The following is a 56,172-nucleotide window of genomic DNA, read 5'->3' as shown; positions in this document are numbered from 1 at the left end:
TTGCATGCGCGGGATTAGTGCAAGCGGCCTACGCCACTCGCTGCCGTTTCGGTATTGTTGATTGCGCCCATTCTAGAGTCTCTGCCCAAGGCAGAAGCTCAAGACCGTCGAAATGTTGGGGAAGAGGAAAATCTAAAAGAGCTCTGCACCTTTTCAGATCTCCAGTGGTTATTTTGAACCCGACCTCGTTAAGAAGCCGCGCAGTTTCTGAGAACGTGAACATTCCCGAATGATGTTTGGTTTTGGACATAAGTCATCCTTCCTCTAAGCCGCATAAACGGCTTTGTCTGCCGTGCTTCGCAGCGGTTCGCTGATCTTGGATCGCGCCCACTTATCCAAAACCGAAACCTCGTAAACGACGGCCCGGCCGGCGCGGCGATATTCCGGCCCGTCGCCGATGGTCGCCATTTTGGCGAGAGAGCTGCGTGTGGTTGAGAATCCATACGTTTCGCGCAGGTAAGCGCTCGCCGCTTCCCGATTGAGGAATTGGGTCTTTTTCATTTCCGTCTCCGCTCGTAAGTCCGTAGCGATAGACGTAATTTTGCTATTCCACTCGAAATTGCAACCTACAACGGTTTGACTAGCCATTGATTTCAATAGGTTTTTTGACTAGTCAAAGAGCCCTTGGCCGCAACAAAACAGCCGACTAAAAAGCGGGCATATGCACGAAAAAAAAATTTCAGGAATCGAGCGCCGCGGCAATCTGTGAAGCAACCGCGTCAGCGGCGGCGAGCAACGAATCATGCGGGCTATGAGAGTAATGGCGTTGCAGGATTCCCGTCGCGGCATGGCCGACGATCGCCGCGACAACCGCGTCAGGAAAACCCATCATCGCCGCCGCCGTCGCATACCCGCGCCGAAGGTCGTGAAGCACGAAACCTTCTAGACCAGTCGCCTTCACAATGGCGTCGAGATGATTCCGCCGCACGCCGACAAAAACCATCTCACCGTTGCGCGGCAGACTGGACAGGAGCGCAACGGCCGCCGCGCCCAACGGCCGCAAAGACCGGCCGGTCTTGGTCGCCGTGAGCCTTAGACAGCGCCCCTCGAGGTCCACTTCATCCCAACGCAACGCCATCGCTTCGCCGCGGCGCATGCCGGTCAGCGCCAATAACCGCACCAAAGCGCAACGCTCCGGCCAGACCGGCGCCCTCTCGCGCAGCACCCTTCCTAGCTGAGCGAGCTCGGCCGCGTTCAGGACGCGCGTGCGCGCCCCATCCCGCCGCCGCTCAACGCCCCGCGTCGGCGTCATGTCCGAAGGGACAAGACCGCGCTTCGCGCCCCACGCGTAGACGCCGCCGAGGAGCCCCACGACGCGCCGTTGGCCACCCGCAGGGATCGAATCAGCGAGGCTCTGGATGTCGGCCCGCGTGACGCGCGCGGCGGCCTTGTCGCCGATCGCGGGCAGGACATGCGCGCCCAGCCGGTAACCATCGGTCTCGACCGTGCTGGCGCTCTTGGGCCGCCCCTGGCGCGTCAGGACGCGCCCCTGCTCCGCGGCCTCCAGATACGCCCGGCATAGCGCCCGCACGGTCAGGGAGCGCCGCTGAGCGACGCGCTCCGCCATCGGATCTTGGCCAGCCGCGACCGCGCCGAGACGGGCCAACGCCAACTTGCGGGCGCCGTCGAGGGTGAGCTTCCCGTGATCGCCGAGCTTCATGCGCCGGCGGGCTCCGCCGGCTCTGTAATCCACATAATAGCTAAGCTTGCCGGTTGGATGGACTCTAATCCCGAAACCGGCCAGCGCCGAACACCAAATGAAAAACGGCTTAGCTTGTGGCGTCGCCGCGTCGATGACTGCCTTCGTCAGTTTTGGCATGGTGACTCGCCCTCCCGGTCACCACGGAGTCACCACAAAAAGGGAAGCTTGGGAAGGTTTCGGTCGCTTACCGTAAACGCCAGTAAAAGCAAGAGTCCCGTCAAATCAGTGTCTTATGCATTAATGGTAAGTTGTGGAAAGCGCCAGGAAACCTAACTCCCCTGCCCTCCTTGGGCATGTCGGCCGGCGCCAGATTGACGGTGATGCGCTTGGCGGGCAATGCGAGGCCGGAGGCGATCAGCGCTGCGCGCACACGCTCCCGCGACTCGGCCACCGCCTTGTCGCCCAGCCCCACGACGTTGAAGACGACGGCCCCAGGCGAAATCTGCACCTGCACATCGACGGGTCGCGCCTCCACCCCTTCGAAGGCGACCGTCGCCACCCGCACCGCCATGACCGCGCGCTCCTGGAACTGTCGAAAGACGATAGCTTGACCTTAGCCTGAGGCGCTCCCCTCGGCAAGAACAATATGCGAACATAAGCCAGCCTGTTCGCCGAGCAGTTGCCGCCGGGACAAAATTGGTTAGGCTCGCGGCATGTCGAACGAGCCCCGGAGGAGGCCCGATGAAAAGGTTTTTCTTGAGCGCCGCGGCGCTGGCTTTCGCCGCGGGCGCGGCTGGCGGGGCGGCGCAGGCGGCGCAATGCGGCAATGGCCCGGGCGGCTTTGAAAACTGGAAGCAAAATTTTGCGCAAGAAGCGCAGGGACGCGTCGGCCAGGCGGGCATCGCCGCATTGATGAACACGCATTACAACGCCGCGACGATTTCGGCCGACCGGGGTCAGAAGAGCTTCCGACTGTCGCTCGACCAGTTCATGTCGAAACGCGGCGCCTCCGCCATCGTCGCGCGCGGCCGTCAGCTGAAGCGCTCTCAGGGGGCGTTATTTTCGTCGATCCAGCAGCGGTACGGCGTGCCGCCGGGACCGCTCATCGCCATCTGGGGCATGGAGACGGGATTTGGCGCAGTGCACGGCAATCAGCACGCGCTCTCGGCCGTCGCGACCCTCGCCTATGACTGCCGCCGTTCTGATTATTTCACCGATCAGCTCTACGCCGCCCTCAAGCTGATCGACAACGGGACGCTGTCCCCGAACGCGCGCGGCTCCATGCACGGCGAGATCGGCCAGACCCAATTCCTGCCGAAGAACATCCTGAACTATGGCGGCGGCGGCAATCTCGACAACGCCGGGGCGGCGCTGGTCGCGACGGCGAATTTCCTGCATGCCCATGGTTGGCGTCCCGGCGCAGGCTATCAGCCCGGGGAACCCAATTTCGAGGCGATTCAGGCCTGGAACGCCGCCTCGGTCTACCAGCGCGCCATCGCCATTATCGGCCGCCAGATCGACGGCGGAGACGACTAAGAAAAAGAGGCGGTCCCGCTGTGTGACCGCCTCGCCTTCCTTAAAGGAGCGCCTTACTCCGCCGCCGTCCTGTATTTGTCCGTATCGTCGTGGTCGTCGTCGCCTTTGCCAGCGGCAGCCTCGTCCTTGGGTTCGCCGGCCGCCTCGCCCGCGTCCGGCTCCGGCGCCGGCGCGTCGGGGTCGTCCGGCAGGTCGAACGTCTGCTGAGGCGACTTGAACGCCGCGGCGGCCGTCGAGATTTGCGGCGGCGGAGTTCGGCGGCGATGGATCAGGTAGATCACAAAGGCCGCGATGACTCCCAGACCCATGGTCAGATAGACGGGAAGGTCGCGGAAAAAGGTCCGGTCCACCGAGAAGGGGAAGCGGGACACCCAGCGCTCGCCGTGGTCGCCCGTGACGGTCACGATGCCGACGAAATAGCCGCCCTCTTTGAAGTTGTGCTCGAAATTAACCGTCCCGGTCGGGTAGCTCTTGGGCGGCTGGTAGGCCACGGTGACCGCCTCGAGGTTCTCGCTCTCCTTGTCCTCGCCGCCGACGTCCTTGACGATTCGCAACTCGATTTTCATGTCGCGCAGTTCGTCCTGCTCCGCGTCGAGCACCATGATCATCGGTCCCGTGGAGGGAATGTCCTCGCAGAACTCGTTCTTCGAGGCCTCCGGCAGATAACCGGTGAAGTTCATGGTGTCCGGCCCGATGAACAGGCGGCAGCGCCCCTCGGCCGCACCGAGCCGGCCATGCGCCTCGGCCGGGACCGCCGAAAAACCGGCGACGGCGGCGAGCGCCGCGGCGATTGCCAAGCGCTTGAGGGGCCTCATGTAAAGCAACAAAGTTGAACCGTCGCCACTCATGCTGTCCTCCTGGTCTCCGTGTGACAAGGACACGCGACTCTCAGGATAAATTGGTTGAGCGCCGCCCGTCCGCGGAGCGCGCGACGCCATTTGGTCGATGTTAGCGTATTCCCCTCGTACAGCAAGGGTGCGACAATCGGTCATCTATGCGGCTTTGCAGCATGCCGCGCAGTCGCCGCGGCGGCTCCAGAGGGGCTGTGGGTCGGCCTCATCGAGCGACGCACGGGCGCCCGCCGCGAGGTCGAAACGCCCTTCGCAACTGCGAAAAGCCGCAAGCCGAAAGCGTGGCCTCGGCGCGCCGCGGGCCGCCGACCCGCCGCAGGGACGTCTTTTTCCCGCCGTTAAGCAAGGCGCCACCTTAACAAGAGTTCATCCGCGCCCGCCTTGCCACCCAATTCGGGCCAAGCCATATTGCTGGAAGCCATAATGGTTGAGGCCACGAGCGAGGGCGAGTCCGCACGCGCGTAAGGCCTCGGAGATCGAGAGGATCGCTATGTCTCACTACGACCGCAACTCGAGCTTCGGCTACGGCCGCGGGGTCGCCCGGTCGACCACGGCCGAGATCGACGAGGGCCTGCGCGCTTACATGCTCGGCGTCTATAATTACATGACGCTCGGCCTCGCCGTGACGGGCCTTGTCGCGCTCGGCACCTTCATGCTGGCGAATCCGCAGTTCGTCGGCGGCAAGCTGGTGGCGCTGTCGCCCTTCGGGCAGATGCTCTACACTACGCCGCTGCGCTGGCTCGTCATCCTGTCGCCCCTCGCCTTCGTCTTCATGATCGGCGCGCGCGCCAACACCATGTCGGCGGCGGCGGCGCGGAACCTGTTTCTCGCCTTTTCGGCGGTGATGGGCCTGTCGATGTCCTCGCTGTTGCTGGTGTTCACCGGCGCCTCGATCGCCCGCGTGTTCTTCATCACGGCGGCGGCCTTCGGGGGCCTGAGCCTCTACGGCTATATGACGAAGCGCGATCTGTCGGCTTTCGGCTCCTTCCTCGTGATGGGCGTCTGGGGTCTCGTCATCGCCGGCCTGGTCAATCTGTTCCTGCAGTCGAGCGGCCTCCAGTTCGCCCTCTCCATCCTGTCGGTTCTGATCTTCTCGGGCCTCACCGCCTGGGATACGCAGAACATCAAAGACATGTATTATGAGGGCGACGGCTACGAAGTTGCGCAGAAGAAGAGCGTCTTCGGCGCGCTTTCGCTCTATCTGGACTTCATCAACATGTTCCAGTCGCTGCTGTTCCTGTTCGGTCAGCGCAACGACTAAGGGCCATCGTCGAAGCTTGGAAAAAGCCCCGCCCCGCGGGGCTTTTTTGTCGCCTATTCGGCGCCGACGAGCCTCAGGCCGCGGTCGAGCGCGCGCAGGACGCGCGACAGATCATGACCGCGCCGCATGACGAGGCCGGAGGCGGCGACGACGGCATAGGCTCCCTGTTTGCGCGCGAGCTCGGGATCTTTCTCGACCCGGTAGAGCGGGGCCTCGCTGGAGCGCCGAAAAATCGAAAAAACCGCTTTGGCCGGCGTGAAATCCAGGGCGTAATCCCGCCATTCGCCGGCGGCGACCTTGGCGCCGTAGAGGTTGAACAAAAGGCTCAGCTCGCGGCGGTCGAAGGAGACCGGAGCGGCCACCCGGGCTTGTGACCTCGCTTGATCGCCCTGCCCTGCATGGCCCGAGCCGGCCACGACAACGAAGGCTGGGCGAGAACGACTCGGCTCCGTCGTCTCCGACTCCGCCATGAAGCATCTCCCGCTGTGTTCTGTCATGTTTGCGCGATGACGGCCTCAGGGCAAGCCCCCTTTGTCAGGAGAGCGTCACAATATGCCGCTTAGCGCGCATAAGCTTGGCTGTAACAATGAAAATTCACAATTCCGCCTGCATTGGGCCCCTTGCATGTCAAACGCCTTGGACAATATTTTCTCTCATTGCCGCGACAGGTCTGGACGCGCTTTTCCGGTTTTCGTCAGCCCCCCAGCCCCCCGGGATCGTGCGGTTCAGACCATAAAATGTCGTAGCGATGGACGGGTCGGCCGGGAGAAATCCCGAGCCGACCTTGTCTTTTGGGGGCTCTTGTATTTCGCCGGCGAATGACGAACTTGGAAAGCGCGGCTGCAGGGCCGCTCCCATTCGCAATTTGATCGAAGGCTCCACGGGAGCCGATTCGCATTTTGGAGACCTCATGACGAACGACGCTGCCACCGAAGCGCCGCAAGCCGCCCAATTCGGCTTTGAAGCGGATGTCGCGCAGCTTCTGGAACTGATGACGCACTCCGTCTATTCGGAGCGCGAGGTGTTTTTGCGCGAGTTGATTTCGAACGCCGCGGACGCCTGTGAAAAGCTGCGCTATGAGTCGCTCTCGAACGAAAAGCTCGCCGCTGACGCCGGCGCGCCCCTCATCACCCTTACGCTCGACAAGGAGAAGCGGCGGCTGACGGTTGCCGATAATGGCGTCGGCATGTCCCGCGAGGAGCTCATCAGCGCCTTGGGCGCCATCGCCAATTCGGGCACCCGCGCCTTTCTCGAGAGGCTCGGCAAAGACGGGGCGGCGGAGGGTTCGTCGCTGATCGGGCGCTTTGGCGTCGGCTTCTATTCCGTTTTTATGGTCGCCGATCTCGTCGAGGTGGAGACGCGCCGGGCCGGCGAAAGCGAAGCCTGGCTCTGGTCCTCGCAGGGCAAGGGAACCTATTCGATTGCGCCGCTGCCGCTTTCGGACGCGCCGCAGGTCGGCGCGCGCGTCACGCTTCATCTCAACGCCGAGAGCGACGAATTTCTCGAGCCCTGGCGAATCGAAAGCGTCGTTCGCGAGCACTCGGGCGCCGTCTCGACTCCGATCGACCTCGTCGAGGAGCCGGGCAAGGAGCCGCGCCGCATCGCCGATGGCGTGGCGCTCTGGACCAAGCCCAAGTCCGAGATCACGCAGGAGCAATATACGGACTTCTACCGGCAGCTCGCCGGCGCCTTCGACGAGCCGGCGCTCGTCGCGCATTGGCGCGCGGAAGGGCGCATGGAATATACGGTGCTCGCCTTCGTGCCGGGCGCGCGGCCTTTCGACCTGTTCGAGCCGAGCCGCAAGAGCATGTCGAAGCTCTACGTGCGTCGCGTGCTGATCTCGCGTGACGTCGAGCTCCTGCCGGCGTGGCTGCGATTCGTGCGGCTCGTCGTCGACAGCGCCGACATTCCGCTCAATGTCTCGCGCGAGATGGTGCAAAAAAGCCCCGTCCTCGCCGCGATCGGCAAGGCGGTCGCGACGCGACTGCTGCAGGACCTCGGCAAGCTCGCCGAGAACGAGCCCGAGAAATTCGCCTCCGTCTGGGAGAATTTCGGCGCGGTCATCAAGGAAGGCCTGCACGAGGACCCGAGCCGCCGCGACGGCATTTTCGAGATCGCGCGGTTTGCTTCGACCAAGGCTGAGGGCAAGACGCGCACGCTCAAGGACTATGTCGCTGATCTGCGCGAAAATCAGACGGCCATTTATTACATCACCGGCGACGACGCCAAGCGCCTCGCCACGAGCCCGCAGCTCGAAGGCTTCCGCGCAAGGGGCGTCGAAGTGCTGTTGCTCGACGACGCGGTCGACGCCTTCTGGGTGACGAGCGCGCTCGGTTTCGACGGCAAGCCGTTCAAATCGGTGACGCAGGGACAGGCGGACATTGATCTCATCCCGCTCGCCGAAGAGGCGAGGACGGACGAGGCGCCGCAGGCCGAAAACATCGGCGATCTGGTCGGGGCGCTCAAGGAGACGCTCACGGACGCGGTCGAGGACGTGCGCGTCTCGACGCGCCTGACCGAAAGCGCCGCCTGTCTCGTCGCTTCCGAGAAGGGGCTCGACCGGCAACTGGCGCGGATTCTCGCCGAAAGCGGGCAGAAGTCCATGCTCAGCAAGCCCATACTCGAGATCAACGCCAAGCATCCGGCCGTCGCCGCGCTCGCCGCGAGCTTGCGCGAGACGGGCCGCGACGGCGCCGCGGACGGGATGCATCTGCTGTTCGATCTGGCGCGCGTCGCCGACGGCGAACCGCCGGTCGACCCGGCCGCCTTCGCCCGCCGCCTGAGCGCCCTCATCGCCAGGAGCGCGTAAGCGAAAGTGAGCGCCGCCTCCGCAAAGACCCGCTCTCCTTCCCGCGCCGACGCGCTCGTGCAGGTCGCGGCCGCTTTGATCGAGAGCGGGGTAGAGGCGGCGCAGGCGCAGGAGGAGTCACGGCTCCTGCTGCGCGCGGCCGCCGGACTGACGAGGCTCGAGCTGACGATGTCGCCGGATGCGCCGCTGACCGACGAGCAATCGCAACGGCTCTCCTCTTACGCAGCCCGCCGGGCGGCGCGGGAGCCGGTCTCGCGCATTTTGGGCGCGCGGGGGTTCTGGACGCTCGATCTCGCCGTCGCCCCCAATGTGCTCGATCCACGCCCGGACACGGAGACGCTGGTCGAGACGACGCTCGCGCTGATCGAGAATCGCGACGCGCCGTTCTCGATCTTGGATCTCGGCGCCGGCTCGGGCGCAATTCTCTGCGCGCTGCTCAGCGAAATGCCGGGCGCGTTCGGCGTCGCCGTCGACCTTTCGCCGGACGCCTGCGCCGCCACGCGCGCGAATCTGACGCGCTGCGGCTTGAATGCGCGGGCGCAGGTGGTGCGCGGCCGCTGGGGCGCTGCGCTGAACGGGCCCTTCGACGTCATTGTCTCGAACCCGCCCTATATTCGCGCCGGCGATCTCGCGACGCTCGACCCGGAGGTGCGCCTCCACGATCCCGCGCTCGCGCTCGATGGCGGCGCCGACGGTCTTGCCTGTTATCGCGACATTGTCGCCGACCTCGGGCGCCTGCTGGCCCCCGACGGCCTCGTCGCCTTCGAAGTCGGCTTCGATCAGGCGGCGAGCGTCGCCGCCCTGCTCGGCGCCTCGGGTTTCGCCGTCGCCCGCATCGCGCGGGACGCCGGCGGCCATCAGCGCGTCGTGGCGGCCAGGCCCGTGCAGCCGAGGTCGTGACATATTCGCTACAGTGCTCGGTTTTTCTCCGCATCAATGCGACGCCGCACTTGGCGCAGGGGGGTCAAGCCACTATAGTCTTTGTAAATACAGCTGACCGACATTCGAGATGAGGATCTCGATTATTTGCGGGTCCGCCTCGCAAGCGGAAACCCCGGCAAGGCCGGCAAGGGCTGGCGTGTAAGCTGCATGATCCCGGTGGATTAAGGCGACGGTGATTGTCGTCGCGCGCGTCCCTTGAAGATGCGCGACCGTTGAAATCCGCCGGCTGCATCGGACGATCGAGTCGAGGCGATGTCGCCAAACGTCGACTGATGAGAATCGCGCAGCCAAAGACGGCAGATTTGAACGGGCGCGGCCAGGCGCCCTTGTAAGCAATCCGTCCGAGTGCGCGGCCGCGAATGGCCGCCGGCCGGGCGATTATCCTTCGGCGGGAAGGAGCGGCGCGTCGCGGACGCGGCCTTAGCGTCATTTGCGCCTGTAGCGCGCGAAGCTTTCGGGGGAGTCGATGAGACCAGGACAGAACAAGCGCATGCGGGGGCGCAGCGGCCGCAAGGGCCCGAACCCGCTCACCCGTTCTTATGAGTCGAATGGTCCTGACGTAAAGATTCGCGGCACGGCCCAGCACATCGCCGAGAAGTATCTGCAGCTCGCCCGCGACGCGCAGTCGTCCGGCGACACGATCATGGCGGAAAGCCTGCTTCAGCACGCCGAGCATTATTTCCGGCTCATCGCTGCGGCTCAGCAGGCGCAGCAGCAGGCGAACGGCTTCGGCCGCCCGCCGGTCGAGGCGGAGATCGAGGTGGAGGAGGACGACGATTTCGCCGCCCTGCCCGATCGCTTCGCGCCGCTCTCGGAGCGCTTGCCCCAGCCGGTCTATCAGCCGCAGCCCTATAATCAGCCGCAGCCTCAGCCGCATTTCGCGCAGCCGCAACCCCAGCCGCAGCCCTATGAGGAGCGGCCGATCGGCGAGATGCGCGCGGAGCGGCCCGAACGCATGGAGCGGCCGGAGCGCGGCGAGCGCCCGCCGCGGCCGGAGCGGCCTCCCTTCCGTGAGCGCGGCGGCGAAGGCGAGCAGCAGCCGCGCCGCGGCTTCCGCGAGCGCCGCTTTCAGCGGCCGGAGACGAGCGACGAGCCGGCCCCGACATTGCCCTCCTTTATCACCGCCCCGCCCGCGCGCGGCCCGGCCGGCCCCGGCGAGACGGAGGCCGTCGACGTGGCCTTCGCGCCCGCCGAGCGCCCGCAGGCCCGCGAGCACGAGGGGGTGAATTTCCACCTGAGTTCGCGCCGTCGGCGCCGCCCGCGCCAGCAGGTCGAGGAAGCGGCCGGCGAGGTCCGGGAGGAGGCGCCGCAGGCGACCGAGCTTCCCTTCGAGCCGGACCGTTTCTGATAGATAGAATCGATGAGAGCCGCACCTCGGGGCGGCTCTTTCGTTTCAGAGCAGCGTCAGCGCGTCGCCTTGGGCGATGCGGCCGCCGGTCTCGATTCGCGCGTAAACGCCGCAATCGATGTGGCCGAAGGTCTTGCGCAGCGTCTGCACCAGATCCATGTCGCGCCGGCCCGTGCCCGGCTCGACGCCCGTCGCGGCGCAGCGATCGGTCATCTTCAGGACGGCGAGGGTCACGCCGCCGATCTGCAGCCGGCGACCGGGCCACTCGGCTTCCGCCCAAGGCTCCGCCCCCTCGACGTAAAGATTGCCGCGAAAGCGCAGCGGATCGACCGGCGCGCCCTCGGCCGCTTCGATCGCGGCGACGCTCGACAGATTGATGAGCGAGACGAAGCCCGAGGCCGAATCGGTGAAGCGGAAGCCCTCGGGCGCTTCGAGGAGTTTGACCGGGCCGCGAATGTCCGCCCCGAGAAAATCGGTCAGGAAAGCCTCGATCACGGCGCGGCCTTCGGGCCGCCGCAGATCGCCGCGCGCGACGTCGCGGCCCTCGCGTTCGATGGTCAACACGCCCGTGGCCTCATCGTAACGGGTCGCAAGCCCGGCAAGCGCGCCCTGCTTCATGAGCATGAGAAACTTGATCTTGGGCTGATGCGCCGGCGCGCCGGGGTCGAAGCCGGAGGGGCCGTTCTCCAAAGCGAAAAGCCGGTCGCAGGGAAAGTAGCCGCCGGCCGGAAGGTCGGCCGACGGGAGCGGCTCCGGCGAGAGGCCTTTGACAGGATAGCGGTAGAGACGGGCGAGGCGCATGGCGGCTCCAAGGGCGGCGACAGCTGGCGCCTCATGGCGGGTAGCGGACGCTATTTGTCAAGCCGGCGCGGAGCCCATTGCAGCGACTGCCGCGCAAGCCTGGTCCAGGCTGCTTTGTCGCGGCCTTTTGTCCCAGCCACGCTCCGGCGCCCTGCCCTCTTTAACGCCATCGAAGCCTCCCCATATCGGACCCGAGGGCCGCCGCAAGGGGCCGAGATTCCATGACTGAGGCGCGCTGCTTTATTGGGCCCGCCTCAAGGTCGAGAGGGGAACCTATGAATTTCGAAAAATACACCGAACGCGCGCGCGGATTCGTGCAGAGCGCGCAATCCCTCGCCACCCGCGAGGGGCATCAGCAGTTCACGCCCGAGCATATTCTCAAGGTGCTGCTCGACGACGAGCAGGGCCTGTCGGCCGGTCTCATCGACCGCGCGGGCGGCAATTCGCGGGAGGCTTTGGCCAAGACCGAGGCCGCGCTCGCCAAGCTGCCCAAGGTCGCGGGCGCCGGCGCCGGGCAACTTTACCTCGCGCCCGCCACGGCGCGGCTGTTCGCCAACGCCGAGCAGATCGCCCAGAAGGCCGGCGATTCTTACGTCACCGTCGAGCGGCTGCTGCTGGCGCTGGCGCTGGAAAAGGATTCCGACGCCGCCAAAATTCTGCGCGACGCCGGCGTGACGCCGCAGACGCTCAACGCGGCGATCGAAGATCTGCGCAAGGGCCGCACCGCCGATACGGCGTCCGCCGAAAATCAGTATGACGCGCTCAAGAAATACGCCCGCGACCTCACCGAAGCGGCGCGCGAGGGCAAGCTCGATCCGGTGATCGGCCGCGACGAAGAGATTCGCCGCACCGTGCAGGTGCTGTCCCGGCGCACGAAGAACAATCCCGTGCTGATCGGCGAACCCGGCGTCGGCAAGACGGCGATCGTCGAGGGGCTCGCACTGCGCATCGTCAACGGCGACGTGCCGGAATCGCTCGAGGACAAGAAACTCCTCGCACTCGACATGGGCGCGCTCATCGCCGGCGCGAAGTATCGCGGCGAATTCGAGGAGCGCCTGAAGGGGGTGCTCAACGAAGTGACTGCGGCCGAGGGCAAGGTCATCCTCTTCATCGACGAGATGCACACGCTCGTCGGGGCCGGCAAGGCGGACGGCGCGATGGACGCGTCCAACCTCCTCAAGCCGGCGCTCGCGCGCGGCGAATTGCATTGCGTCGGCGCGACGACGCTGGACGAATACAGGAAGCACGTCGAGAAGGACGCGGCGCTGGCGCGTCGCTTCCAGCCCGTCTTCGTCGACGAGCCGACGGTCGAGGACACGATCTCGATCCTGCGCGGGCTGAAAGAGAAGTATGAGCTGCACCACGGCGTGCGCATCACCGATTCGGCGATCGTCGCGGCGGCGACTTTGTCGAACCGCTACATCTCGGACCGCTTCCTGCCCGACAAGGCCATCGACCTCGTCGACGAAGCCTCGTCGCGCCTGCGCATGCAGATCGATTCCAAGCCCGAGGAACTGGACGAACTCGACCGCCGCATCATCCAGCTCAAGATCGAGCAGGAGGCGCTGAAGAAAGAGACCGACGCGGCGTCGAAGGATCGGCTGGCGAAGCTCGAAGGCGAACTCGCCGATCTCGAGGAGAAATCCGCTGCGCTCACGGCGCGCTGGAAGGCGGAGAAGGACAAGCTCGGCAGCGCCCAGAAAATCAAGGAGCAGTTGGAGACGGCGCGCAATGAACTCGCCCAGGCGCAGCGCCGCGGCGAATATCAGCGCGCGGGCGAGCTCACTTATGGCGTAATCCCCGACCTCGAGAAGAAGCTCTCCGAAGTGGAGGCGAGCGAGGCCAAGGGCGCGCTGATCGAGGAGGCCGTGACGGCGAACGACATTGCGCAAGTGGTGTCGCGCTGGACGGGCGTGCCGGTCGACAAGATGCTCGAAGGCGAGCGCGAGAAACTGCTCCATATGGAGGACGAACTCGCCAAGCGCGTCGTGGGGCAGCGCGAGGCGGTGGAGGCGGTCTCGACCGCCGTGCGCCGCGCCCGCGCCGGCCTGCAGGACCCGAACCGGCCGATCGGCAGCTTCATCTTCCTGGGCCCGACGGGCGTCGGCAAGACGGAGCTGACCAAGGCGCTCGCCGCTTTCCTCTTCGACGACGAGACGGCGATGGTCCGGCTCGACATGTCGGAATATATGGAGAAGCACTCGGTCGCCCGCCTGATCGGCGCGCCGCCCGGCTATGTCGGTTATGAGGAAGGCGGCGCGCTGACCGAAGCGGTTCGCCGCCGCCCCTATCAGGTCGTGCTGTTCGACGAGATCGAGAAGGCGCATCCGGACGTGTTCAACGTGCTGTTGCAGGTGCTCGACGACGGGCGTCTGACCGACGGACAGGGCCGCACGGTCGACTTCAAGAACACGCTCATCATCATGACGTCGAACCTCGGCGCCGAATTCCTGGTCATGCAGCAGGAGGGCGAAGACTCGACCGCCGTGCATGACGAGGTGATGCAGGTCGTGCGCGCGCACTTCCGGCCGGAGTTCTTAAACCGCGTCGACGAGATCATCCTGTTCCACCGCCTGCGGCGCGAAGACATGGGCGCGATCGTGGACATCCAGATCAAGCGCCTGCAGAAGCTGCTGGAGGATCGCAAGATCACCCTGCATCTCGACGCCAAGGCGCGCGAGTGGCTGGCGGCGAAGGGCTACGATCCCGCCTACGGCGCACGGCCATTGAAGCGCGTGATGCAAAAAGAACTGCAGGACGCGCTCGCGGAACGGCTGCTCGCCGGCGAGATCGTCGACGGCGCGACGGTGGCCATTTCCGCCGAGGGCGGCTTGCTGACGATCGACGGCAAGCCGACCCATGGGCCGGCGCGGCCGGTGTTGCGAACGGTGGGGAACGCGTAAGGCGCGTTGCGCAGGCGGCGCCGCGCCCTCGCCCAAGTAAAGGTGATATGATGCAAAAGCCCCTCATGCTGAGGAGCCTGCGCAGCAGGCGTCTCGAAGCACGAGGGGCGGAGCACCCGCGCCCCCAACCTCGTCACAGCTTCCGCAGCGCCACTTCCTCGATCTTGTGATCGGCGCCCTTGGTCAGGATCAGGCTCGCGCGTGGGCGCGTGGGGGCGATATTCTGGCGCAGGTTTTCAAGATTGATGCGCGTCCAGATGTCTTTTGCGACGCGCACCGTCTCCTCGTCGGAGAGGTCGGCGTATTTCCCGAAATACGAACGCGGATCGCGGAACGCCGTTTCCCGTAGCCTCAAGAAGCGGTCGACGTACCAGCGTTCGAGCAGTTCCTCGCTCGCGTCGAGGTAAACCGAGAAGTCGAAGAAATCCGAGACGAAGGGAATTTCCTTCGGCTGACGCGAGGTGCGCGCCGCGAGCACATTGACGCCTTCGACGATGAGAATATCGGGACCGTCGACGCAAGTCGTCTCACCCGGCAGCACGTCATAGACGAGATGCGAATAGACCGGCGCGCAGACATGACGCTGTCCGGCTTTGACGGCGGAGAGGAAGCGCAGCAGCGTCTTGTTGTCATAGCTCTCCGGAAAGCCTTTCTTCTCCATCAGACCGTCGCGTTCGAGCACGGCGTTGGGCAGCAGAAAGCCGTCCGTGGTGATCAGTTCGACTTTCGGCGTATTGGGCCAGCGCGAGAGCAGCGCGCGCAGGATGCGGGCTGTCGTGGATTTACCCACGGCGACCGAGCCGGCGACGCCGATGATGTAGGGAACCTTGCCGTCCTCGGCGCCGAGAAAGCGCTGCGTCGCCTTGAACAGGCCCTGCGTCGCGGCGACATAAAGCGCGAGCAGGCGCGACAGCGGCAGATAAATCTCGATGACTTCCTCGAGCGAAATCGGGTCGCCCACGGATTTCAACCGGGTCAGATCGTCGAGGGTCAGCGTCAGCGGGGTGTCGGCGCGAAGCGACGCCCATTCGGCGCGCGAGAAATGGCGGTATGGCGAGATCGCCGCGTCATTTTCGGCGCCGGGTAAGGTCATTGTCCCGCTCCGCGCGAAGCCTTCTCGGCTAGTCCCGATTGCGCCGTGCGGCGCCCGAGTTCAGCGAGCACCTCGCTGAGCGCCACGTCGCGCGCTTCGAGCAAGACCAGCAAATGGTAGAGCACATCCGCCGCTTCGCTGGTGAGCGCTTTGTTATCGCCCTCCATTGCGGCGATGACCGCTTCGAACGCCTCCTCGCCAAACTTCTTCGAGATACGCGGCACGCCGGCGTCAAACAGGCTCTTGGTGTAAGAGGTCGAGGCGTCGTCCGCTCGACGCGATTTGATGAGCGCAGCGAGATCGTCGAGGGTGAAGCTCATCGACCCCCTCCCCAGCCCTCCCCCGCTTCGCGGGAGAGGGGGCAGATCGTGGCCTTCATCAAGAATGAAGATCCCGAGCGAATGCGCGCCTTTATCACAACCGCTGATCGCGAGCGTCCCCTCTCCCGCTTGCGGGGGAGGGACAGGGAGGGGGCCTTCGCCACAACACTCATCTCAGCGCCTCCAATCCATCGAGCCGCATCGGCAGCCCCGCCGCCGCCATGTGCCGCTTGGCCTGCGGGATCGTATATTCGCCGAAGTGGAAGATCGACGCCGCAAGCACGGCGGTCGCGTGGCCATCGCGAATTCCGGCGACCAGATGATCGAGATTGCCGACCCCGCCCGAAGCGATGACCGGAACCGAAACCGCGTCCGCCACCGCGCGCGTCAAGGCGATGTCGAAACCGATTTTGGCGCCGTCGCGATCCATGGAGGTGAGCAGGATTTCCCCCGCCCCGAGCGCGGTGACCTCGCGCGCGAAATCCACGGCGTCGACGCCGGTCGGACGACGCCCGCCATGCGTGAAAATTTCCCATTTGCCGGGGCCGACCTGCTTGGCGTCGATGGCGACGACGATGCATTGCGCGCCGAACTTCTCGGCAGCTTCGCGCACGAACTGCCGGTTGGCGACCGCGGCGGTGTTGATCGAGGCCTTGTCGGCGCCGGCGAGGAGCAGCTTGCGAATATCGTCGAGCGTGCGCACACCGCCGCCGACGGTCAAGGGCATGAAACAGGCTTCAGCCGTGCGCTGCACCACGTCGAGAAGAATGCCGCGGTTTTCGTGACTCGCGGTGATGTCGAGAAAACAGAGTTCGTCGGCGCCGGCCGCGTCATAGGCGATCGCACATTCGACCGGATCGCCGGCGTCGCGCAAATCGACGAAATTGACGCCTTTGACGACGCGGCCTTCTTTCACATCGAGACAGGGAATGACGCGGGCTTTCAGCATCAGGCCTTCTCAACCTTTCCCCGCGCCTCGCGAATCAGCGCCAGCGCCGCCTTCGGTTCGAGACGGCCATCATAAAGCGCGCGGCCGGTGATGGCGCCGGCGAGCCTGGCGCAATCGGGCTGCAACAGGCGCTCGATATCGGCGAGCGAGGCGAGGCCGCCGGAGGCGATGACCGGAATTGTCAGCGCGTTGGCGAGCGCCAGCGTCTGTTCGATGTTGAGGCCCGTGAGAACGCCGTCTCGCGCAATGTCCGTATAGATGATGGCGGAGACGCCGGCGTCCTCGAAGCTCTTGCCGAGATCGAGCGCCGACATGCGCGTCGTGCGCGCCCAGCCCTCGACGGCGACCATGCCGTCCTTGGCGTCGATGCCGACGGCGACGCGGCCCGGATAAACCCGCGCGGCCTCGCGCACGAAGGACGGATCTTTCACCGCCGCCGTGCCGATGATGACGCGCGTCACGCCCTTGTCCAGCCAGCCGGAGAGCGTGCGCATGTCGCGAATGCCGCCGCCGAGCTGCACCGGAATGGTCAGCGTCGAAAGGATGGCCTCGACGGCCGCGGCGTTGCGCGGCGCGCCGGCGAAGGCGCCGTCGAGGTCGACGACATGCAGATATTCGAACCCCTGCGCTTCAAAGGCGCGCGCCTGCTCCGCCGGATCGTCGTTGAAGACGGTGGCGCGATCCATGTCGCCCTGCGCGAGGCGGACGCACTGGCCCTCCTTCAGATCGATTGCCGGAAACAGAATCACGGGCGCCACCTCAGGAAATTGGCGATGAGCGCGAGGCCGAGCCTCTGGCTCTTCTCGGGATGGAACTGAACGCCGACCAGATTGTCGCGCGCGACGGCGGCGGTGAGCGGGGCGCCGTAATCCGTCGTCGCCAGCACATGGCGGGGGTCCGCCGGCGTCAGGTGATAGGAATGCACGAAATAGGCGTGAAGCCCCCTCTCGCCCGTCGCTATGCCGGAAAAGACCGGATGGTCGTGAGAGAGCGTCAGCGTATTCCAGCCCATGTGCGGTATTTTGAGGGACGGGTCGCCGGGTTCGATGGCGACCACGTCGCCGCCGACCCAGTCGAGGCCGGGCGTCTCGCCATGTTCGAGGCCGCGCGCCGCCATGAGCTGCATGCCGACGCAAATCCCCAGGAAAGGCCGGCCGCGCTCGATCACGGCCTCCTGAAGCGCCTCATAGAGGCCCGGCAGCGCGAGCAGTCCGCGCCGGCAATCGGCGAAGGCGCCGACGCCCGGCAAGACGATGCGCGCGGCGCGGCGCACGGCCTCGGGGTCGTTCGTCACGGCGATCTCGCCCGTCTCCCCGGACTCGCGCGCCGCGCGCTCGAACGCCTTCTGCGCCGAGTGCAGATTGCCGGAACCGTAGTCGATGATCGCCGTCGTCAATTAACTTTCTCCACGGCGGGGGGCGTCGTTTCGTTGCGCGCCTGCAGGCGGCCGAAATAGACCGCCTCGGCGTCGTCTTCATTGTCGCCGATCACGACATCGCTCTCGACATAGCCGCGCCGCTGCAAGGACCATGCGAGGATGCGGACGCCCTCGAAGCCGAGGAAGAGCGAGACGGCGAAGCCCGCGAGACTCATGGCGTCGGCCGGGATTTTAAAGAGCGCCCCCGCCCCGGCGACGGCAGCGAGCAGCAGCGCCCACAGGACAGCCGGCAGCCAGGCGCGCTTCCACGCGAACCAGAGCGGCCCGAAGACGAAAGCGGCGGTCGAAAAGCCGTCGCGCAGAAAGATGATCTTTTCCGCCGCGGGCTCTCGGCCCGGCGCGGCAGGGGGCACATGAACTGTAAATGACGTCATCGGCCCTCCCTCCTCCTTGCAAGGCCCTTCTCGCGCGCCGCCCTTCAGGCGGTGAGCGTGCCCTTGGTGGAGGGCGCCTCGCCTGGCGCCCGGCGGGGGTCGAGTGACACGGCCTTGCCAAAGGCGCGGGCGAAACCCTTGAACGCGCTTTCGGCGATATGATGGCTGTTGACGCCCTTGAGGCGATCAATGTGCAGCCCGATGCGCGCCTGCACGGCGAAAGCCTGAAAAAACTCCCGCATCAACTCGGTGTCGAAAGCGCCGATGCGTTCCGCCGGGAACGTCACGTCATAGACCAGAAACGGCCGCCCGGACACATCCACCACGACGCGGGTCAGCGCCTCGTCGAGCGGCACGTGAGCGTCGCCATAGCGAGCGATTCCCTTCCGGTCGCCGAGCGCGCGATCCACCGCCTGGCCCAGGGCCAGGCCGACGTCCTCGACGGTATGGTGCCCGTCGATATGGAGATCGCCCTTGGCCAGCACCGTCAGATCGAGGGGCGCGTGGCGCGCAATCTGGTCGAGCATATGGTCGAAAAAGCCGATTCCCGTCGAAATGTCAGACTTTCCCGCGCCATCGAGATCGACGGCGACGGTGATCGTCGTTTCCTTGGTTTTGCGCTCGATCGTGGCGCTGCGCATCGAGAAAAGGCCTTCCGGAAAGACGCAGCCGGAAATCCCCGGCCGCGAGCGGCCAGCTTGTAGCAATTTCGTCGCCCGTTCGCCACCGATTCCGCCCGGCTGGCGGATTGGCGCGCGCGAGCTTAATCTTGACGCCTGCTGCGATCGTCGCAACCGGATTTTGGAGGGCTTTCCATGAGACCAGCGCCACTCGCCCTGCCGCTGCTGTTTGTCGCGTTCTGCGCCGTGCGGGCGGCCACGCCGGAGGAAGAGTATATTTCAGCGCGCGACGACGCCATCGCGAAAGTGAAGAAGTTCGAGGCGAAGAACCCGTCCGCCGACCCTGGCAAGATCGAGAACAAAGCGCTCGCCGAGCTCAACGGGCGGCTCCAGGCGATGATCGGCCCGCTCTCGGCAAAGCCGTACCCCGCAACCGGAAAGATCGCGCTCGAGACCCTCTCCGAAAACAACGTCGGCTTCGGCGCGCTCGACGCGTTGCGCTTCGCCGAGGACGGCGGCGGCGCGCAGGCGGCCGACGGTCCGCAGGTCTATGTCACGACCGACGGCCTTTTTTCCCACTGGGTGAGCAAACCCCAGGAATGGTGGACGAAAACCCGGAAAACGCCGCCCGGCTTCGAGGAGGCGCTCGCCAACCCGGAATTCTACACCTTCGCCCTGGGGCTGGACGCCGCGCTCGATAAGACGATCGACCTGCCGATCAAGAAACCGGCGGGCGTAACCTACGCCTATGCGGCGCTCGGCGGCTGGGCGCAGGATGTCGGCCCCCACCCCGAGCAGGACATCATCGTGGCGCTGCGCCGGGACGGAAAGGTCTATATCGCACGGGAGGCGGCGAAGAAATTCTCGCCGATTCCCGCTTGCGAGGCGATCTGGACCGCAGCGGAGCGCAAGGTGGAGGCGGCCGTCGAGGAGTCAGCCAAGGCCAGCGCCGCCAAGAGCGCGCAGATCGCGAAGGAGACCGAAGCCGTTCAGCAAAAGGCTGATAAGGATTACCACGCCTGTTACGCCGAACGGACGCCGAAGGCGGCCTTTTTCCCAGCGCTGGCGAATGAGGCGCAGGCGATCGCGGATCGGTTCGCCGGACAGTAAAGCGACTGTCGGGGCGGCGATCGGCAGCGCCCCAGCCTGTCGCCTCAACTCCCTCCCCATGGAGGAAGCGGCTCGCGGCCCCGCCCTTGCTCGAACCGCGCAAAGTTCCTACATGCGCCTAACCTATTGCGCGGGAAGGCTTGGAATGGAAAGCGAACGAGAGAAGTCGCCGCAAATGCATGCGACCACAATCATATTGGTGAAGAAAAGGGGCGAGACCGTCATCGCCGGCGACGGGCAGGTGAGCCTCGGCCAGACAATCATGAAAGGCAATGCGCGAAAGGTGCGACGCCTCGGCAAGGGCGACGTCATCTCGGGTTTCGCCGGCGCGACGGCCGACGCCTTCACCCTGTTCGAGCGGCTCGAGACGAAGCTCGAACAATACCCCGGCCAATTGATGCGCGCCTGCGTCGAGCTCGCCAAGGACTGGCGCATGGACCGCTATCTGCGCCGCCTCGAGGCCATGATGCTCGTCGCGGATAAAAACGTCGGCTTGGTGCTGACAGGCTCGGGCGACGTGCTCGAGCCGGAAGCGACTGACGGCGGCGCCGTCGCGGCCATCGGGTCGGGCGGCAATTATGCGCTGGCCGCCGGCCGCGCGCTCATCGACACCGAAGCCGACGCCGAAACGATTGCGCGACGCGCGATGAACATCGCCGCGGACATCTGTGTCTACACCAACCACAACATCGTGGTGGAGAAAATCTAATGGCTGATTTCTCGCCGCGCGAGATCGTCTCCGAACTGGACCGCTATATCGTGGGCCAGAACGACGCCAAGCACGCCGTCGCCATCGCCCTGCGAAACCGCTGGCGCCGTCTGCAATTGCAAGGGCAGATGCGCGAAGAGGTGATGCCCAAGAACATTCTCATGATCGGTCCGACGGGCTGCGGCAAGACCGAGATCGCGCGGCGCCTCGCCCGCCTCGCCAACGCCCCTTTTCTCAAGGTCGAGGCGACGAAATTTACCGAGGTCGGCTATGTCGGCCGCGACGTTGAGCAGATCGTCCGCGATCTCATGGAGGTCGCGATCGTCATGGTGAAGGAGCGCCGCCGCAAGGAAGTCGAGGCGCGCGCCGAAAAGGCCGCCGAAGAACGCGTGCTCGACGCCCTCGTCGGCCCCGCCGCCTCGCCCGCGACGCGCGAGACCTTCCGCAAGCGGCTGCGCGACGGCGAACTCGACGACAAGGAAGTCGAAGTCGAACTGCAGCAGACGGGCGGCGGCATGCCAATGTTCGAATTGCCCAACATGCCGGGGGGCGGAAGCGTCTCGGCCTTCTCGCTCGGCGATCTCTTCGGCAAGGCGATGCAGCGCGGCAAATCCCGCAAGCTCAGCGTAAAGGAGGCGCGCGGCCCGCTGCTCGCGGAGGAAAGCGACAAGCTCATCGATCAGGAGGCGAGCGTTCGCGAAGCGATTCACGAGGTCGAAAACAACGGCATCGTGTTTATCGACGAGATGGACAAGATCTGCGCCCGCGAAGGCCGCAGCGGCGCTGACGTATCGCGCGAGGGCGTGCAGCGCGACCTCTTGCCTCTCATCGAGGGCACGACGGTCGCCACCAAGCACGGGTCGGTGAAGACGGACCATGTGCTGTTCATCGCCTCGGGCGCCTTCCATGTCGCCAAGCCTTCCGATCTGCTCCCGGAACTTCAGGGCCGCCTGCCGATCCGCGTCGAGCTCGCCTCGCTCAATGAAGAGGATTTCCGGCGCATTCTCACCGAGACCGAAGCCTGTTTGACCAAGCAATATGTGGCGCTCATGGGCACGGAAGGCGTGACGCTGGAATTTGCGCCAACGGCCATCGACGCCATCGCCAAGGTGGCCGTCGCGGTGAACACGTCGGTTGAGAACATCGGCGCCCGCCGGCTGCAAACAGTCATGGAGCGCGTGCTCGACGACATCAGCTTCTCGGCCTCGGACCGCGCCGGCGACAAGATTGTGATCGACGGCGACTATGTTGAAAAGCACATTGGCGATCTGGCGAAGAACCGCGATTTGAGCCGGTTTATTCTCTGACCGCAGGCTCGCCCTCTCCCTGAACCGGGAGAGGGCCTCCACACTGCACTTGCGCCCGCGCCCGCGCATTGTCATAAGTCCGGCAAAGTCCTTCAACCTTTGGCGTGACCATGTCGACCTTCCCCCAGCGCGTCTTCTCGGGCGTGCAGTCCACCGGCAATCTGCACCTCGGCAACTATCTTGGCGCGATCGTCAAATTCGTCGAGCTGCAGAAAAGCTTCGACTGCCTCTATTGCGTCGTCGACCTGCACGCCATCACCGTCCCGCAGGACCCGATCGAACTGCGCAACAACACGCGCGAGATCGCGGCGGCCTTCATCGCCTGCGGCATCGATCCCAAGAAGAACATCGTCTTCAATCAGAGCCAGGTGCCGGAGCACGCGGAGCTCGCATGGGTCTTGAATTGCGTCGCCCGCATTGGCTGGCTCAATCGCATGACCCAGTTCAAGGACAAGGCTGGCAAGGATCGCGAGAACGCCTCCGTCGGCCTGCTCGACTATCCCGTGCTCATGGCGGCCGACATTCTCATCTATCGCGCCACGCATGTACCGGTCGGCGACGATCAGAAGCAGCATCTGGAGCTGGCGCGCGACATCGCGCAAAAGTTCAACAATGATTTCGGGTCGTCGATCGAGCGCAACGGGTTCGGGGGCGCTTTCTTCCCGCTGCCGGAGCCGCTGATTTCCGGCCCCGCGACCCGTGTGATGAGCCTGCGCGACGGCACGAAGAAAATGTCGAAATCCGACGCGTCGGATTATTCGCGCATCAATCTTTCGGACGACGCCGACCAGATCGCGCAGAAGGTGAAGAAAGCCAAGACGGACCCCGAGCCGTTGCCGTCGGAAGAAAAAGGCCTCGAAGGGCGCCCCGAGGCGGACAATCTCGTCGGGATATTCGCCGCGCTCTCCGGACGCGCCAAGCCGGATGTGCTGAGCGAATTCGGCGGCGCCAATTTCTCGACGTTCAAGAGCGCGCTCGTCGATCTCGCTGTCGCCAAGCTCTCGCCGATCACGGCGCAGATGCGCCGTATTCGCGAGGATGAAAGCTATATCGACACGGTGTTGCGCGACGGCTCGGAACGCGCCCGCGCCATCGCCCGCGAGAATATGAACGCGGTGAAGGATATCGTGGGGTTTTTGAGGTAAAAGCCTTACCTTTCGTTCTGCCGGTCGTTTGTGATTACACCCCGACAAGAATGAGATCCACGCCCCAAGAGGCGTGGATCAAACGTTTGCAATGGGGATGATCTTTTCAGGCCACAAGGCCCTCCGGCCTCGGTCCGCCCGTCGCCCAGTCCAATAGCTCCACCGTATGGACGACCGGGATCGAAGTCCCGACGCGAATCTGCGCCATGCAGCCGAGGTTGCCCGCCGCGATCGTGTGGGGCTGCACGCTCTCGATATTGGCGACCTTTCGCGCGCGAAGCGCGTCGGCGAGCTCCGGCTGCAAAAGATTGTAAGTCCCCGCCGAGCCGCAGCAGATGTGGCCCTCCGGAACGGCAAGAACCTCGAAGCCCACGCGCGCCAGAGCCGCCACGGGCTCTCGGGTGATCTTTTGGCCGTGCTGGAGTGAGCAGGCGGCGTGATAGGCGACGCGCAGAGGCGGCGCGGCGCCTGTCGGGGCCAACGGCAATTTGTCGGCGAGCTCGCTCACGTCACAGGCGATCGCCGAGACGCGCGCGGCCTTCTGCGCCAGCGCCGCGTCGTTACGGAACATGAAACCATAATCCTTCACGCTGGTCCCGCAGCCCGAGGTATTGATGACGATATGGTCGAGCCCGCCGCTCTCGATCTCACGCGTCCAGGCCTCGATGTTGCGGCGCGCCAATGCATGCGACTGGGCGGCCTTGCCGAGATGATGCGGGAGCGCGCCGCAGCAACCTGCGCCCTGCGCGACGACCACCTCGACGCCATGGCGGGTGAGCAGGCGCACCGTGGCTTCATTGATGCGGGTGTCGAGAACCGTCTGCGCGCAGCCGTTCAGCAGCGCGACGCGCATCCGCTGGCGGCCCGATGCGGGAAAGACCTGCGGCCGGTCCACGTCCGAGGGCGCCGGCGCCTGATCGGGCGCGAGCGTCAGCAGCGGACGCAGAGACGTCGGTAAGCGGTCAACGATCGGTTTAACGCGCGCCGCGGCGCGCAGCGCCAGGCGGAACAAAGCGGGCCGCGTGAGCACGAAGGCGAGCAGCGCGCGCAGCGCACGGTCTGCGAAGGAGCGGCGATACGTCTTCTCGATATGGGCGCGCGCATGATCGACGAGATGCATGTAATGCACGCTCGACGGACAGGTCGTCATGCAGGAAAGGCAGGAGAGACAGCGGTCGACGTGCCGCGCGGTGCGCGCATCCGCGGCGCGATCGTTCTCCAGCATCTCCTTGATGAGATAGATGCGCCCGCGCGGGGAATCGAGTTCGTCGCCGGTGAGCAGAAAGGTCGGGCAGGTCGCGTTGCAAAATCCGCAATGCACGCAGGCGCGCAGGATTTTTTCGCAGGACGCCGTGTCTGGATCGGCGAGCGCGGTGAGCGAGAAATGCGTCTGCATCTCAATACTCCGCCCGCATGCGGCCCCGCTCCAGAACATGCGCCGGATCGAAGCTCTCCTTCACCCGACGCGTCAGCGCGGCGAGCGGCGCGGGCTGGGGATGGAAGACGTCGACCTTGGCGCGCGTCTCGTCGGCGGCGCGGATCAGCGTCGCATGGCCGCCATAGCTGTCGACGGCGGCGCGCACGGCGGCGGCATGCGCGTCCGGCGCCGGCTCGAGGCAGAGCCAGACGAGCCCGCCGCACCAATCGTAGAAATAAGCAAGGATCGGCGCGCCGCCCCGGCGCAGCGCCTCCACCGCCTTGCCCCCGTCGGTCGGCGCCAGCGACAGACGCCAGACCTGGCCCGAGTGGCCCGCGATTGGCGTGGCGTCGCGCAACGAGGCCCAGAGCGCCGCCGAATCTTCCTGCGTAAGCGTCTCGAACTCAGCGCCGCTGTCGGCAAGCTCGGTGATGAGCGCGTCGCGCCGCGTCGCCACCGAAACCTCCGGTCCTTCCAGTCGCAGCGCCGCGACATTGCCATCGTAACCAAGCGGTTCGGCGCCGGCCGGCAGCATGGCGAAAGCCGACGCCTCGTGCGGCGTCCCAGAAGCGCGGCGCAGTCGCGCGAGGCTTTGCGCCTCATCGAGGCCGATGACGAGCAGCGTCTGCTCCGTCTCCGCCTTGGGCAAGACTTTCAGCGTCACTTCCGTGAGCAGCGCAAGGGTTCCATATGAGCCGCAAATGAGCTTCGAGAGATCGTAGCCCGTGACGTTCTTCATGACGCGGCCGCCGGATTTCACCTTCTCGCCGCGCCCGGTGACGCATTGGAAACCGAGAAGATGGTCGCGCGCCCCGCCGGCCTTGATGCGGCGTGGCCCTGAAGCGTTGACGGCGATCACGCCGCCGATCGTGGCGCTGCGCGTCGCGCCGCCGAAGAGCGGCGCATAGTCCATCGGCTCGAAGGCGAACTGCTGGCGATGCGCGTCGAGCAACGCCTCGATCTCGCGCAGCGGCGTGCCGGCGCCGGCCGAGAGCACCAGCTCCTCGGGCTCATAGAGGGTCACGCCGGCGAGGGCGCGCGTCGACAATTCGCGCGACGCCGGCGCGTGTCGGCCAAGACGCTTTTTCGATCCCGCGCCGACGATGGCGAGCGGCTGATTGCGCGCAGCGGCGCCGCGCAGCGCCTCGATGGCGTCGGCGGCGTCACGAACGTCCATCGAGTCGAACGTCGCGTCCATCCTTTAAAACCTCGGCAGGTCGGGGAATGGCGCCTTGCCGCCCGAGACATGCATCATGCCGAATTCGGCGCAGCGATGCAGGATCGGAAACACCTTGCCGGGGTTCAAGCGGTTCATCGGATCGAAGGCGCATTTCACCCGCATCTGCTGCTCGAGATCAGTTTCAGTAAACATCTCGCCCATCAGATCGCGCTTTTCGACGCCGACGCCATGCTCGCCGGTAAGCACGCCGCCGACGGCGACGCACAGGCGCAGAATGTCGAAGCCGACTTTTTCGGCGCGTTCGACGTCGCCTTCGATGGCGGCGTCGTAAAGGATCAGCGGATGCAGATTGCCGTCGCCGGCGTGAAAGACATTGGCGACCTGAAGGCCCTGCGCCTTTGCGATCTCGTCCATGCCCGCGAGCACCTCGGGCAGGCGCGCGCGCGGAATCGTGCCGTCCATGCACAGATAATCGGGCTTGATGCAGGAGACCGCGGGGAAGGCGTTCTTGCGGCCGGCCCAGAATTGCAGGCGTTCCGCCTCGCTGGTCGAAATCTTCGTCGTGGTCGCGCCCTCGTCGCGCGCGATCCCCTCGACGACGCGAACGAGATGATCGACTTCCGCCTGCGTGCCGTCCAGCTCGACGATGACCAGCGCCTCGGCGTCGAGCGGGTAGCCGCAGGGCTGGAAGCGCTCGACCGCGTGAATGGTCGCCTTGTCCATCATCTCCATGCCGCCAGGTATGACGCCGCCCGCAATGACCGCCCCGACGAAGCGCGCGCCGGCGGCCACGCTCGGAAAACCGACGAGAAGACAGCGCGCGACCGCGGGCTTTTGCAGAATGCGGACGGTGACTTCGGTCACCACGCCCAGCAGGCCCTCGGAGCCGGTCATGAGGCCCAGCAGGTCGTAAGCCTCGCTGTCGAGATGCTTGCCGCCGAGCCGCAGGATCTCGCCGCCCATCAGCACGACTTCGAGGCCCAGAATATTATTGGTCGTCAGCCCGTATTTGAGACAATGCACGCCACCGGCGTTTTCGGCGACATTGCCGCCGATGGAACAGGCGATCTGCGAGGAGGGATCGGGCGCGTAATAGAAGCCCCTGCCCTCTACGGCCCGCGTGATCGCCAGATTTTGGACGCCGGGCTGCACGCGCGCGCAGCGGTTTTCATAGTCGATCTCGAGAACGCGGTTGAACTTCGACATGCCAAGGAGAATGCCGTCCTCGAGCGGCATGGAGCCGCCCGAAAGTGACGTTCCGGCGCCGCGCGGCACGATCTTGACGTTCATTTCCGCCGCCAGCGCCATGATCGCGCTCACCTGAGCCACGGTCTCCGGCAGCGCCACGACGAGCGGCAGCGCCCGATACATGGTGAAGCCGTCGCATTCATAGGCGCGGCGCGCCGTCTCGTCGACGATGAGACTGGGCTCCGGGAGAATGGCGCGCAGCCGCTGGATCAATAGCTCGCGGCGGGCCAGAATCTCGGGCTCCGGCGCGGGCATGATGAGCGTCATGGCGAGCGCCTCCTTGCGCCGTTGTTGAAGGCGGCGCGCCATTGCGCCCGTCGCCTCGTCATGGGATTTCCCTAAGGATTTTGCCCGGCTTTGGGAAGTCCCAAGCCCGGCGGAACGGCCTGTGACGACAAAAGAGGAGCGCCCATGAAAATGAAATTCGCCCTGACCCTCGCCGACGCCAAGCGCGTCGCGGCCGCCGCCGCGGAAGAAGCCCGCCGCAACGATTGGGCCGTGGTGATCGCCATCGTCGACGACGCCGGCCTGCTCGTCTACCTCGAGCGTCTCGACGACGTGCAGCCGGCCTCCTGCGACATCGCACAAGCGAAGGCCCGGGCCGCGGCGCTGTTTCGCCGCCCGACCAAGGCCCTCGAGGAAACTGTGGCCGGCGGCCGCGTGGCGCTCCTCAGCCTGCCGCACATCACCCCGGTCGAAGGCGGGCTGCCGCTCATGCATGAAGGGCAGGTCGTCGGGGCCATCGGCGTCTCCGGCGTGCAATCCTTCGAGGACGGCGCCGTCGCCAAGGCTGGGGCGGAGGCGCTCGGGGCGGAGGGTTGAGAACCCCTAAACCTCCCCGCCCCCGAGCGCGCGCCGGGCTCGGCCCACAGCCTCGGGCGGCAGGGCTTTTTCCGCGACGAAGTCCATCAGCAGGGTTTCGTCGCCGGCGAGATGATCGAGGACGGCGAGCTGGAAGCCGCGATCGCCGAGAAGCCCGGCGACATCGCCCGCATCGAGCCCGGTGAGGGCGAGGAAGCGGGCAACCCGATCCTCGTCCCCGGCGAGATAAGCCAAAGCCAGCAGCGCCAATTCGGCGGCCGCCGGGCCTTCGCCCTCGGGGTTGCGGCGACCGGGTGACATGAAACCGGCTTTCATTAAGATTCCCGTGCTAATTTACGGATTCAACGGCCTTCTGCGAAGCCTATCCGAGGCGCGGCCGATCGAGAGTCGCCCCATGAAGAAAACCGTCCTCATCGTAGAGGATAACGAACTCAATATGAAGCTCTTCAACGATCTGTTGGAGGCGAACGGCTATGCGACGCTGCGCACCAAGAGCGGCGTCGAGGCGGTGGCGCTCGCCCGCGAGCACCGGCCGGACCTCATCCTCATGGACATTCAGCTTCCCGAGGTCAGCGGTCTCGAAGTGACCCGATGGCTGAAAGACGACGAAGAGTTGCGCGACATCCCGATCATCGCCGTCACCGCCTTCGCCATGAAGGGCGACGAAGAGAAGATCCGTCAGGGCGGCTGCGAAGCCTATCTGTCCAAGCCCATCTCTGTCGCGAAGTTCTTGGAGACCGTGAATTCCTTCCTCGCGGAAAAGGCCTAGGAAGCGCAGATGACCGCCCGCGTCCTCATCGTCGATGATCTCCTGCCCAACGTCAAACTGCTCGAAGTCCGCCTGACGGCTGAATATTTTGACGTCGTCTCCGCCACCAACGGCCCACAGGCCCTTGAGCTCTGCCGCAGCGGCGCCTGCGATATCGTGCTGCTCGACGTCATGATGCCGGGCATGGACGGTTTCGAGGTCTGCACGCGGCTCAAGGCCGACCCCGCCACAATGCATCTCCCCGTCGTGATGGTGACGGCGCTGGATCAGCCGGCCGACCGCGTCCGCGGCCTGCAATGCGGCGCCGACGACTTCCTCACCAAGCCGGTGGATGAACTCGCGCTGATCGCCCGCGTTCGATCGCTGACGCGCCTGAAGATCATGCTCGACGAACTGCGGGCCCGCGCCAGCACCTCGGCCAATCTCGGTCTCGCCTCGCGCGAGCCCAACGACGGCGCGCGCAGCCGCATCCTGCTCGTCGAAGACCGCGCAAGCTCGGCCGACCGAATCACCGCCACGCTGCGCGACTATCATGACGTGGACATCGAGGCGCAGCCCCAGGAGGCGCTGTTCCGGGCGGCGGAAAACACTTACGAACTCGTCGTCGTCAGCCTGAATCTCGCCGATTTCGACTCACTGCGCCTATGCAGCCAGTTGCGCTCGCTCGAACGCACCCGAGCGATCCCGATCCTGCTGCTCGCCGAGGCCGAAGACCGGCCGCGCATCCTGCGCGGGCTCGACCTTGGCGTCAACGACTACATCGTGCGGCCCATCGACCGCAACGAACTGCTGGCCCGCGTGCGCACGCAGCTGCGCCGCAAGCGCTACGCCGATTCGCTGCGCGAGAACGTCCAGGCGGCGATTGAGCTCGCGGTGGTCGACGCGTTGACCGGGCTCAACAACAGGCGCTTCCTGGAGACGCATCTCGCCCAGGCTCTCGACAAGGCCGCGCACAAGGGTCGGCCGCTGTCGCTGATGATTCTCGACATCGACCATTTCAAGTCGGTGAACGACACCCATGGCCACGACGCCGGCGACGAGGTGCTCAAGGTCTTCGCCCGGCGTATCAAGCGCGTCCTGCGCGGCGCCGACCTGGTCTGCCGGCTGGGCGGCGAGGAATTCGTGGTCGTCATGCCCGATACGCCGCTGGCCATGGCCGAACGGGTGGCCGAGCGCGTGCGCGCGGCCGTTGAAAGCGAGCCCTTCCCCATCGACCCCAAGGGCAGCCGGACGATTGCAATCACGACCTCGATCGGCCTCGCCGAGCGCGGCGCCGACGCCAACGCCGACGCCCTTCTGCGCCGCTCGGACAAGGCGCTCTACGCCTCGAAAACCGCCGGCAGAAACCGCGTGACGGCGGTCGCAGCGTGACGCCCGCGCGGGCGGATGCATAAAATTTCCAGGCGGGCTTGCAGGGCGCGCCCGGCTGAACTATACAGCGCCCGTCGACGCCGCGCGTCGGCCGAAGCCTCCCCCCAAGAGGCCCGTAACAAAGCTGGGGCCATAGCTCAGTTGGGAGAGCGCTTCAATGGCATTGAAGAGGTCGTCGGTTCGATTCCGTCTGGCTCCACCAATCAAACAATAAATTAGCTGTGCGCTCGCCACATCGTGGCGTTCGGTGAAGCTGCGCTGTTCGCTCTCACGCATCGAGGGCCGCCACTTCGCTGTTGGCGAATTCGAGCAAAATAGGCTCACTCGCACGCCACCGGCCCGATCGCGCGGCCATTCTCCGGCGCGTAAGTGAAACTCGCCCGGCACTCCTTAGCGTCGAGCGAAACGACGACCTCATTTTCCGCCTGCGGCTCCGGCACATAGAGACGCCCGTCATAGCCGACGACGGCGGCGTCGCCTGCGCCGCTGAGGACGGCGCGCGAGCCGGGCGGGAGGAAGGCGCCGCTGGCGTCTTTCATGATCACCGTGACGCCGGCCTGACGCCGCTTGCCGACGAAATCCACCGCCACGCCGGCATTGCGCGCGGGCCGCACGAGGCGTTCTGTCTGCGCGATCGAACGATCGAGCGGCAGGGTCTCGACGTTGAGCGACAGACGATTCATTTCATAAGCGCGTAAGTTGGGCGCGACGATAGTTCCAAACATGTTCGTGCGCCCGATTGGGCGATTTTCCGCAAGAAGCTCCACGCCCGGCGCGCCGGCGTTGACCATGGCGAAAGAGTCGCTGATCGGATTGCCAAGACCAACGCCCGCGCCCCGGATCGCCGCCACCGACCCTTCCGCAGCTGCGTAGCCGCCCAAGTTTCGGCCTATTTGCGAGGCCCCGAGGTCGATGCGGCCGTATTCGTGCCGATAGCCGACGGACGCTTCGCGATAGGCGGCCTGGCCGGTCAAGCCAGTGTTGCGCACCCGCCAACCCCATGAACCGGGCTCCTGCCCGACCATGCGCCCCACGTCCGCCGTCACCGACGACGCCGTGTTTTGTGGCGAGAAGGACGTCGACATCACGGTTTCGCCGCCGAGCGGGATGGACAGGCCGGCGAAAACGCCGCGCTGGTCGGCGTTGGCGAAATCATAGGTGGCCGCGAGATAGGCGGTTACGTCGTCGAAGAAGGTGCGGGTGAGGCCGAGCGTGAGCATGCGCGAATTGTTCACTCCTCCGCTCCGCGTCACATTGGCGAAGGTAAGATTGACGGCGGTTTTCTCATCAAAGGGCGCGGGGAAGCTGAAGGAGACGCGATCGAGCGCCCGCGACGGACGCAAGCCGTCGTAATAAGTCCGGTAGAAAGCGGCGGCGGCGCCTGGGATCCACGGAGAACTGTAGAGTGCGGACGCAAGCGGCTGATTGTAGGCGTTGGTGGTCGGCGCGGTCACGGTGGCGAGATCGTTGAACAACCCAAAGGCGCGCTGCGACGACGCCGACACCGACACGCCGAAGAGACGCGTCTCCAGGCTCGCATAGATGAGGCCGCCGACCTCGCCGCGCCAATAGCTTCCGCCCCCCGCCAACGTCGCCACGGCGCGATCGAGAATGCGGAAGCTCGCGCCCGCGCTCGCATTGGCGAAGCGAGAAGAAGAAGTCTCGCCATGGGCCTGGAGAGTCAGCCAGTCCGTCAGCCCGCCGCGCATCGAGCCGGAGGCGACCGCGACGTGCGCATATTGGTTCGACTGGATCGCGTAATACTGGCGCGGCAGGCCGGCCTCGAACGACCAGTCGAAAGCCCCCTGCTTCAATATTTTGCTGCTGACCATGAACGGCGTTGAGGTCTCGATCACCCGGCCCGTCGCGTCGCGCGTCAGAACGCGCGTCGTGCCGTCGCCCGCGACCGGAATGGCGTCGATGCGATAAGGCCCCTCGTCGACGGGCTGCGAAATTGTCAGATTGTTGTTGACGTAGACGTCGACGGTGGATGGCACCGCCGCCGAGCCCGAGACCGAGGGAAGCGCCGCCGTGACGAGGTCGGGGCGCAAGCCGAAGTTGCGCTGGATCTGCACGCCGGCGAGACGGATCGACCGCGACCAGGCCGGCCCCGGGGCGATCGTGTCGCCGACCACGTAGTTCATCAGGCGGCTGTCGTCGGCGTAAGTGTAATTGGTGTCGAGGCGCACCTGAGTGAAACGGTTGGCGACCGTGGAGCCGACGATCGCGCCGGATTTCACCACGCCGTAATCCGAGAAAACGCGCGCGTCGAAGTTCGCCGACGCGCCCTGATAGTCGAAACCGCCACGGGGATCGCGCATCACCGAGCTGCGCAGGTGATAATTGAGGAGACCGCCGAAGGAGGACTCGAGCGGCGCCTCCTGTGTTTTGTCGCTCCCCGGCGTCGCCTTGTAGACGCGCTCGGCCATCGCCTGGGGCGCGAGCGTCAGGCGGATTTGTTGCTTCGCGACGTCATATTCGTAAGAGAGGCCGGGGATGGCGTCGAGCGCGACCTCCTCTTCCTCCGAGCCGCCTTCCTTGGGCGTCCGCACGCCGATCTCCGAGAGTTCGGACGACGGCGACGCGAGGCGGCCATCCGCGCGCTCGCTGAATTTGGCGATAAGATTGCGGGGATGGCCATTGACGAAAACCTCGAGTTGCAGCGACCGCGTGGCGTCGCGCGCCTCTTGAGCGGCGAGGGCGTGAGGGACGAGCGCCGCAAGCCCCCCGATCAAGCGCAGGATCGCAACGACGCGGATGCACGCGTCAGCGTTCCGCCGTCGCCTCGCCATCGATCGGTCCCTGGTCGCTCACAGCGCTCAAGGCGACCGTGTCGCCGGCAAGCCCCTTCGCGGGCTGCGACGTCCATTGGGCCTCCGAGTGCGCAAGCGCGTAGCCGATCAGGCCATTGCCAAACGAAACCACGGCGCCGGAGCGGTCTTTCAGCTTGAGACCAGAAATGCGCACGTGGCGCCCGCCGTCGTTGCGCAGCGTCACGACGATGCGGCCATTGGCTTTACGAAAGCGCCAAGTGAGCTTGGGCGGCTCTGCGTCGGGGGCGTAGAAAAAGACGGGGATTGAATAGCGCAATTGGAGATTGACGGATTTCGACCCCGCGGCGGCGGCGGACGGCAGTTCGTCGACGATCAGACGGTAGCTCTCCTCCTCGACGACGGGAGACTGGTCGGCGCGCACGATCCGCACCGTGTAGCTCTGATTTCCGGAAAGTTCGGCCAGCGGCGGACTGGCGACGACGGCTTCGGTCGGCTGGTAATCGTCCTCGCCTTCGACCTGGCGCCAGCGGACTACGCGCAATTGCGCCGTCAACGGGCGGTCGCCGCCGTTTTTCAACGTGACAGTGGTCGTCGCGCCCGGCGGCGGAATTTCGAGCGTCACCGGCGCCACCTGAAGGTTGGCGGCAAGGACCGGAGCCGCGGCGAAAGCAAGGAAAAGACTCGAGAGAGCGCCAGTGGCGTAGTTCATGTGTCGTCCCGAAAGGCCAGAATGGCGGCGATCCAGCGGCCGGGAAGCGCGAGCGCCCGCGCCCACGCTCCCGATGCGCGCGTCAATAGGTGAGCGTGATGGTGACGGTGTCGGTATAGGTGCCCGCGGCCGGCGTGGTCTGAGCGAACACGCGCCCGTAGACCGTCAAGGTTTGAGCGGCGCCGCTGCCCGTGCCGGTCAGCGTGTCCGTGCCAATCGTATTGCCCCACACCTGGGTGCGGGCTGGGTCGCGATACATCGTGTAATCGATGGTCGGCGCGCCGGCGCCCGTGCCATTCCTCATTTTGCGGATGGCGACAGTCCCGCCGCCGCTTCCCACATCGAGACCGACGTTATACGGCGTGCCGGACGTGCACTGGACGTTGAACACCTGCGCCGCGTCAACGTTGCTGCTCAAATTGCCCGACACGGGGAAGGCCAAGGAGGGGTTGGGCGTCGTGATGGCGCATGTCGACTGGATCGTCATGGACACGCTCAATGTGGCGGTGCTGGTCGCCGCCCCGGCGACGTCGACGCTCCCGGCCACGAGCCCGGCCGCGAGAACCAAACGAAAAAAGCTCTTCATCTTCAACTCCTGTGTCGACGCCCTCATAGCGTCGGTCAGGAATAGTCAAGTTCAAGTATTAAAATGTTGTTAACCAAGAAATAAGTTGTGTCGCCCAGTTTATACAACTCGGCTTGCGCAGAGCTTGACATCCGCTCCGAGATCAACGTGGCCGACGTCGTCCTGGGACGCCGCGCGGCTCAATAGGTCAAGGTGACGATGATCGTATCCGTGTAGAGGCCGGGCGCGCCCATCGCCTGCGCAGGCGCCAGACCATAGACGGTCAACGTCTGCGCCCCGCCGGCGCCGACGCCCGACAGTTTGAAGCCGGCGGCGTCGCCCCACGGCAGCGCATGGGCGGGGTCGCGATAGAGATTGTATCCGATCGTTCTGCCTTCCGGTCCGGTCATCTTTCGCGCGGTCGCCGTCGCGCCGGCGCCCATGCCGGCCGAGAGGCCGACCTCATAGGGCGTATCCTTCGTGCAGACGACGGCGAGCCTCGACGTGGCTTGCGCCGACGCAGCGGGAGACGCGGCGCTGGCAAAGACCATGCTGCTCGCGCTGATCGTGCAGGAGGCCTGCAGCGTCACGGCGACCGTAAGCAGCGGCGCATCGCTGGACCGCAGACCACTCAGGCATGCATTGGAGACGCCGTCATAACCGCTGTCGGCGACGATCGCCGCTCCGGAGATATCGTCCGTGTAGGTCCCCGCCGGCAGGCCGGCGGTTGCGGAAAGGATTTTCGCATAGACCGTTCCCTGCACGCTGGCGCCGCTGTTCGTGTCGTAGGGCGTCGACAGAAACACCGTTTCGGACTCCCCGAGCCAGGGGACGGTCATCTGCGGATCATGATAGAGACCATAGGCGATCGAGTTTCCGGCGCCGTCATTCATCGCCCTGTTGAACTCGTCGCCGCCGGCCGCGCTTTTTCCGAACCTGGCGCACACCCCGATCTGAGCGGTCTGCAGTCCGGGCAGGCAGGATTCGCTGAACCGACCGGTCGTCGTGGCGCCCTGCAGATTTGAAACCCCCAGCCTCCCAAACGAAAGCGTTATCGGTCGTGGAGAGAAGGAGCAGGAGGCGCCGGCGCGCGCCAGGTCGGGAAACGAAGCGGCCAGCGCGAGAAGCGCGGCAAGCAAAGAAACCGGGCCTCGCCGACTGTCGCGACCACTGTCGCCTCGGCGGAGGGCCGAGCCTTTTCGCCGGCGCCTAAATGACAAATGTGCTCCTCGGCCGCCCCTCGTCACCGCTGCGAAGGCGCAACGGCACAGCCTAAGCTAAAGCTTAGACCGTGCAAGCGACAAATTTTCGGCGGGAAGCGCGGCCGCCGGAGCTCTGCTTTTGACTGGCTCCAATCGCTCGGCAGGAACGCTCTCAGCCCGCAAGCGGAGCGATCAGAACCGCCCAGCAAACGCCCATCATCGCGACGGCCATCACGGTCGCCACAGTCGCTTCATCGTCGAAGTTTTTCATCGCTCCCTCCCCGTTACTGGTGAAAAGATACCGGCGAGAGGCCGAAAGCGATGTGTGTGAACGCACGGGTCGTCGCGGGCTTGAGCGCGAGCGAGGACTTAAGGCGGCCCTGTCGCGCAGGGCGAAATTGGCCGCGCGTCAGGAATCCAGGCTTCGAGCAACCTTTTTCAGTCGCTCCAGAATGCTGGGCGGTTCGGGTCGCTTTTGGCTGCCGCGCCGCCTGCGATGCTTCTTTTCGACGTCCTGGTCCGGCGTGGCGGAAGATAACGATTGCACGCTCGCTGACGCAGACGAGGCCGCGCTCCTGGAGAGACTCTGCCGATGCCGCCGCGCCCATTTTTCCAAAATCTCCGGGGGAACTCGCTGTGGCGTCGAAGCTTGCGGCGCAGCCTCCGGTTCGTCCCGAGCTTCCTCCGGCTCGGAAGCGACTGTGGTTTGCGGGCTGCGAAATCTCCAAAGGAGGAGAAAGGCCGCCACGCCGAACGGAGCGCCGATGTAGGCCTGTGGACCGTAGCCGAACATCTCGGCGAAGACGTCGATTGCAAAAATCACCGACAAAAACAGACCGATGTAAAACAGCATGCTTTGCTCAGGGGGCTCGTGGGGACTCAAGTTTATAGAACAAAAGACCGGCCCCGTCGCGAAAATCAGCGCTGCGTGAAGCCTTCATCAGGCTCAGCCATAGAAGAAGAAAGGGCTGGCGCGCTCAAGATCTCGTCTATGTCCATCTCAGCCCGACGGGAATGCTTTCGATACGGCGATTAGCAGATTGCCAAACGCAGGGAATCACAGCAAACCCGTGTTTGCTTTCCTGTCGTCGAAAGGATTACCCATGAAGCGCGTTCTGATCGCCGCCGTCGTACTCGGCGCCGTTGCTTACGCTGTATACGCCGGCTGGCTCCGGAAACCTGAATCCGTGGACAGCGCGGGCAACGCGCCGACCTCTTCCGAAGCGCCCGCCACAACCCCGGCGTCCACCGCCGTCCCAGAAGCGACGCCGGCCGCCGAAGCCGCTCCGCCGGCCGCTTCCGCGCCGGAGCCTGCGCCCGCCGCGGCGCCCGCCGCCAGTCCCGCGCCTGAAAAGGCCGCTGACACGACGGCCCCCGCGTCCGCTGCGCCGAAGCCTGCCCCGGCGCATCACGCGCCCCATGCAAAGAAGCCTGCAAAGCAGCACTGACGACCGCAAGCGCCCCGCTCAATCGCGGGGCGCTTCGCTTCTGCGAGGCAAAGGCATAAGCCAGCGCGCTCGGAACGACCGGCGCCCGAGCGAGCGTTCGGGTTTCGAGAGGGTCCAAGCGCCGGCGAGAGCTCGACGGCGAGACAGGCTCGAGAGGAACCGCGCCCGCTCATCAGGGTTATCTCTGCTCGATGTTTTGATCCCGTCCTGCAGAGACGGAGGCGCCCGTGCGGATGAGTGCGACAAGACGGCTCCCGATGCCTGGCCACTCCCCGCCCGCCAGGTCCCGCGCGCGTGGCCCGTGAGCGCCCTCCCCTCCGCCTCGGACCTTGGGCGGCTGGCGGCGCCCGACGCCTTTCTGTGGGCCGTCGGCATCGAGGACACCTTCATCACGGCGCCGCATCCGCGAACCGGCCGCACACTCGACGAATATGAACTGACCGGACACTACGATCGGTGGCGCGAGGACCTGGCGCTCATCGCCCAGCTGGGGACGCCCTGCGCGCGCTATGGCGTGCCCTGGCATCGCGTGCAGCCCGCGCCGAACGTCTGGGCCTGGGGCTTTGTCGACGCAGCGCTGGAGCGCATGCTCGCGCTGAAGATCGACCCGATCGTCGACCTCGTGCATTACGGGCTGCCGCCGTGGATCGAGCGCGCCTTCCTCAACCCCGATTACCCCTATTACGTCGCCGAATATGCGGCGCGGCTGGCGGAGCGATTTCGCGGACGCGTGCGATGGTATACGCCGCTCAACGAACCGCGCATCACCGCCTGGTATTGCGGACGGCTCGGCTGGTGGCCGCCCTATGAGAGAAGCTGGCGCGGCTTCGTCGCGCTTATGATCGCCATCTGCCAGGGCATTGTCGAGACCGTGCGCGCGCTGCAACAGGTGGATGCGGAAATCGTTCCGTTCCACGTCGATGCAACCGATATGTTCGACACGGACGATCCGACGCTCGTGGCGGAGGCGCGCCGCCGCCAGGAAATCGTCTTTCTCGCGCTGGACCTGATCAGCGGTCGCGTCGACCGGAACCATGCGCTGTGGGACTGGCTCATCAGCGAAGGCGCAGATGAAGACGTTCTCGAGAACCTCCTCGACCAGCCGCTGGACCTGCCCATCATCGGCGTCAATCTCTATCCGATCTTCACGAGCAAGAAACTTTTGCGCGACGCCGCGGGACGTCTGCGGATCAGAATGCCGCACGCGTCGGGCGATCTGGTCGAAAAGATCGGGCGCATGTATTTCGACCGCTATGGCGCGCCGCTGATGGTTTCCGAGACCGCCGACAAAGGCTCGGCGGCGCGACGGTTGGACTGGTTGCGCCAGTCGGTCGCCGCCGTGAGACGCTTGCGCGTCGACGGCGTGCCGATGCTGGGTTACACTTGGTGGCCGATGTTTGCGCTGGTGACATGGGCCTATCGCCAGGGTCGCCGCCCGCTGCACGATCATCTGCTGCAAATGGGCCTGTGGGACCTCGACCCTGATCCGAACGGACAGCTTGCCCGCCTGGAGACGCGGCTGGTCGGCGCCTATCGCGATCTGGTTCGCGGCGGGTCTCAGTCGGTCGGTCCGCTGGCGGCGAGCGGCGCTCCCCGCAGCCCGATGCGCGCTGGATAGACGACGCTTTCTTTTTTCGCCCTTCAGACGATGCGAGAGGAACAGGCATGTTTCGCAGTTTCTTTTTTGCCGGCTTCGAAGGCTCGACCGGCTTTAACCGACACGGGGAATGGTTCGACCAGGTTGCGGCGACCGGCCACGACAGGACGCTCGACCAGGACTATCGTGAGATTGCGGGTCTCGGCCTGCACGCCGCGCGCGAAACGATACGCTGGCCGCTCGTCGACCAGAGAGGCCGGCATGACTTTTCGACTGTGACCCCCTTCATCGAGGCGGCGAAGCGCCACCGCGTCGATGTCATCTGGGACCTGTTCCACTACGGGTTTCCCAGAGACGTGGATCTCTGGTCGAGGGGCTTTCCGACTCGCTTCGCGGACTACTGCCACGCCGTGGCGCGCTTCATCATGTCCCGCTCGGAAGGGCCGTTTTTCTTCACGCCCGTCAATGAGCCTTCCTTCATGTCCTACGCCGCCGGCGAAAAAGGGCTTTTCGCTCCTCACGCCACGGGGCGCGGCTGGGAGCTCAAGGTCGCGCTCGCGCGCGCGGCCATCGCCGGGATCGACGCCATCCGCGCCGCCTGCCCGCGCGCGCGCTTCGTCAACGTCGATCCGTTGTGCCGCGTCGTCGCGCCTCGCGATAGGCCCGATCTTGCGGAGGAGGCCCGGGATTTCAACGAACGGTTGGTTTTTCAGTCGTGGGACATGCTGTCCGGCCGTCTGCTGCCGGAACTCGGCGGAAGCCCAGACCATCTCGATATCGTCGGGATCAATTACTACTGGACCAATCAGTGGGAGCTCAACGGTCGCCCGAACGGCCATGGCGTTATTCCCCCGCTCGCCGACGACGACGCGCGCCGCGCGCCGCTGGCCGACCTCGTCCGGTCCGTCTGCAAACGCTATGGACGGGAGGCGATGATTACCGAGACGAGCCACATTGGCCACAACCGCGGGCCATGGCTTCGCGAAGTCGTGGGGATGGCGGAGGCGTTGCTCAGCGAGGGCGAACCCCTCAGGGGCGTCTGCCTCTATCCGATCCTCGGCATGCCCGAGTGGCACGACCGCGACATCTGGACCCCAATGGGCTTGTGGGACCCTCTGTGCCATCGGGACCCTTCCGCCGGCCGTCTCGTCTGCACGCCGATGCTCGACGCGCTTCGTTCGGCCGAGAAGGTGGAGGCGCTCCACCGGAGAGCACTGTCGAGACTTGTGAAGGCTGCGCCAATTCGGCTGAGCGCCAGCGAAACGCCGCGGGCCGCTATGCGAAACGCGTCGCGTCGGCGCTAGGCCGTGACGGCGCGAAAAACAAACCCGGCTCGAGGCCGGGTTTGAAGTTGGTCGTCTCGTGTCGTCGGCAAGACAACCTTCATCTTGGCTATAGGAAGCGCGCCGTTGACGGAACCCACTTTCCCGCCCTTCCACGGACTATTTTCGCCAATGGCTCTCGCGGTCGAAAATAAGCCCGAGTCCTAAGGGACCCGGGCAAGTTGGAAGGGGAACCGACTGTAGAAAAACTACACGCGGCTCCCACAGCTCTGTCCCGCAAACGCCGCCATTCTGCGCGCATTAATCGCCATCTTCCCCGAAGGGGGCCTTTAGCCGCCGCTGACAGAAAATTCGCGGCGAATAGCCTCGACGATTCGCTGAATGGACCCCTCGGAGTCGGTCCCGCGCTGTTCTGCGTTGACGGCGCGATTCTCCGTTGCGGCGAGTTCGGCCTCTTTGGCGCCGATGTAGGACTGCAGGAGCTCGATGTCCTTGTGAGCCTGGGCGACTCTCGCCGTCAGCTCGGCGAGTTCGTTTTCGGCCTGGCGGAGGACCGCTTCCGCGCGTTCAGCGCGGGCCTCGGCGCTTTGCAACTGCTGCTTCACGGCTTTCGCCGCATTGTGGGCGCGCGCCACGGCGTTCGTCGCCTGTTGTTCCCGTTGCCGTATCGACGCCGCCGCCTCTGAGACCAACTCCAACACGGAGGTCGCGCCCTCCTCGCTCTGACCGAGCCGGCGCTTCGACCCCGGCAGCGGCCGGGGACTTGAATGATCCTTTTGAACCAACCTGTTGACGACTTGGTCGAGGTCCAGCGTGCCCACGACTCCCCCCGGGTTTTTGCAAAAATCAGATTCTGTTACGAGACTCGAAACTTTAAGCATTTGGCAAGAAAAGCGGAAAAATCTCAACCCGGACGCGAGGTTAGCGTTGCCTGGGCCACTGATCTGCGCGGCAAAGGCCTATAAGATCATTCAGTTGCGCACATTGTGGATAAATCCGCCCGCGGCGGTTCACCTCTGGCGTAACAAGGTTGCGTCAGGGCGTCCGCGAATCGCGGCCAAACGGAGCCTAGTTCCGCCGGCGCGGCACGAGGTGCAGGAGCCGCGCCAGCCGCCGCTCCGTGAGAAAGGCGAGGCTGAACAATTGGACGAGATTCTCCGCCTCGATCAGCTCCAAGCCGATGGAGGCTGGCGTGAGTTCCTTCCTCGTCCCGAAGATCATATCCCAGACCGAGAGGACGATGCCGTAATTACTGTCGTGCTCCGCCCGAAGCGTCGAATGATGGGCGCGGTGCAGTTGCGGCGTGATGATGACATAGGACAGCAGCCGCTCGCCGGGGAAAGTAAAATTCCCGTGATGGAACAGCACAAAAAACATCCGCACGATCTCGCAGACGACCACGATGCTGGCGGGGACCCCGAACAACACTACGCAGGCGCATTTGACCAGCACTTCGAGAAACTGGTCCAAAACGTGAAACCTCAGTCCCGTGGTGACGTGGTAGCTCTTGTCGCTGTGATGGATTTTGTGGAAACGCCACAAAAACTCGGACTTATGGCCGAGGTAGTGCCACACGTAGACCGCGAAATCGAACAGGACGAAACTCAAAATCCACTTCGCGGGTCCGTCCTGCATTTTCCCCAATAGGCCATAATGGGCGTAATTGGAGGCGACGAGCAGCAGACTGGAAATAGAGAATGCGCTCATAATCAAATTATTGGCCAGGAACGCGCCCGTGTTCGTCGCAAAAGACTTCTTCAACTCATGTTTTGGAACCTTCACGTAAGGAAACTTCTTCTCCAGGACGAGAAGGGCGGCGAACAGCAGCCCGGCGACTCCAAAAAGGTAGCCTTCGATCCCCGACGCGCTCATGGCCCACTCCAAATTCGCAAGACCGTCCCGGATGGCGATCGCATGATCATGGGTTTTCACAATCAGGGGTTTTCACACCGCCCCGGACCGCTGCGGCTTCGTTCGCAAACCGTCCGGAGATTGGCCAGGATTGATCGGTCACGACCATGCATCGATGAACTATATGAGATTATAGTTTGCGGCGATCAAGATCGTCAGGAGGGGTGATATGCTCGGGATCGGGGCGTCAAAACCGGTCGCCGGTCGATCGGAGGAGATCGTCGAATGCCCCGTCAGGAGGGCATACTCTTTTATTGGCGACGCGTTTTTCGAGAACTATCCGAAGTGGTGTCCTCAGGTCGTCGAACTCGAGGAACTCTCGCCGCCGCCCGTCCATGCGGGAACGAAAGGGCGGCAGGTGACAAGGGACCGAGGCATCGACAGTGAATCGACATTTCAGATCGCCACCTTCTCTCCCGCCAGCGTGCTTGAAATCGAAGGGCTCTCGGAGCCTTTCCGATCGTCTTACGAGTTCCAGCCGGAAGGCGAAGGGACGACGCGCATCGTCTTCACTTTCGAACTGAAGGAACTGGATCTCGTGATGCGGCCCTTTCAGAAACTCATTCGCACCGCTTTACAGGAAGGAGCCGAGCAAACCGTCGAAAACATCAAACGCCTGCTCGAGGACGGCGCTCCGTCCTAAGAAGGCGACACGAAAAGCGGAAAGGGGAAATGATGTTCATCGTGCAAAAAGACAAGGGGGTCATCCCGCATGTGCTCACGCAGATATTAGACTCTTGCGTCAACGGCGTTACGCTCAGCGATCCAGACCTCGAGGACTCCCCCATCGTCTACGCCAACAAGGCGTTCGAAAACATCTGCGGCTATCCGCAGGATGAAATCATCGGTCGTAACTGCAGGTTCCTGCAAGGGACCGACCGAGACCAGGCTGAGCTCGATCGCCTGCGCGCGGCGATCAAGAAAGGCGAGCCGGTCGAAGTGACGCTCCGCAATTATCGGAAAGATGGCGCGCTCTTCCACAATCGACTGGTCGTCAAGCCGCTCTTCGATGAGCGCGGCAATGTCGTCTATTTCCTGGGGGTGCAATATGACATTACCGACCAGGTCAAAGCGCAGGAAGAGATCAAGACCTTGAACGAGAAACTCACGCTCTCGGGCGTGTAAACGCCGGTCTCCTCAGGCCGAGCCGGTCGCGCATTCCAATGCAGCGGGGTTCTGAAAAGCCGGCTGCAGCGATCTTCGAGACTCGGGCCCGTTATTGAACTTTGCATGCGCTGCGCGGCGACGCCCGGCGCGGCCTCCAAGCTACGTGCCGCTAAACCAGTTGTAACCCTGCTTTTCCCAGTAACCGCCCGGATTATCGTTTGTGACGAAGATCTCGGTCACGAACTTCGGATTTTTGAAGCCGAGTTTCGTCGGCATGCGAATCCTGACCGGATAGCCGTATTTCGTCTCGGGGAAATCCAGCACGAGAAGGGTCTGCGGGTGGAGCGCCGTGGGCATATCGATGCTCGTCCAATATTTATCGGCGCACTGAAAGCCCACATATTTCGCGGTGAGGTCAGCGCCGATGCGCTCCAGAAACGTCCTGAACGGCGCGCCGGTCCATTTGCCAACCGCACTCCAGCCCTCGACGCAAACGAGGCGGGTGATCTGCGTGGTCTGGGGCAGCGCGCGAAGCTCCTGAAGCGCCCAGCCGCGCTTATCCTCGACGAGCCCGGAAAGATGCAATCTGTAAGTCGTCCCGTCGACGACGGGCGCGAGCGCCTCCTCATAATAGGCGTTGAACGGAAAAGGCGTTACGACGTCGGCTTCGGAATAGCTCGGGGCGAGCTTGTCGGGATTGAACAAGGCGGCCTGGACGCGATCGTTCCATCTGGACATCGCCCACAGCAGCCGATCGACCGCATCGTCATCCTTCAAGGTGCACCCCGACAAAAGCGTCAGGGCGCCGAGCGAGAGACCCTGCTTGAGAAAGAGCCGGCGCTCCATGCGCTCCAGCTGGGGCTTGAAGTCAGTGACCGACGCGCCGCCAAGAGCTTTCCGGGTTTTCATCGGCTCTGCCGCTCCTTTGCATACGCCTTGGTTAAGCGTCCCGTCACCATGGATGCGATCGTCCCCTTCACGGCAAGAGCGACGCCGCCGTGGATCACGATGAACGACGCGAGGATCGCCATGCCGGCAAAATGGATATGGCGCGCCTGATCATAGCCGCCGAGGAGTTTAGTCAGTTCGTGCAACTGAACCGGCTTCCAAAGGGCCAGCCCCGAGAAGAAAAGCAGTAACATGTCGCCGATCGCGAGGACATAGAGAACGCGCTGCACGATATTATAGTCGCCGGTTCCATGGAGCAGAAGATGTTTCATCTCCAGTTTGACGTTGCGGTACGCTGCGATGGGCCGGACGTCGAGGATTCTGCGCAGGAAGTGGCCAGAAAAGACCCCATAGCCAAGATAGGCGAACCCGTTGAGAAGCAAGAGCCACATCGCAGCGAAATGCCACGCGAGCGCGCCGGCCAGCCAGCCCCCGAGCGTCAATTCGCCTGGAAAGCGCACCTCATACAGCGGGGCCGCGTTGTAAATACGCAAGCCGCTCATCAGCATGGCGATCGCGGCAAAGGCGTTGATCCAATGCGTCACGCGCACGAAGAGCGGATGAACGAGCTTCCCTCTTCTTGTTGACGCCTTCCGCAACATCGCGCTCCTCTTGAGAATATTTACCAGAAGCGCTACCGTGCCGGCGCAGTTCTTCGGCCAAAATGGCCGTGAATTTCGCCAGGATACGATGGCCGGCAAAGGCGATGCTGCGTTGCAATAGCGCTTGGGACCGCCCGTGACTGTGTTGAAATTTGAATCGGCGCGACTGCAGCGCCAGCCTTGACAGCGGCCTAAAATGAAACGTCTCGCGCGCCTGTCCGTCCTGCTCCCGATCGCCATGTCCCCGGCCTTCGCCGGCGACAACGAAAGCCTCGCCGGGCTGCGGATGGAGTGCGACACCTGCCACGGCGTCGACGGCGTTTCGGTCGTCCCGGATCAGACGCCGACGATCGCCGGCAAAAGCGAAGCATATCTGTTTCGTCAGCTCCAGGCCTTCGAGACCGGCAAGCGACGGCACGAAACAATGCTGATGATGGGCCAGAAACTATCGGACCAGGAGATGAAAGCGCTCGCCCGCTATTATTCCCGCGTAAAGCGCTAAAGCCTCGCCGTCCGGGCATGCGCCGCCTCCCCGGCTGTCTGCGGCCCGATGCTGAATTAAATAGAAAGGGCGCAGCTTTTTCGGCGGCGTCGGCCTGCCCGTTCAAGACAGGCCCGGAGCCGAGCGTCACATGGATGATAAGGCGAGAGATCACGGGCCTGAGAAGCCGCAGGAGGGCGCCTCGAGCGCAGGCGCCCTTGTCGCGCTGGTGCAGGCGCTGTTGCGCGACTTGCGGCCGAGCCAGGGTCAGGCGGTCGACATTTCTCTTGCCAGCCGCCTCGAACAGGATCTTGGCGTCGACAGTCTGGCGCGCACCGAGCTGACCGCCCGCATCGAACGGACGTTCCACCTGCGTCTGCCGCTGGACCGCGTCAGCCAAGCTGAAACTGTCGGCGATCTCCTTGCCGCGATCGAACATGCGCGCCCTCGCGACACAGGCGTGCGCTACCGCGCCCCGACGGCGCAGCCGCTGCCGCCGGCTCAGGCGCCCGGCGACGCGCAAACTCTGGTCGAGACCCTCGAGTGGCATGTCGCGCGTCACCCGGACAGGCTTCATCTGACGGCGCTGGAAGACGACCGCACGGAGATCGGCGCCCTCACCTATGGGGAGCTGGCGGAGCGCGCCCGCGGCGTCGCGGCCGGACTCATTGCGCGCGACGTCGCGCCTGGCGACAGGGTTGCGATCATGTTGCCGACCGGACTTGAATTTTTCGCCGTCTTTTTTGGAATTCTTTATACCGGCGCCGCCCCCGTGCCGATCTATCCGCCTTTGCGGCTCGCCCAGATCGAGGACCATCTGCGCCGCCAGGCCGGGATCCTGCGAAACGCCGGCGCGCGGATACTGGTCACCATGCCGGAAGGTCTTGCGCTCGCTGCGCTGCTGCGGGCCCAGGTCGAGACGCTCGAGTCCGTGGAAAGCGTGGCGACGCTGCAGTCGAAGACGGACGTCGCCCCGTCGGGCGTTCGCGACGCGTCGCAGACCGCATTGATCCAATACACCTCGGGGAGCACCGGCGACCCCAAGGGCGTCGTGTTGACCCACGCCAATCTCCTCGCCAATGTGCGCGCCATGGGAGAAGCGATCAACGCCAGCTCTTCCGACGTCTTCGTGAGCTGGCTGCCGCTTTATCACGACATGGGCCTCATCGGCGCCTGGCTGGGCAGCCTGTATTTCGCCGCCCCGCTTTACGTGATGTCGCCGGTGAGTTTCCTCACACGCCCGGCAAATTGGCTGTGGGCCATCCACCGCTTCCGCGCGACGCTGAGCGCCGCGCCGAATTTCGGCTTCGAACTCTGCGTCAACAAGATCGACGCGGCGAGCCTCGAAGGGCTGGACCTTGCGTCGCTGCGCATGGTCGCCAATGGCGCGGAGCCGGTAAGCGTCTATACGCTGCGCCGCTTCATCGAGAAATTCGGCCGATATGGCTTCAGGCCCGAGGCGATGGCCCCGGTGTATGGCCTTGCCGAAAACGCCGTGGGTCTCGCCTTCCCGCCGCCCGGCAGGGCGCCCGTGATCGATCGCGTCGATCGGGAGGCCTTGACGCTCAAGGGCCTGGCGCAGCGCGCCCGCGCCAATGACGCGAGGGCCATGGAATTCGTCGCCAGCGGACAGCCCCTGCCCCGGCACGAAATCCGTATCGTCGACGCCAATGGCCGCGAACTCGCCGAACGCCGCGAAGGGCGGCTGGAGTTTCGCGGCCCCTCCGCGACCGCCGGCTATTTCCGTAACGAAGCTAAGACACGCGAGCTTATTCACAACGGCTGGCTCGACAGCGGCGACCGCGCCTACATGGCCAACGGCGACATTTTCATCACCGGCCGGATAAAGGACATTATCATTCGCGCCGGACGCCACCTCTATCCGCAGGAGATCGAGGAGGCCGTCGGCCTCATCCCCGGCATTCGCAAGGGCTGCGTCGCGGTCTTCGGCACGCTCGATCCGCGCTCGGCCACCGAGCGCGTCGTGGTCGTCGCCGAAACTGCCGAGACTGACCCGGCGGCGCGTGAAAAGCTCGTCGCGCGCGCCCATCAGATCGTCAGCGAAGTCAGCGGCGCGTTGGCGGATGAGATCGCGCTCGTCCCGCCCCGCTCGGCCCCGAAGACCTCGAGCGGCAAGATCAGGCGCAGCGCGGCCAAGGCGCTTTACGAGCAAGGCAGCCTCGGCGCCCCGGGACAGGCAGTCTGGCGCCAGCTGGCGCGGCTCGCCTTGGCGGGGCTCGGCCCACAGTGGCGGCGCGTTCTCGCGTCGATCTGGAGCCTCGCCTATGCGGTCTGGTGGTGGACCGCCGTCGCCCTCGGTTATTCGGCTGCCTGGCTGGGCGTGATGACGCTGCCGGGATTGCGCCGCCGCTGGGCCTTCGTCAGAAAAGTCGCAGGCGCGACGCTCGCCGCACTGCGCGTCCCCGTGAAAGTCGAAGGCCTCGAATACATCCCCGAAAGGAACGCCGCGCTCGTCTTCAATCACGCAAGCTATGCGGACGTCATCCTGCTCACGACCTTCCTGCCGGGCGAGCCGGTCTATGTCGCGAAGAAGGAGCTCGCCGGACAAGTTTTCGCCGGACCGTTCCTGCGCCGCCTCGGCGTGCAATTCGTCGAGCGTTTCGACGTTGCGGCGAGCGTCGCCGACGTCGAGGCGCTGCTTGCGGCCGCGCGCGAGGGGCGCAATCTCGTTTTCTTCCCGGAGGGGACCTTCACGCGCCGCGCCGGACTCACCGGATTTTACCTCGGCGCCTTCAAGACGGCGGCGGAAGCTCATCTCGACATTGTTCCCGGCGCTTTGCGCGGGACCCGCTCGATGCTGAGAGGCGGACAATGGTTCCCGCGATGGTCCGCGCTCGGACTTGAGATCGGCCCGCCGCTGCATGCCGGCGGCGCGGACTTCACGTGCGTCGTCAGATTGCGCGACGAAGCTCGGCGCTTCGTGCTCGAACATTGCGGCGAGCCGGATCTCGACCAGCTCGTCAAACCCAAAGTCTGAAAGCCCCCAGCCGCGCGCCTCTCGATGCCTCGCCATTTCGATCCCACGCTGGTCAACGACCGCTTCGACGATCCGGGTCTTTATGTCGACCTCGCCTTCGAGCGGCGCGCGCTGCTCTTCGACATTGGCGATATCGCCGGCTTGCCGACGCGGAAAATTCTGCGCATCAGCGACGTTTTCGTCAGCCATCGACACATGGATCATTTTGCCGGCTTCGATCAGCTCCTGCGCCGGGTATTGGGGCGGGAGAAAGTCATCAGCATCTATGGACCTGCCGGCTCCATCGAGGCGATCGGGCATAAGCTCAAGGCCTACACCTGGAATCTCCTGGATGGATATGACGGCAATGTAAGCTTCCGCGTCACCGAGGTCGACCCCGTCGGCAACATGACGAGCGCCCTTTTCTCAGGGCGCGAGAGTTTTTCCCGCCAGCACGCTGAGCGCCGCGCAGAAGCCGATGGGCTGCTCTTGAAAGAACCCGGCATACAGGTCCGCGCCACTACGCTCGATCATGGCGTGCCGGTTCTTGCCTTCGCGCTGGAGGAGCGGGCGCAAATTAACGTCTGGCGCAATAAGCTGGAGGCGGCGGGGCTGGCCGTCGGCCCCTGGCTACGCGATTTCAAAGAAGCGGTATTACGCGGCCGCTCGGATGCTTTTCCGATTGAAGTCTCCTGGCAAGCGCCCGACGCGGACACGCCGAAGACTCTTCCGCTCGGACAACTCAGGAACGAGATCATGCGTGTCTCGACCGGGCGCAAGATCGCTTATGTGGTCGACTGCGCCTTCACTCGAGCGAATGTCGAAAAGATCGTCGCGCTCGCCAAGGACGCAGACACGCTCTTCATCGAGGCGACATTTTTTGAAGCCGACGCCGCCATCGCGGCGCAACGTCGTCACCTGACCGCGCATCAAGCGGGGACGATCGCACGGCTCGCCGGGGTCAAACGACTCGTCACCTTCCATTACTCCCCACGCTATCGCGGCGAGGGAGAACGCCTAGCGGAGGAGGCGCAGCTTGCCTTTCTCGGACGCTGAGACGAAGACCCTTTCGGCTCATTAGTCGGACATCGCCCTTCTCTTGCGCAGCTCGATGACCTCGGCCGAGGCCGCCCTTTCCCCGATCAGGAACCAGGAATGCTCGGCCCCATGCCCTTTCAGCTCCACATGACCGGCGTCCTCGAAGGCGAAGTCGTCCGCGAGGCGCAGATGAACCGCGTCGGAAACGTGAATCTTGTTCGGCTGACCCGTGGATTGGTAGCGGCTCGCCATATTCACCACCTCGCCCCAGAGATCGTAGGAAAACTTCCTCTTTCCCACCACGCCGGCGACGACCGTTCCCGTGTGGACGCCAATACGAATTTGCAGCGGCATCGGAAATGTCTTCGAATAAGCGTCGACGGTCTTGATCGCCTCCAGCGCGAATTGCGCGATACGCTGGCAATGTAGAGGCGTGCGGTCGGGCACGCCGCCGACGACCATGTAGCAGTCGCCAATAGTCTTGATTTTTTCCAGCTGGTAGCTTTCAACGAGTTCGTCGAAGCGCCCGAAAATATCATTGAGCATACGGACGGTTTCGTAGGGACCGAGCTTTGCGGCGAGACCGGTGAAGCCGACGATATCGGCGAACAGCACCGTGACCTCCGGATAGGTCTCCGCAATCATTTCCTCGCCGTTTTGCAAGCGCTCGGCGATGACGGCCGGCAATATATTGCGCAGCAACTTGTCCGATCGGTCGCGCTCCTGTTGCAACTCCGAGGACGTTTCCTCGACCGTCCTGACTTTGTCCTCCAGCCGCGTGAAAGCCGCATGCAGGCGGTCCGCCATCGCATCGATGGCGCCGCCGAGCCTCCCGATTTCATCCGAACCGGTCACGCCTGTCTTTCGCGTCAGCGCGCCCTCGCCGATCGCTTCGACCGCAGCCATGAGTCTGGCGCCGCGGCGCAGGAATCTGAAAAGGAGAACGGCCGCGGCGGCGATGATTGAAAGGACAAATAGAACCGCAACGACGGTGTTGGCGCGCACGAGCTGATCCGACCGCCCATTCAGGGTCTCGAGCGTCAATTTGTGGCGCGTGTCCACCGCGTCCAGAAAATCCGCGACCGGCTTCATGATCGCGGCCTTGCCCTTACTGTAATTTTCGTCATTCAGGAGGCGGATGGCGGTCGCCTGATCGGGGGCGCCTTTTCTCGTATACTTCCCTTCGCCGTCCTCGAATTCTCCCTTGGCGGCGTGCATCGCCCGAAGCTCCAGCTCCGCCAGCTTGTCAGACCGGATTTTCGCGTCCTTGAGGAGGTTGAATTCACGCGCGGTGATGCCCGTCTGCAAAAGCCGGTCTTCGAGCGACTGCGCGCCGCGCGACGACAGCGCCGGTTCCGCAATCAGCTTGCCGGTGACGAGGTCCCAGTAAACGCTGTTGTAACCCGCCGGGGCTGCAAGCTTGCCGTCGCGAATGTCGAGAATTTGCTGGTAATATTTGACGAGCGACTCATCCTTGGTCACCGTGAACTTGCGTGCGAAGCGCGTGAGATACTCCGAAGATGCGCGAAGCTCATCAGCAAGTTTATATGTCTGGAAATAACTCGCCTGCTCCTGTTCCAGGCCGTCCTGGATATGCTCGAGGAGAACGCCAATATAGAGATTGGCGCCGGCCAGAGCGATCTCCGCAGCGAAAAAAGCAATGAAGAAATGTCGTAACTGCATGAGCGCTGGTTTCCCGTCTCGCTTGGTCGGCGAAAGCTATCAGCCAGTCAAGGCTAGGGCAAACCTTTACGAACGCCGCGTTGCCGGCATTTTCACTTTCCGATGTCCGTTAAGGCCAGAATACTTTCGTCGATATCGCCGATCGAGGCTACGCCCGTCAGCGTCATAGAAACCCGCATCTCGTTCGCCAGGATCGACAACATGTTCTCGACCCCCGGCCGCCCGCGAGCGGCGAGCGCGTAAGCAGCGGCGCGACCCAGCAGCACCCCCTTCGCCCCCAAAGCCAGCATGCGCAAAACGTCGAGGCCCGAACGGACGCCGGAGTCCGCAAACAAGACGACGCCGTCGCCGACCGCTCGGGCGATTTCCGGCAAGGCGCGCGCTGTCGAGATGGCCCCGTCCAGCTGCCGGCCGCCATGGTTCGAAACGACGATCCCATCCGCGCCGAAGCGCAAGGCGTCGCGCGCGTCCTCGGGGTCGAGTATCCCCTTGACGATCATCGGGCCCTTCCAGAAATCGCGTATCCATTCGAGATCCGGCCAGCTGATCGCTGGATCCATATTGGCGGTGAGCCAGCCGATATAGTCTTCGAGCCCGATCCGCCGTCCCATGTAAGCGGAAATATTGCCAAGGTCATGCGGCCGCCCCATCACGCCGACGTCATAGGCCCAGCCCGGCCGCGTCAGCGCTTGAAACAGACGACGCAGAGAGGCGTAAGGGCCCGACATGCCCGAATGCGCATCGCGATAGCGGGGCCCCGGCGTCGGCAGATCCACCGTGAAGACGAGAGTCGTCACGCCGGCGGCGCGGGCGCGCTCCAGGACGTCGCGCATGAATCCGCGGTCTTTCAAAACATAAAGCTGAAACCATAACGAATGCGGGCAAGTCGCCGCGACCTCGTCAATCGAACAGACAGAGACCGTCGACTGCACAAAGGGAATTTTGCTGGCGGTGGCGGCGCGAGCCAACTGGACTTCGCCGCGACGCGCGAACATGCCGGCCAATCCCACGGGCCCGAGGATGAGCGGAAGCGCCGACTGCTGCCCGAACCATTGGGTCGACAGCCTGATTTCCGCCGCGCCACGAAGGGCGCGCTGTCTGACCGGGATGGCGGCGAGGTCCGAAATATTGGCGCGAAGGGTCGTCTCCGACCCCGCGCCGCCGTCGATGTAGTGAAATAGAAACGGCGGGATTTTCCGGCGGGCGGCCTCGCGATAATCCAAGGCGGAAGAAATGATCACGCACGCCTCCGTGAAGAACTCGGCTTCGCGACGAAGACTTGCGCCCGACGACGATTTGGAGTTGGGTGATTATGAATCGAGCGCTCGCGAGACATTGGAATCGAACTCAAAAGACGCCGAGCGCTTGCCCTGCTCTGGATAAGCATACGTCTCGCCGCATGGTCACGTTGTAGTTGTTTACGCCTTTCTATCTCCTTACTTGAAAAGCGGATCATCGAGATACAGGTTAATCGGTTGTGTTAGTGCTTGCGTGGGGAGGTCGATATGACGGATGAGACGCAAGAGTTTTTTTCAAAAAGTTTATTCTCAGGGTCATGCCGGGACAAAGCCTTCCAGTCGCCTTCCCTCGTCGTCGTCGAGAACAGAGCTCTGATTGGGGAATGCCTCGCGCTCTGCCTCCAGAACAAGCTGAGACTGCCGGTTCTGACCTATCCGGACGTGAAGTCCTGGGCTGAAGACCCGCTCGGCTCGTCTGCATGCGCCATTATCCTGAGCGGACTCGAGCGCCAGATCAGCGAGCAATTCGAAATCATCCGGGAGCTGTGCCGGAGGCAAACCGGCGTTCCCGTCGTCATCTTCTCTGATACGGAGAAGAAAGACCAAATCGCCAAGAGCCTGCGCTGTGGGGTGAGAGGCTATATCTCGAGCGACACCCCTCTCGAAATCGCGGCGCGCGCGATAAAGCTGGTCATCGTCGGGGGCGTATTCATACCCGCCGCTTTGGTCATGGAGGAAGACGACGATGTCGAGCCGGAAGCGCTCGGGAGCGCAAAGTTCGAGTTCACCCCGCGGGAATATGACGTCGTCAGGCGACTGCTGAAAGGCGAGTCCAACAAGCTCATCGCTCATGAACTCAATTTGAGCGAAAGCAGCGTGAAGGTGCACATCCGCAATATCATGCGCAGATTAGGGGTGCACAACCGAACCGAGGCGGTTATTGCGCTCGGCTCGATCGTTCAGAGCAAGACGGGTCACATGGAAAACCCGCCTGGTTTTTTTGCGCTCGGCCCCGCTCGATAATCCTCGATAATACTTGCGTGAGCTGCGGCGAGAAAACTCGCCACCCGCCGTCACTTGACGATCAACTGCATCGCGACGGTCGGATCGAAGTGGTAGTTGAAGCCGAGCCGCGCGATCTGTCCGTTGAAACGTGTGCTTGCAGTCACGTTCGCGGTGTTAACGAACGCAGGGCTGGCTGGCCCAATTCTGAAAGCGTCCGTAATGGCTCCGGTCGCGTTCGCCTGGCCCAGGTCGTAATAAAGATACTCGGCCTTCAGGCTCATATCGGGCGTGAACTTCCATTCAAAGCCGCCGCCGAGAGTCCAGCCGACGCGCGCCGTAGAAATGTGGCCAACGGAACTGTTCGACTGGGCAAAGGCCCAAAGCAAGGGAAGCACGTCCGTCGTATGGCCGACGCGATTTTGCAGGGTCATACCGCCATAGGCAAAGCCGCCGCTGGCAAAAGCAAGAATCGACGGCGTGATAAGATAGCCGGCCCGCGCGCGCACCGTGCCGAACCAATCGAGGGTTTTCTCGACGGCGACCGACGTTCCAGTCGTCCCGAGGGGCGCGCCGGCGATCGTATAGGGCGCAATGGCGGCGAAACCGCCCTGGCCCTGCTGGCTCGCACCCTGCAAATCGAACTCGACGCCGCCGACATAACGGCCCAGGACGTAATTGTAACCCGCCTGGCCGCCGCCCAACGCGCCATTTGCATTCGCCTTCAAGGCGCCGGTCGCGGTGAGCGCCGCGGCTGAGCCGAGATTTGACGCCAAAGCCTGGTCGAGCGTGTTCTGCATCGGAACGACGCGCGAGGAGACGCTGGGCGTCGCGTCCCAGCCATACCCAACGTTCAGACCGGCGTAGAAGCCGGACGTGAAGACGCCCGGCGGCGCGGAAGCCGTCTCCGCGGTTTTGCCCGCGCCGAAATGATAGTTCAGCCCCATGCGTGCGATGTCGCCCCTGAACTGCGTATAGGCGTTCACGCCGAGCACGTTGCTGAGAGCGAGCGGCTGCAAAATCGTCGCAAGCGGCGAAATTGCATAGTTGGTGCTGCCGAGGTCGTAATGCAGGTATTCGGCTTTGAGGCTGGCGTTCGGAGCGAACATCCATTCGAGACCGGCGCCGATAGTCCAACCAGCGCGCGTTCCCGAATACTGGCCCGCTCCGCCGGAGGCCTGCAGCAGCGCCGGCACCCCCAGGACCGCGCTCATCAATTCTCCGCCCCAGCTCTGCAAGGCGACGCTGCTCGCGCGGGCGCCGCCATAAGCGACGCCGCCCGTCGCGTAGCCGAGCAAGGTGGGCGTAATCAGATAGCCGACGCGTCCGCGCGTCGTGCCCAGCCAATCAACAGACTTGGTGTTGTGGATCGACGTGCCGGCGTAATCAACCCAGGGCGCGCCGAGAATGCCTGCCGGGTTGAAGCTCTGCAATACATGCCGCGTGCGCGTGTTTGCGCCCTGCATGTCTGTCTCGATGCCGAGCACGAAACGATTGACCTGCAGATTGAAGCCGAGCTGCCCGCCGCCGAAGAAGCCGCCGCCCGCGGCAAGAGATTGGCCATTGACGCCGCGCGCGGAAGCCTCCCAGTAACCTGGGAAAGGAATGAGCGAGGGCGGCGCCATCAGCCAATTGTCAATCGACGTCTCCGCCGGCCAAGACAAAGTCGTGACCGCCGGGCGCGGATCCCAAGTGTAACCGGCGTTCAAGCCAGCATAGAACCCCTGCCAAAGCAAAGGCGGCGGCGCATCCGGCAGACCGCTCTTGAGCACGCCGGTCCGCGACGCCGGCGTCGCGTCGGGCGCCAGCGGATTGCCGGCGAAACGCATGGCGTAGCTCACATTGGTGCGATAGCCGGTCTCACGGAACGGTATGTTCGAAAAATCGCGTCCGAACTCGATCGCGAGCGACTCGCCGAACGGCGTGTCGGTGAAATTGGTGTCCGTTCTCAGGCCGCCGCCAAAAGTCTCCGCCCAAATGTTGCGGAGCTGACCGGGTGCGCGATTTTCGTGCACGCCGCTGCCCCAGGCGCCGAAAATGTAAGGGGCGACGACATGATTGAAGCCCAGGAATTCGAGATTCACGGGGCGCATAAGCTCGGCGCGCGCCGTCACGCCACGGTCCACGTTGAGCGTGCCGGACGCATAGCCGGACACGGCCTCGGAACCATCGAGAATGAAGTTTTCGGGGAGCATCAGCGGCTTGCCGAAGCTCGTCTGCATGCGGCCGATCGCGGAGAAATAGAATTGCTCCGGCAAGCCGATGTCAATGCGACCCTTGAGGTTCAACCTGTTGAAGACGGGACTCGCGTAGAGGCGCGAGAGCGGCGGACCAAACATATAGTTGTCGCTGCCTACGCGGCCGCCGAGGCCGAGACCGTAAAGAATAAGACCGCTGGCCGTCGCATTTTCGAGCCACGGAAGACGGTAGCTGCCCTCCGCTCCCAATCTCGTGACGGTGTAGCGGTCGCGGCTGACGTCGTTAATTGGAAATAGCGAAAGGCTCGGGAACACGAAACCGAGCGGTAAGGGCTCATAGCGGTTGCGGTTGTTGATGTGCTCCAGCGAGACCTGCGTGCGAAGCGTCAGATCCGAACGGAGAATGAGCGGATAACCGACCTTCACATTGACGCGATCGAACCTGCCGGTCGACCGTTCGCCTGCGTTGAGCAGGTCGGCTGGGAGCGGAGAAAACAAGGGGGTGGCGCGGGAACGCGCAGAGAGATAGCCGCCGCCGATAGCAAGACCGTCGATGCCGACGGGAATCGCCACATCGACGCTATAGGCCTGACTTTTTGCCGTGCCGTCGAAAAAGCGGTCCACATCCGGGCTCGACGATACGGCCCCGGAAATCTGCTCGCCGAAGCCAAAGGCGTTGTTCACGGCCAGAGCTTGCGCGAACTCCCAGGGCCCGAATTCTTTCGGCAGTCGGTTTGTGATGACCGAGGCCCCGGCGACGCGGTTTTCGGTAATCCCGATCGACAGAACATATCTGTCGTCGCCTGCGCCAGGCTTTGCGGTCGCCACGCCGCTCACGCCGGCGATCATGCCAACGAGAATGGTTCGCCGATCATATTCGGCGGCCGTCAGATGGCGCTGGCCAAGGAGCGGTTCGAGACGGGAGCGAACAAGCTGTTGGGTGCCCTCTGACGCCCCGACAATCTCGATATCCTCGATGACTCCATCGATGACCGCGAGGCGGACAACCCCTCCGTCGAACTCCGGCCGCGGAGCAATGAGAGTCGTGAGCGGGAACGCCTTTGCATAAGCGGCCTGAAGCTCGAAGGCTGCCTGATAAATTTCCGCAACGCTGAGCCGCCTTCCCTGCAGTTTCCGCGCAAATGCGGCGTTCTGCTCGGACAGCTCGGGGAATGCGCCCTCAATCGCGACACTTTGAACGGTGACAAACCTATTTTCAGCTCCGGCCGGCGCGAGGAGGGCTTTACGGTCACGCGCAATCGTCGCTTTGACTTCGCGAGCTGGCGGAAGCTTCGCCGCAGGCGCCAGCACGGTCGGATTGAAAGCCTGCGCCTCCGCCCTCGCCGTGAACTGAGTCGCACCCGCAACGACCGCAGCCAGGAAACAGCCGCCGCGGCGCACATGCCGGTTCTGGAAACGTTTTTTTTGCGTAGCCAAGGAACTG

The 56,172-nt window shown here is 64.3% G+C and carries 51 protein-coding genes, 1 tRNA gene and 1 pseudogene; 23 read left to right on the top strand and 30 right to left on the bottom strand.

Going from position 1 to position 56,172, the window contains the following annotated elements; translation table 11 throughout:
- Positions 1-264: 264 nt before the first annotated feature.
- The 3 genes and pseudogenes from ACETII_RS15205 to ACETII_RS15195 all read right to left on the bottom strand — a co-directional run.
- Positions 265-501, bottom strand: coding sequence for a hypothetical protein (locus tag ACETII_RS15205; protein ID WP_472786052.1), 237 nt, complete (start codon positions 499-501; stop codon positions 265-267).
- Positions 502-679: 178 nt separating this feature from the next.
- Positions 680-1,819: a tyrosine-type recombinase/integrase gene (locus tag ACETII_RS15200; RefSeq protein WP_472786051.1), complete on the bottom strand. Its 1,140-nt coding sequence runs from the start codon at positions 1,817-1,819 to the stop codon at positions 680-682.
- A 145-nt stretch (positions 1,820-1,964) separates the two neighbouring features.
- Positions 1,965-2,213: pseudogene (locus tag ACETII_RS15195) on the bottom strand (magnesium chelatase domain-containing protein); the annotation flags it as partial.
- Between the two features lie 170 nt (positions 2,214-2,383).
- Here ACETII_RS15195 and ACETII_RS15190 point away from each other — a divergent pair.
- Positions 2,384-3,178: a lytic murein transglycosylase gene (locus tag ACETII_RS15190; protein WP_363347317.1), complete on the top strand. Its 795-nt coding sequence runs from the start codon at positions 2,384-2,386 to the stop codon at positions 3,176-3,178.
- A gap of 53 nt (positions 3,179-3,231) precedes the next feature.
- Here ACETII_RS15190 and ACETII_RS15185 read toward each other — a convergent pair whose 3' ends face one another.
- On the bottom strand, positions 3,232-4,026 hold the full coding sequence (locus tag ACETII_RS15185; protein ID WP_472786050.1) for a hypothetical protein: 795 nt from the start codon (positions 4,024-4,026) through the stop codon (positions 3,232-3,234).
- Positions 4,027-4,519: 493 nt separating this feature from the next.
- On the opposite strand from ACETII_RS15185, the gene ACETII_RS15180 reads away from it, so the two are divergent.
- Positions 4,520-5,290 (top strand): Bax inhibitor-1/YccA family protein, encoded by a 771-nt coding sequence (locus ACETII_RS15180; RefSeq protein WP_472786049.1) that lies wholly within the window; start codon positions 4,520-4,522, stop codon positions 5,288-5,290.
- A gap of 53 nt (positions 5,291-5,343) precedes the next feature.
- On the opposite strand, the gene ACETII_RS15175 is transcribed toward ACETII_RS15180, so the two are convergent.
- A complete protein-coding gene (locus tag ACETII_RS15175; RefSeq protein WP_472786048.1) occupies positions 5,344-5,760 on the bottom strand; it encodes a DUF2794 domain-containing protein in 417 nt (138 codons plus the stop codon).
- A 440-nt stretch (positions 5,761-6,200) separates the two neighbouring features.
- Between ACETII_RS15175 and htpG the strand changes: the two genes are divergently transcribed.
- The 3 genes from htpG to ACETII_RS15160 all read left to right on the top strand — a co-directional run bounded on the left by htpG (position 6,201) and on the right by ACETII_RS15160 (position 10,389).
- Positions 6,201-8,099, top strand: coding sequence for a molecular chaperone HtpG (gene htpG, locus ACETII_RS15170; RefSeq protein WP_472786047.1), 1,899 nt, complete (start codon positions 6,201-6,203; stop codon positions 8,097-8,099).
- A gap of 6 nt (positions 8,100-8,105) precedes the next feature.
- On the top strand, positions 8,106-8,999 hold the full coding sequence (gene prmC / locus ACETII_RS15165; protein WP_472786046.1) for a peptide chain release factor N(5)-glutamine methyltransferase: 894 nt from the start codon (positions 8,106-8,108) through the stop codon (positions 8,997-8,999).
- Between the two features lie 508 nt (positions 9,000-9,507).
- Positions 9,508-10,389, top strand: a complete 882-nt coding sequence (locus ACETII_RS15160; protein ID WP_472786045.1) for a DUF4167 domain-containing protein — start codon at positions 9,508-9,510, stop codon at positions 10,387-10,389.
- Positions 10,390-10,434: 45 nt separating this feature from the next.
- On the opposite strand, the gene ACETII_RS15155 is transcribed toward ACETII_RS15160, so the two are convergent.
- The gene (locus ACETII_RS15155; RefSeq protein ID WP_472786044.1) at positions 10,435-11,190 is read right to left on the bottom strand and encodes an MOSC domain-containing protein; all 756 of its coding nucleotides are present in this window, start codon (positions 11,188-11,190) and stop codon (positions 10,435-10,437) included.
- A gap of 275 nt (positions 11,191-11,465) precedes the next feature.
- On the opposite strand from ACETII_RS15155, the gene clpB reads away from it, so the two are divergent.
- On the top strand, positions 11,466-14,093 hold the full coding sequence (gene clpB, locus ACETII_RS15150) for an ATP-dependent chaperone ClpB (RefSeq protein WP_472786043.1): 2,628 nt from the start codon (positions 11,466-11,468) through the stop codon (positions 14,091-14,093).
- 133 nt (positions 14,094-14,226) lie between these two features.
- Here the strand turns inward: clpB and coaA are convergent, their stop codons facing one another.
- The 7 genes from coaA to hisB all read right to left on the bottom strand — a co-directional run bounded on the left by coaA (position 14,227) and on the right by hisB (position 18,908).
- Positions 14,227-15,186, bottom strand: a complete 960-nt coding sequence (gene coaA, locus ACETII_RS15145) for a type I pantothenate kinase (protein WP_363347297.1) — start codon at positions 15,184-15,186, stop codon at positions 14,227-14,229.
- The gene (locus ACETII_RS15140) at positions 15,183-15,506 is read right to left on the bottom strand and encodes a phosphoribosyl-ATP diphosphatase (RefSeq protein ID WP_472786042.1); all 324 of its coding nucleotides are present in this window, start codon (positions 15,504-15,506) and stop codon (positions 15,183-15,185) included. Before ACETII_RS15140 ends, coaA begins: the two co-directional genes overlap by 4 nt.
- 169 nt (positions 15,507-15,675) lie before the next feature.
- Entirely contained in the window at positions 15,676-16,455 is a 780-nt protein-coding gene (gene hisF, locus ACETII_RS15135) for an imidazole glycerol phosphate synthase subunit HisF (RefSeq protein WP_472786041.1), read from the bottom strand.
- On the bottom strand, positions 16,455-17,204 hold the full coding sequence (hisA, locus tag ACETII_RS15130) for a 1-(5-phosphoribosyl)-5-[(5-phosphoribosylamino)methylideneamino]imidazole-4-carboxamide isomerase (protein WP_472786040.1): 750 nt from the start codon (positions 17,202-17,204) through the stop codon (positions 16,455-16,457). The genes hisF and hisA overlap by 1 nt, the downstream gene beginning before the upstream one ends.
- A complete protein-coding gene (gene hisH / locus ACETII_RS15125; RefSeq protein ID WP_472786039.1) occupies positions 17,201-17,851 on the bottom strand; it encodes an imidazole glycerol phosphate synthase subunit HisH in 651 nt (216 codons plus the stop codon). The genes hisA and hisH overlap by 4 nt, the downstream gene beginning before the upstream one ends.
- Positions 17,848-18,267 carry a DUF2628 domain-containing protein gene (locus tag ACETII_RS15120; protein WP_363347287.1) on the bottom strand — a complete coding sequence of 140 codons (420 nt, stop codon included), beginning with the start codon at positions 18,265-18,267 and terminating at the stop codon, positions 17,848-17,850. Before ACETII_RS15120 ends, hisH begins: the two co-directional genes overlap by 4 nt.
- A 44-nt stretch (positions 18,268-18,311) precedes the next feature.
- The gene (hisB, locus tag ACETII_RS15115) at positions 18,312-18,908 is read right to left on the bottom strand and encodes an imidazoleglycerol-phosphate dehydratase HisB (RefSeq protein ID WP_472788177.1); all 597 of its coding nucleotides are present in this window, start codon (positions 18,906-18,908) and stop codon (positions 18,312-18,314) included.
- Positions 18,909-19,082: 174 nt separating this feature from the next.
- Here hisB and ACETII_RS15110 point away from each other — a divergent pair, with 174 nt between their 5' ends.
- The 4 genes from ACETII_RS15110 (at position 19,083) to trpS (ending at position 23,158) form a co-directional block, all read left to right on the top strand.
- Positions 19,083-19,997: a hypothetical protein gene (locus ACETII_RS15110; protein WP_472786038.1), complete on the top strand. Its 915-nt coding sequence runs from the start codon at positions 19,083-19,085 to the stop codon at positions 19,995-19,997.
- Between the two features lie 145 nt (positions 19,998-20,142).
- Positions 20,143-20,706, top strand: coding sequence for an ATP-dependent protease subunit HslV (hslV, locus tag ACETII_RS15105; RefSeq protein WP_363347283.1), 564 nt, complete (start codon positions 20,143-20,145; stop codon positions 20,704-20,706).
- A complete protein-coding gene (hslU, locus tag ACETII_RS15100; RefSeq protein WP_472786037.1) occupies positions 20,706-22,013 on the top strand; it encodes an ATP-dependent protease ATPase subunit HslU in 1,308 nt (435 codons plus the stop codon). Before hslV ends, hslU begins: the two co-directional genes overlap by 1 nt.
- A gap of 110 nt (positions 22,014-22,123) precedes the next feature.
- Positions 22,124-23,158: a tryptophan--tRNA ligase gene (gene trpS / locus ACETII_RS15095; protein WP_363347279.1), complete on the top strand. Its 1,035-nt coding sequence runs from the start codon at positions 22,124-22,126 to the stop codon at positions 23,156-23,158.
- Positions 23,159-23,264: 106 nt separating this feature from the next.
- On the opposite strand, the gene glcF is transcribed toward trpS, so the two are convergent.
- The 3 genes from glcF to ACETII_RS15080 are packed head-to-tail and all read right to left on the bottom strand — an operon-like array spanning position 23,265 to position 27,270.
- A complete protein-coding gene (gene glcF, locus ACETII_RS15090; RefSeq protein WP_472786036.1) occupies positions 23,265-24,554 on the bottom strand; it encodes a glycolate oxidase subunit GlcF in 1,290 nt (429 codons plus the stop codon).
- Position 24,555: 1 nt separating this feature from the next.
- On the bottom strand, positions 24,556-25,773 hold the full coding sequence (glcE, locus tag ACETII_RS15085; RefSeq protein ID WP_472786035.1) for a glycolate oxidase subunit GlcE: 1,218 nt from the start codon (positions 25,771-25,773) through the stop codon (positions 24,556-24,558).
- Positions 25,774-25,776: 3 nt separating this feature from the next.
- A complete protein-coding gene (locus ACETII_RS15080) occupies positions 25,777-27,270 on the bottom strand; it encodes an FAD-linked oxidase C-terminal domain-containing protein (protein WP_472788176.1) in 1,494 nt (497 codons plus the stop codon).
- 144 nt (positions 27,271-27,414) lie between these two features.
- On the opposite strand from ACETII_RS15080, the gene ACETII_RS15075 reads away from it, so the two are divergent.
- A complete protein-coding gene (locus tag ACETII_RS15075; protein WP_363347273.1) occupies positions 27,415-27,825 on the top strand; it encodes a GlcG/HbpS family heme-binding protein in 411 nt (136 codons plus the stop codon).
- 6 nt (positions 27,826-27,831) lie between these two features.
- Here the strand turns inward: ACETII_RS15075 and ACETII_RS15070 are convergent, their stop codons facing one another.
- Positions 27,832-28,125 (bottom strand): DUF3572 family protein, encoded by a 294-nt coding sequence (locus ACETII_RS15070; protein WP_472786034.1) that lies wholly within the window; start codon positions 28,123-28,125, stop codon positions 27,832-27,834.
- Between the two features lie 94 nt (positions 28,126-28,219).
- Between ACETII_RS15070 and ACETII_RS15065 the strand changes: the two genes are divergently transcribed.
- The 3 genes from ACETII_RS15065 to ACETII_RS15055 all read left to right on the top strand — a co-directional run bounded on the left by ACETII_RS15065 (position 28,220) and on the right by ACETII_RS15055 (position 30,167).
- Complete coding sequence (locus ACETII_RS15065; protein ID WP_363347269.1) at positions 28,220-28,594, top strand: response regulator; 375 nt, start codon at positions 28,220-28,222, stop codon at positions 28,592-28,594.
- A gap of 9 nt (positions 28,595-28,603) precedes the next feature.
- Complete coding sequence (locus ACETII_RS15060; protein ID WP_363347267.1) at positions 28,604-29,965, top strand: PleD family two-component system response regulator; 1,362 nt, start codon at positions 28,604-28,606, stop codon at positions 29,963-29,965.
- A 126-nt stretch (positions 29,966-30,091) separates the two neighbouring features.
- Positions 30,092-30,167 (top strand) — tRNA-Ala (locus tag ACETII_RS15055).
- 118 nt (positions 30,168-30,285) lie between these two features.
- On the opposite strand, the gene ACETII_RS15050 is transcribed toward ACETII_RS15055, so the two are convergent.
- The 5 genes from ACETII_RS15050 to ACETII_RS15030 all read right to left on the bottom strand — a co-directional run bounded on the left by ACETII_RS15050 (position 30,286) and on the right by ACETII_RS15030 (position 36,068).
- Positions 30,286-32,757, bottom strand: a complete 2,472-nt coding sequence (locus tag ACETII_RS15050; protein ID WP_472786033.1) for a fimbria/pilus outer membrane usher protein — start codon at positions 32,755-32,757, stop codon at positions 30,286-30,288.
- The gene (locus ACETII_RS15045; RefSeq protein ID WP_472786032.1) at positions 32,732-33,448 is read right to left on the bottom strand and encodes a fimbrial biogenesis chaperone; all 717 of its coding nucleotides are present in this window, start codon (positions 33,446-33,448) and stop codon (positions 32,732-32,734) included. The genes ACETII_RS15050 and ACETII_RS15045 overlap by 26 nt, the downstream gene beginning before the upstream one ends.
- Positions 33,449-33,530: 82 nt before the next feature.
- Entirely contained in the window at positions 33,531-34,034 is a 504-nt protein-coding gene (locus ACETII_RS15040; RefSeq protein WP_472786031.1) for a Csu type fimbrial protein, read from the bottom strand.
- Between the two features lie 179 nt (positions 34,035-34,213).
- Complete coding sequence (locus ACETII_RS15035; protein ID WP_472786030.1) at positions 34,214-35,152, bottom strand: Csu type fimbrial protein; 939 nt, start codon at positions 35,150-35,152, stop codon at positions 34,214-34,216.
- A 472-nt stretch (positions 35,153-35,624) separates the two neighbouring features.
- The gene (locus ACETII_RS15030; RefSeq protein WP_363347240.1) at positions 35,625-36,068 is read right to left on the bottom strand and encodes a hypothetical protein; all 444 of its coding nucleotides are present in this window, start codon (positions 36,066-36,068) and stop codon (positions 35,625-35,627) included.
- Between the two features lie 250 nt (positions 36,069-36,318).
- Here ACETII_RS15030 and ACETII_RS15025 point away from each other — a divergent pair, with 250 nt between their 5' ends.
- From ACETII_RS15025 to ACETII_RS15015, 3 genes are all read left to right on the top strand, one after another.
- The gene (locus ACETII_RS15025) at positions 36,319-36,663 is read left to right on the top strand and encodes a hypothetical protein (protein ID WP_472786029.1); all 345 of its coding nucleotides are present in this window, start codon (positions 36,319-36,321) and stop codon (positions 36,661-36,663) included.
- A gap of 301 nt (positions 36,664-36,964) precedes the next feature.
- Positions 36,965-38,281, top strand: a complete 1,317-nt coding sequence (locus ACETII_RS15020) for a family 1 glycosylhydrolase (RefSeq protein WP_472786028.1) — start codon at positions 36,965-36,967, stop codon at positions 38,279-38,281.
- Between the two features lie 47 nt (positions 38,282-38,328).
- Entirely contained in the window at positions 38,329-39,564 is a 1,236-nt protein-coding gene (locus tag ACETII_RS15015; protein ID WP_472786027.1) for a glycoside hydrolase, read from the top strand.
- 308 nt (positions 39,565-39,872) lie between these two features.
- Here the strand turns inward: ACETII_RS15015 and ACETII_RS15010 are convergent, their stop codons facing one another.
- Together ACETII_RS15010 and ACETII_RS15005 are read right to left on the bottom strand one after the other, a co-directional pair.
- The gene (locus ACETII_RS15010) at positions 39,873-40,364 is read right to left on the bottom strand and encodes an ABC transporter permease (RefSeq protein ID WP_363347232.1); all 492 of its coding nucleotides are present in this window, start codon (positions 40,362-40,364) and stop codon (positions 39,873-39,875) included.
- A gap of 247 nt (positions 40,365-40,611) precedes the next feature.
- Positions 40,612-41,415 carry a sterol desaturase family protein gene (locus ACETII_RS15005; RefSeq protein WP_472786026.1) on the bottom strand — a complete coding sequence of 268 codons (804 nt, stop codon included), beginning with the start codon at positions 41,413-41,415 and terminating at the stop codon, positions 40,612-40,614.
- Between the two features lie 208 nt (positions 41,416-41,623).
- Between ACETII_RS15005 and ACETII_RS15000 the strand changes: the two genes are divergently transcribed.
- Positions 41,624-42,097: an SRPBCC family protein gene (locus ACETII_RS15000; protein WP_363347227.1), complete on the top strand. Its 474-nt coding sequence runs from the start codon at positions 41,624-41,626 to the stop codon at positions 42,095-42,097.
- Between the two features lie 29 nt (positions 42,098-42,126).
- Positions 42,127-42,579, top strand: a complete 453-nt coding sequence (locus ACETII_RS14995; protein ID WP_363347225.1) for a PAS domain-containing protein — start codon at positions 42,127-42,129, stop codon at positions 42,577-42,579.
- 141 nt (positions 42,580-42,720) lie between these two features.
- On the opposite strand, the gene ACETII_RS14990 is transcribed toward ACETII_RS14995, so the two are convergent.
- The 3 genes from ACETII_RS14990 to ACETII_RS14980 are packed head-to-tail and all read right to left on the bottom strand — an operon-like array spanning position 42,721 to position 44,229.
- Complete coding sequence (locus ACETII_RS14990; RefSeq protein WP_472786025.1) at positions 42,721-43,470, bottom strand: molybdopterin-dependent oxidoreductase; 750 nt, start codon at positions 43,468-43,470, stop codon at positions 42,721-42,723.
- Entirely contained in the window at positions 43,467-44,018 is a 552-nt protein-coding gene (locus tag ACETII_RS14985; RefSeq protein WP_472786024.1) for a cytochrome b/b6 domain-containing protein, read from the bottom strand. The genes ACETII_RS14990 and ACETII_RS14985 overlap by 4 nt, the downstream gene beginning before the upstream one ends.
- A complete protein-coding gene (locus tag ACETII_RS14980; protein WP_472786023.1) occupies positions 43,972-44,229 on the bottom strand; it encodes a hypothetical protein in 258 nt (85 codons plus the stop codon). Before ACETII_RS14980 ends, ACETII_RS14985 begins: the two co-directional genes overlap by 47 nt.
- A 78-nt stretch (positions 44,230-44,307) precedes the next feature.
- Between ACETII_RS14980 and ACETII_RS14975 the strand changes: the two genes are divergently transcribed.
- From ACETII_RS14975 to ACETII_RS14965, 3 genes are all read left to right on the top strand, one after another.
- The gene (locus tag ACETII_RS14975; RefSeq protein WP_472786022.1) at positions 44,308-44,613 is read left to right on the top strand and encodes a c-type cytochrome; all 306 of its coding nucleotides are present in this window, start codon (positions 44,308-44,310) and stop codon (positions 44,611-44,613) included.
- A 130-nt stretch (positions 44,614-44,743) separates the two neighbouring features.
- Positions 44,744-47,590 (top strand): AMP-binding protein, encoded by a 2,847-nt coding sequence (locus tag ACETII_RS14970; protein WP_472786021.1) that lies wholly within the window; start codon positions 44,744-44,746, stop codon positions 47,588-47,590.
- Positions 47,591-47,614: 24 nt separating this feature from the next.
- Entirely contained in the window at positions 47,615-48,625 is a 1,011-nt protein-coding gene (locus tag ACETII_RS14965) for a ribonuclease Z (RefSeq protein ID WP_472786020.1), read from the top strand.
- A 21-nt stretch (positions 48,626-48,646) separates the two neighbouring features.
- Here ACETII_RS14965 and ACETII_RS14960 read toward each other — a convergent pair whose 3' ends face one another.
- Together ACETII_RS14960 and lldD are read right to left on the bottom strand one after the other, a co-directional pair.
- Complete coding sequence (locus tag ACETII_RS14960; protein WP_472786019.1) at positions 48,647-50,290, bottom strand: adenylate/guanylate cyclase domain-containing protein; 1,644 nt, start codon at positions 50,288-50,290, stop codon at positions 48,647-48,649.
- Between the two features lie 92 nt (positions 50,291-50,382).
- Positions 50,383-51,531: an FMN-dependent L-lactate dehydrogenase LldD gene (gene lldD / locus ACETII_RS14955; protein ID WP_472786018.1), complete on the bottom strand. Its 1,149-nt coding sequence runs from the start codon at positions 51,529-51,531 to the stop codon at positions 50,383-50,385.
- A gap of 264 nt (positions 51,532-51,795) precedes the next feature.
- On the opposite strand from lldD, the gene ACETII_RS14950 reads away from it, so the two are divergent.
- Positions 51,796-52,551, top strand: a complete 756-nt coding sequence (locus ACETII_RS14950) for a response regulator transcription factor (RefSeq protein WP_363347208.1) — start codon at positions 51,796-51,798, stop codon at positions 52,549-52,551.
- A gap of 50 nt (positions 52,552-52,601) precedes the next feature.
- Here ACETII_RS14950 and ACETII_RS14945 read toward each other — a convergent pair whose 3' ends face one another.
- The gene (locus ACETII_RS14945) at positions 52,602-56,165 is read right to left on the bottom strand and encodes an outer membrane beta-barrel protein (RefSeq protein ID WP_472786017.1); all 3,564 of its coding nucleotides are present in this window, start codon (positions 56,163-56,165) and stop codon (positions 52,602-52,604) included.
- Positions 56,166-56,172 lie beyond the last annotated feature (7 nt).

It is taken from the genome of Methylocystis sp. NC52PC (assembly GCF_055698645.1).
The sequence above is the reverse complement of the archived record's forward strand: the minus strand, read 5'-3'. Positions and strand labels throughout refer to the sequence as shown.

What these genes read in the sequence shown, in the direction of transcription:
- ACETII_RS15030 (WP_363347240.1), bottom strand. Translation starts at nt 36,068, where the DNA reads ATGCTGTTTTACATCGGTCTGTTTTTGTCGGTGATTTTTGCAATCGAC.
- ACETII_RS15005 (WP_472786026.1), bottom strand. Translation starts at nt 41,415, where the DNA reads ATGAGCGCGTCGGGGATCGAAGGCTACCTTTTTGGAGTCGCCGGGCTG.
- hslU (WP_472786037.1), top strand. Translation starts at nt 20,706, where the DNA reads ATGGCTGATTTCTCGCCGCGCGAGATCGTCTCCGAACTGGACCGCTAT.
- glcF (WP_472786036.1), bottom strand. Translation starts at nt 24,554, where the DNA reads ATGCAGACGCATTTCTCGCTCACCGCGCTCGCCGATCCAGACACGGCG.
- trpS (WP_363347279.1), top strand. Translation starts at nt 22,124, where the DNA reads ATGTCGACCTTCCCCCAGCGCGTCTTCTCGGGCGTGCAGTCCACCGGC.
- ACETII_RS15075 (WP_363347273.1), top strand. Translation starts at nt 27,415, where the DNA reads ATGAAAATGAAATTCGCCCTGACCCTCGCCGACGCCAAGCGCGTCGCG.
- ACETII_RS15050 (WP_472786033.1), bottom strand. Translation starts at nt 32,757, where the DNA reads ATGGCGAGGCGACGGCGGAACGCTGACGCGTGCATCCGCGTCGTTGCG.
- glcE (WP_472786035.1), bottom strand. Translation starts at nt 25,773, where the DNA reads ATGGACGCGACGTTCGACTCGATGGACGTTCGTGACGCCGCCGACGCC.
- ACETII_RS15175 (WP_472786048.1), bottom strand. Translation starts at nt 5,760, where the DNA reads ATGGCGGAGTCGGAGACGACGGAGCCGAGTCGTTCTCGCCCAGCCTTC.
- ACETII_RS15015 (WP_472786027.1), top strand. Translation starts at nt 38,329, where the DNA reads ATGTTTCGCAGTTTCTTTTTTGCCGGCTTCGAAGGCTCGACCGGCTTT.
- ACETII_RS14975 (WP_472786022.1), top strand. Translation starts at nt 44,308, where the DNA reads ATGAAACGTCTCGCGCGCCTGTCCGTCCTGCTCCCGATCGCCATGTCC.
- ACETII_RS14950 (WP_363347208.1), top strand. Translation starts at nt 51,796, where the DNA reads ATGACGGATGAGACGCAAGAGTTTTTTTCAAAAAGTTTATTCTCAGGG.
- ACETII_RS14995 (WP_363347225.1), top strand. Translation starts at nt 42,127, where the DNA reads ATGATGTTCATCGTGCAAAAAGACAAGGGGGTCATCCCGCATGTGCTC.
- ACETII_RS15110 (WP_472786038.1), top strand. Translation starts at nt 19,083, where the DNA reads ATGAGACCAGCGCCACTCGCCCTGCCGCTGCTGTTTGTCGCGTTCTGC.
- ACETII_RS15060 (WP_363347267.1), top strand. Translation starts at nt 28,604, where the DNA reads ATGACCGCCCGCGTCCTCATCGTCGATGATCTCCTGCCCAACGTCAAA.
- ACETII_RS15205 (WP_472786052.1), bottom strand. Translation starts at nt 501, where the DNA reads ATGAAAAAGACCCAATTCCTCAATCGGGAAGCGGCGAGCGCTTACCTG.
- hslV (WP_363347283.1), top strand. Translation starts at nt 20,143, where the DNA reads ATGGAAAGCGAACGAGAGAAGTCGCCGCAAATGCATGCGACCACAATC.
- ACETII_RS15180 (WP_472786049.1), top strand. Translation starts at nt 4,520, where the DNA reads ATGTCTCACTACGACCGCAACTCGAGCTTCGGCTACGGCCGCGGGGTC.
- ACETII_RS14985 (WP_472786024.1), bottom strand. Translation starts at nt 44,018, where the DNA reads ATGCTGATGAGCGGCTTGCGTATTTACAACGCGGCCCCGCTGTATGAG.
- ACETII_RS15185 (WP_472786050.1), bottom strand. Translation starts at nt 4,026, where the DNA reads ATGAGTGGCGACGGTTCAACTTTGTTGCTTTACATGAGGCCCCTCAAG.
- ACETII_RS15190 (WP_363347317.1), top strand. Translation starts at nt 2,384, where the DNA reads ATGAAAAGGTTTTTCTTGAGCGCCGCGGCGCTGGCTTTCGCCGCGGGC.
- ACETII_RS15000 (WP_363347227.1), top strand. Translation starts at nt 41,624, where the DNA reads ATGCTCGGGATCGGGGCGTCAAAACCGGTCGCCGGTCGATCGGAGGAG.
- ACETII_RS15040 (WP_472786031.1), bottom strand. Translation starts at nt 34,034, where the DNA reads ATGAAGAGCTTTTTTCGTTTGGTTCTCGCGGCCGGGCTCGTGGCCGGG.
- ACETII_RS15200 (WP_472786051.1), bottom strand. Translation starts at nt 1,819, where the DNA reads ATGCCAAAACTGACGAAGGCAGTCATCGACGCGGCGACGCCACAAGCT.
- hisF (WP_472786041.1), bottom strand. Translation starts at nt 16,455, where the DNA reads ATGCTGAAAGCCCGCGTCATTCCCTGTCTCGATGTGAAAGAAGGCCGC.
- ACETII_RS15160 (WP_472786045.1), top strand. Translation starts at nt 9,508, where the DNA reads ATGAGACCAGGACAGAACAAGCGCATGCGGGGGCGCAGCGGCCGCAAG.
- clpB (WP_472786043.1), top strand. Translation starts at nt 11,466, where the DNA reads ATGAATTTCGAAAAATACACCGAACGCGCGCGCGGATTCGTGCAGAGC.
- htpG (WP_472786047.1), top strand. Translation starts at nt 6,201, where the DNA reads ATGACGAACGACGCTGCCACCGAAGCGCCGCAAGCCGCCCAATTCGGC.
- ACETII_RS15065 (WP_363347269.1), top strand. Translation starts at nt 28,220, where the DNA reads ATGAAGAAAACCGTCCTCATCGTAGAGGATAACGAACTCAATATGAAG.
- coaA (WP_363347297.1), bottom strand. Translation starts at nt 15,186, where the DNA reads ATGACCTTACCCGGCGCCGAAAATGACGCGGCGATCTCGCCATACCGC.
- ACETII_RS15120 (WP_363347287.1), bottom strand. Translation starts at nt 18,267, where the DNA reads ATGACGTCATTTACAGTTCATGTGCCCCCTGCCGCGCCGGGCCGAGAG.
- ACETII_RS15045 (WP_472786032.1), bottom strand. Translation starts at nt 33,448, where the DNA reads ATGAACTACGCCACTGGCGCTCTCTCGAGTCTTTTCCTTGCTTTCGCC.
- ACETII_RS14960 (WP_472786019.1), bottom strand. Translation starts at nt 50,290, where the DNA reads ATGCAGTTACGACATTTCTTCATTGCTTTTTTCGCTGCGGAGATCGCT.
- hisB (WP_472788177.1), bottom strand. Translation starts at nt 18,908, where the DNA reads ATGCGCAGCGCCACGATCGAGCGCAAAACCAAGGAAACGACGATCACC.
- ACETII_RS15080 (WP_472788176.1), bottom strand. Translation starts at nt 27,270, where the DNA reads ATGACGCTCATCATGCCCGCGCCGGAGCCCGAGATTCTGGCCCGCCGC.
- ACETII_RS14990 (WP_472786025.1), bottom strand. Translation starts at nt 43,470, where the DNA reads ATGAAAACCCGGAAAGCTCTTGGCGGCGCGTCGGTCACTGACTTCAAG.
- ACETII_RS15155 (WP_472786044.1), bottom strand. Translation starts at nt 11,190, where the DNA reads ATGCGCCTCGCCCGTCTCTACCGCTATCCTGTCAAAGGCCTCTCGCCG.
- ACETII_RS14970 (WP_472786021.1), top strand. Translation starts at nt 44,744, where the DNA reads ATGGATGATAAGGCGAGAGATCACGGGCCTGAGAAGCCGCAGGAGGGC.
- ACETII_RS14965 (WP_472786020.1), top strand. Translation starts at nt 47,615, where the DNA reads ATGCCTCGCCATTTCGATCCCACGCTGGTCAACGACCGCTTCGACGAT.
- ACETII_RS15070 (WP_472786034.1), bottom strand. Translation starts at nt 28,125, where the DNA reads ATGTCACCCGGTCGCCGCAACCCCGAGGGCGAAGGCCCGGCGGCCGCC.
- ACETII_RS15025 (WP_472786029.1), top strand. Translation starts at nt 36,319, where the DNA reads ATGAAGCGCGTTCTGATCGCCGCCGTCGTACTCGGCGCCGTTGCTTAC.
- ACETII_RS15140 (WP_472786042.1), bottom strand. Translation starts at nt 15,506, where the DNA reads ATGAGCTTCACCCTCGACGATCTCGCTGCGCTCATCAAATCGCGTCGA.